Here is a 46,102-nt window from a genome sequence, read left to right on the forward strand (position 1 = left end):
CGGGGTGGCGCAGGCCGCGGTGGTGAGGATCAGGCAGATGGCCAGTGCACCGGCTTTTCCGCGGAAGTTGGCCCCGATCACCGCGGCAGGCTACCGCAACACCGTGGGCGGGCTGTTGCTCTGTTCGGCGCAACGGGCAGGAACGCGCCAGGGGCGGCACCCGGAATGGGTGCCGCCCCTGGCGGTGGTTCGCTCGCGACTACAGCTTGGCCGACGGGTCGTCCGTGGCCGTGTGCTGGCCGGTCTCGTTGCGGCCCGGTTCGATCTGGGCGTGGGCGTCGTGGCCGCCGTGCTGGGCCGCGCGGGCTCGGGCCAGGGCGATGGTCTCCTCCGGGGGGTCCGGGGTGAGCCAGGAGCCCTGGACGGGAGCACCGGCCGAGCCGAGCTTGTTCATCTTCTTCGGCACCGCCGCACCCTGGTACTCCAGCGGGATGGGGTGGCCGTGGTCGTCCACCGGGCCCAGGGGCTGGTGGACCTCGATGAACTCGCCGTGCGGGAGGCGCTTGATGATGCCGGTCTCGACGCCGTGTTCCAGCACCTCGCGGTCCGAGCGCTGCAGGCCCAGGCAGATCCGGTAGGTGATGTAGTAGGCGATCGGCGGGAGGATCAGCAGGCCGATGCGGCCCATCCAGGTGGTGGCGTTCAGCGAGATGTTGAACTTGTCCGCCAGGACGTCGTTGGCCGCCGACAGCAGGGACACCATGAAGTAGGTGATCGCCATCATGCCCAGGCTGGTGCGGACGGGGACGTCGCGCGGGCGCTGGAGCAGGTTGTGGTGGGCGTAGTCCTTGGTGAACTTGCGCTCGATCCACGGGTACATCATCGCGATGCCGCCCAGCAGCGGCAGGCCGAGGATGAACGGGAAGAAGGCCGCCGCGATCGTGTAGTTGCCCAGGTGGATCTCCCACGCGGGCCACAGGCGGATGAGGCCGTCGGTCCAGCCCATGTACCAGTCGGGGACCGTGCCCGCCGAGATGTGGGAGGCGTTGAACGGGCCGAAGTTCCAGATGGGGTTGATCTGGAACAGGCCGCCCAGCGCGGCGGTGACGCCGACGACGACCGCCATGAAGGCGCCGCCCTTGACCGCGAAGACCGGCATGATGCGGACGCCGACGACGTTGGTCTCCTTGCGGCGCACGCCGGGGAACTGGGTGTGCTTCTGGTACCAGACCAGGGCCAGGTGCAGGCCGATCAGCGCCAGCAGGATGGCCGGGATCAGCAGGATGTGCGCGGAGTAGAGCCGCGGCACGATGTCCTCGCCGGGGAACTCGCTGCCGAACAGCAGCCAGTGCACCCAGGTGCCCAGGACCGGGATCGACAGGATCAGGCCCGACATGATCCGCAGGCCCGCGCCGGAGAGCAGGTCGTCCGGCAGCGAGTAGCCCGCGAAGCCCTCGAGGGCGCCGATCAGGAACAGGTTGACGCCGATGACCCAGTTGACCTCGCGCGGGCGGCGGAAGGCGCCGGTGAAGAACACCCGGAACATGTGGGTGACCATCGCCGCCATGAACAGCAGGGCCGCCCAGTGGTGCATCTGCCGGGCGAAGAGGCCGCCGCGCACGTCGAAGGAGATGTTCAGCGCGGACTCGTAGGCCCGCGACATCTCCAGGCCGCGCAGGTTGGTGAAGGACCCCTGGTAGACGACCTCCTGCATGGAGGGGTCGAAGAACAGCGCCAGGTAGGTGCCCGTCAGCAGCAGCACGATGAAGCTGTAGAGGGCGATCTCACCGAGCAGGAAGGACCAGTGCGTCGGGAAGACCTTGTTCAGCTGCTTCCGCAGACCGGCCGCCGGGTGGTAGCGGTCGTCCGCCCACTTCGCCGCACCGCCCGCTGCGCGCAGCGCGGCGTTGTTGGGCTTGGTGGGAGATGTGATGGCGCTCATGACTTCCTCTCCCAAAAGGCAGGTCCCACGGGCTCGATGAAGTCCCTCAGTGCATAAAGGTAACCCGTCTTCTCATCGACTGCGATCGGGAGCTGGGCCAGCTTGCGCGTGGCCGGACCGAAGATGGGTTTCGCGTGGTTGAGCGCGTCGAACTGCGACTGGTGGCACGGGCACAGAATCCTGTTCGTGCGCTGCTCGTACAGGGAGGTCGGGCAGCCGAGGTGGCTGCAGATCTTCGTGTACGCGTAGTAGTCGCCGTAGTTGAAGTCCTCCTGGCCCTCGGCCTTGACCACGCGGGCCGCGTCCTGCGGGCGCAGGCGGATCAGCATGACCGGGTTGTCCGAGCGCTTGAGCGCCTTGGACAGGGCCTCGTGGTCGCCGCGCTCGGACTCGCGGAACGGGAACACCGTTTCCATGGCGCCCGCGTCCAGGTCGCCCGGCTTGACCAGGTCGACGACCTCGGGGTTGCCGGTGGCGCGGCGCAGGAAGACGCGCTCGCCGTCGTCGGACTTCCAGCCGGTGTGCCACAGCGAGTTCGGGGTGTCGGTCTGCGCCCACGGGTCGCGGACCAGGCCGCCGAGGGCGAACACGCCCACGCCCAGGCCCATGGCGCCCGCGCCGAGGCCCGCGGTGCGCTTGATCAGCGAGCGGCGGCCGATGGTGGAGCGGACACCGGCGTCGGCCAGGTGGGCGGCGAAGGTGGCCTTGTCGACCTCCGTCGAGCCGCCCTCGTGGCGCTGCTGGACCGCGACCTCGTGCGGGATGAACTTCTTGGTGTAGAGCAGGGCGGCCACGCCGATGGCGGCGACCGACAGGCCCAGGGTGGCGCCCAGCAGCGGGGTGTAGAGCGAGTACGCGAAGTACCCCTCCTGGTCGGGCGCCACGTAGGCCGAGGGCCAGGCGACGAAGACGACCACGAACGCCAGGCCCGCCAGGGCGGCGATCAGGAACCAGGCGGCGACCAGGCGCTCGGCGCGCTTCTCGGCGCGGGTGCCCTTGACCGGCCAGGGGTCCGGGTACTCGACGAGCTCGACGTCGTCGAGCTTCCCGCCGAGCCGGACGAGGTCTTCCCGCGACAGCTCCGCCAGCTCCGCTTCGCTCGGCAGCTTCTGCTCCGGGTCGGTCGAACTCATGACTTAGCCCCAATCCAGAGGGTCACGCCGACCAGCGCGGCGATCCCCACGATGAATGCGATCAGGCCCTCGGACTGCGGGCCGAGCCCGCCGAGCGCACTACCGCCGGGGTTGTTGTTCCCGTCGGTCACCGACTTGACGTAGGCGATGATGTCCTTCTTCTCCTCCGGCGTGAGCTGCCGGTCGGAGAACTTGGGCATGTTCTGCGGACCGGTCAGCATGGCCGCGTAGATCTCGGTCTCGGTGACCCCGTCCAGCGCGGGCGCGTACTTGCCCGAGGACAGCGCGCCGCCGCGGCCGGTGAAGTTGTGGCAGGAGGCGCAGTTGAGCCGGAACAGCTCGCCGCCGCGCGCCGGGTTCTCGCCGATGAGCTGCTCGCCGGGCACGTTGGGCAACTGGGTGCCGCCGCCGTGCGACTGGACGAACGCGCCGATCGCGTCGATCTCCTCGGGGGTCAGCTTCGCGGGCTTGCGCGGAACCTGGGCCTCCTGGCGGACCGCGGGCATCCGCCCGGTCGCCGTCTGGAAGTACACCGAGGCCTGCCCGATGCCGACCAGGCTGGGCCCGCGGTCCTGCACGCCCTCGAGGTTGGCGCCGTGGCAGGAGATGCAGGTGGTGTTGTAGATCTGCTCGCCCTTGCGCACCAGGGCGGCGTCGTCCTGGGCCTGGGCCACCGGCGGCGACGGGGCCAGCGCGGAGTAGGCGAGGCCGACCGACAGCAGGCCGAAGCCGAGGGCCAGGAGTCCGGCCAGGCGCCTGCGGAACTTGCCACGACTGCGTGGTTTCTTGGTCATTGAACGGCAACCCTTGCTGTCAGTGCGGGCTCGGCGGAGCTGTGGTGGTGAGCGGGGTCCGTCATGGCACGAGGTAGATGACGGCGAACAGGCCGATCCACACGACGTCGACGAAGTGCCAGTAGTACGAGACCACGATCGCCGAGGTGGCCTGGGCGGGGGTGAACTTGCTCAGCCTGGTCCGGACGAGCAGGTAGACGAAGGCGATGAGGCCGCCGATGACGTGCAGTCCGTGGAAGCCGGTGGTCAGGAAGAACACCGTGCCGAACGGTCCGGACGGGATCGTCAGGCCCTCGTGGACGAGGTTGTAGTACTCGTAGGCCTGGCCCGCGACGAAGATCGCCCCCATGACCAGGGTGGCCACGTACCACCGGCGCAGGCCGAACACGTCACCGCGCTCGGCGGCGAACACGCCGAGCTGGCAGGTGAACGACGAGAGCACCAGGATGATGGTGAACGGCAGCGCGTAGGGGACGTTCAGGTGGAACTCCTCCCCACCGGCCAGCGGCGGCGGCCACGCTTGGTCGCCGTTCTGCGCCTTGACGGTGAAGAACATGGCGAAGAGTCCGGCGAAGAACATCAGCTCGCTGGACAGCCACACGATGGTGCCGACGCTGACCATGTTCGGCCGGTTCAGCGAGTGCACACGCTGGCCAATGGAGGGCGCTGCTGCAGTCACGCGTCGCATTATGTCCTGCGACGACACGCCACGCCCGGGCGGGGCGCGAGTAGACCGCGTCACACCGCCGTCATCGCCGCGATATGAGCGCGGATGCGCAATTCGGGAGCCGAGATGTCTTTTCTGGACCGCGTCCGCGGCCTGTTCGGGCGCGCGGAGCCGCCGCCGCTGCCGGTCGACGACCCGGACCTGGTGGTCGTCGCCGGGAGCTTCGACCCGGCGGAGGCCGCCTCGTCGGTGCTGGCCGCCGCCGCGGGCTGGCGCGAGGGCGAGCAGGCGGTGCTGCGCCACCACCTGGAGCTGCCGCCGGAGCGGGCGGGCGAGGCGGCGGGGTTGATCGGTCAAGACGGCTACGAGCTGCGCGGTCCGGTCCCCGGGCCGGACGGGTCGACCCGGTTCCACGCCGTGCGGGCGCAGGTGGTGACGGCACTGGAGTGCGCGCGGGAGCGGTCGCGGATGGCGAGCCTGGCGCAGCGGCTGGGCGGGGACGCCCCGGGCTGGGACGTGTTGCAGCCCCGGCGGGGTGAGACCGATAACATCGCGGGGTCCGATCTGACCTGAGCCTGAGGACGTCGAGCATGAGCACTCAGCCCCTGAAGATCCTGGTGTTCAGCCACCGGCCCGAGGTGCGGGAGAGCATCGTCACAGCCGTGGGCAGGCGACCGGCCGCGGACGTGGGCCGGGTGGTCTTCGTCGAGGTGGGCACCGTGTCCGACGTGCTGATGGAGATGGACGGCGGCGACATCGACCTGGCGATCCTCGACGGCGAGGCGCAGCCGACCGGCGGCATCGGCCTGTGCAGGCAGCTCAAGGATGAGATCGCCGACTGTCCCCCGATCGTGATCGCGGTGCGCCGCAAGGACGACCGCTGGCTGGCGACCTGGTCGCGCGCCGAGGCGGTGCTGGTGCACCCGCTCGACCCGCTGACCGCCGCCGAGACCGTGGCCGACGTGCTGCGCTCGCAGCGCCTGCCCGTCGTCCGCGGCTGAGCGGGTCGGTCCCCGTGGTCATCCCGGTCCCCACCGGCCAGCCGCCCTCGTGGCCGGGCCTGCTCAACCGCCTGATCGAACGCGCCGACCTCACCGAGGCGGACACCACGTGGGCGATGGGCCAGATCATGTCCGGCAGCGCCACCCCGGCGCAGATCGCCGGGTTCGCCGTCGCGCTGCGGGCCAAGGGCGAGACGCCGCAGGAGATCGCGGGCATGGCCGCGGGCATGCTGGCGCACGCCCGGCTGGTGCACGTCGACGGGCACGCGGTGGACGTCGTCGGCACCGGCGGCGACCAGGCGCACACCGTGAACATCTCCACCATGGCCGCGATCACCGCCGCCGCGGCCGGGGTGCCGGTGGTCAAGCACGGCAACCGGGCCGCGTCCTCGCAGTGCGGCACGGCCGACGTGCTGGAGGAGCTGGGGGTGGCGATCGAGCTGTCGCCGGACGCGGTGGCCACCTGCGTGCGCGAGGTGGGCATCGGCTTCTGCTTCGCCGCGGTGTTCCACCCGGCGTTCCGGGTCACCGGCCCGCCGCGCCGCGAGCTGGGCATCCCCACGGTGTTCAACGTGCTGGGCCCGCTGACGAACCCGGCGAAGCCGACCGCGGGCCTGGTGGGCTGCGCGAACCTGCGGATGGCGCCGCTGGTGGCGGAGGTGTTCGCCGGGCGCGGCGCGAGCGTGCTGGTGGTGCGCGGCGAGGACAACCTGGACGAGATCACCACGACGACCACGACGCGGGCCTGGGTGGTCTCCGGCGGGGTCGTGCGCGAGGAGCGGATCGACCCGGCGCGGTTGGGCGTCTCCCCCGCCACCCCGGCCGACCTGCGCGGTGGTGACGCGGCGTTCAACGCCGCGGTGGTGCGGGACCTGGTGGCGGGCAAGCCGGGGCCGGTGCGCGACGCGGTGCTGCTGAACGCGGCCGGGGCGATCGCGGCGTTCCGCGGCTTCACCGGGGACCTGCACGCGGACTTGGAGGCGGGTCTGGGGCAGGCCGCGCACGCGCTGGACTCCGGTGCGGGGGCGACGCTGCTGGACCGCTGGACGGCGACGTCGCGCAGGCTGGCCGCCAAGGAAGCCTGAGACCACGAACGAGAAGAGGCTCCACCCGATCGGATCGGGTGGAGCCTCTTGTCGTGTCTGCTGTGGTTACTCGGCGTCGGGCCGGGTGTGGTACTCGAACACCAGGCCACCGACGGTGAAGAGCACCAGGACGACGGCGATCACCAGGAGCCACACCTGCCAGAACGCCATGGCGAAGCCCGCGAGCGCGGCGGAGGCGGCCACCGCCACCGGCCAGTAGCTGCCAGGGGAGAAGAAGCCCAGCTCACCGGCGCCGTCGCTGACCTCGGCGTCCGGGTTGTCCTCCGGGCGCTGCTCCAGCCGCCGGGCGATGAAGTGGAAGTAGGAACCCACGATCAGCGACAGCCCGCCGGTCAGGATGAGGGCCACCGTTCCCACCGCCTCGCCCGCCCACAGGCCGTAGACGATCGCGGAGAGAAAGAAGAAGCCGGTCGTGACGTCGAAGAGCCTGGCTTCGACCTTCATGGTGTCCTCGCATTCACCTGTCGTACCGCCGTCGTGTCCATCGGGGCCCGCGTCCTAGTTGGACGCGGTGCGCACGGTGCGGTCGGTGTTGAACGGCTTGGTGGTCACCGCGGTCGGGGTGCACAGCTCGCCGCAGTTCATCTGCGCCAGCGCCTCACCCGCGGTGTAGTTCTTGTTCGTCTTCGGGTTGGTCTGCCCGCGCAGCCGCATGTACTGGTCGAACAGGTCCGGGGTGATCGCCCGGACCTCGAAGTTCATGACCGCGTGGTAGGTGCCGCACAGCTCGGCGCAGCGGCCCACGAAGGACCCGGTCTGGTCGATCGAGTTCTGGAAGGTGTAGTCCTGCTCGTTCTTCTCCGGCATGGGGAAGACGTCCCGCTTGAACAGGAACTCCGGGACGAAGAACGAGTGGATGACGTCGCGGGAGCGCAGGTTGTACTGGATGGTGCGGTCGGTGGGCAGCACCAGCAGCGGGATCTCGGCGCTGCTGCCGACGGTGCGCACCTTGTCGTCCTCGCTCGGCTGCACCAACTGACCGGACTCGGTCTTGTAGGAGTTGTAGCCGAACTCCCAGTTCCACTGGAAGGCGAGCACGTCGACGGTGACGTCGGGCTCCTTCTCCGCCTGCACGTAGTTCTGCGTCGTGGCGGTGAAGTAGAAGAGCACGACCACGATGACGACCGGGATGCCGGTGTAGATCAGCTCCAGGAAGTGGTTGTACTGGAACTGCTTGGGCAGCTTGTCGCCGCGCTTGCGGTGCGCGACCACCGGCCACATGATCAGCGCCCAGGTGATGAGGCCGATGACCAGGGCGGCGACGACCGACCAGGTCCAGAACTCGCGCATCCGGTCGGCCTGCGGCGTGACGCCCTCGGGCCAGCCGAAGCGCAGGACCTGCTCGGTGGAGCACCCGGAGGCGCCGAGCACGACCAGCAGCATCAGGCCGGCGAGCTTGGCAGGCCGTCCGAGCGGCGTGCGGTTCCCGTGCCCTGCGGCACCGGAGGCAGGTGTGCCCACTGCGCGACTCCTCCTCGAGGCGATCTTCCCGTGACCTCCGCGACGGGCGGGTGCTCACCGCTGGGGCAGCGGCGATCCACGCTCGTCTGGAGCCATGCGGAGCCTAGCCCAGCGACCGGGGCCACACCCTGCGAGGGGTGAGCGGATGTCGGTCACACTTCGGGGCGGGCACGACCTTGTCACCCGCGCGCAACCCCGCCCGGCATACTGGCGTCTCCGCTGAGGAGCCGCCGCCGCGACGAAGCTGTCCCGGCGACGCGGCCTGACCGCCCGGCTCCCCACCGGGCGGCTTCCCCCGGCTCGACACGAGAGGTGCGCGAGAAGCGTGTGCGGTCTGCTTGGCCTGGTCTGCCCTTCGGAGATGGACGCCGCCGCGGCCCGCGGGGCCGTCGGTGCCGCGATGCGCTGCCAGCGGCACCGCGGCCCGGACGAGAGCGGGACCTGGACCGGCGGTGAGGCCGTCTTCGGCTTCAACCGCCTGGCGATGATCGACCTGGAGCACTCGCACCAGCCGCTGGTGTGGGGTCCGCCGGAGGCTCCGGGCCGCTACACCCTGCTGTTCAACGGCGAGATCTACAACTACCTGGAGCTGCGCGCGGAGCTGGCGGAGCGGCACGGTGCGCGGTTCAGCACGGACGGCGACTCGGAGACGATCGTCGCCGCCTACCACCACCTCGGCGACGCCGCGGTCACCCGGCTGCGCGGCATGTTCGCGTTCCTGATCTGGGACTCCCAGCGCCAGGTCCTCTTCGGCGCGCGCGACCCGTTCGGCATCAAGCCGCTGTTCTACGCGGTGGGCCCAGGCGGGGTGGCGTTCTCCAGCGAGAAGAAGTCGATCCTGGAGCTGGCGCCGGTCATCGGCGTGCGGCAGGAACTGGACCGCCGGGCGTTGCAGCACTACCTGACGCTCCAGTACGTGCCCGAGCCCGCCACGATGCACACCCAGGTCCACCGGGTGGAGTCCGGGCACTCGTTCACGCTGGTCCCCGGTGAGGAGCCGGTGATCCGGCGGTACTGGACGCCCCGGTTCGCCCCGACCCCGGTGCACGGCCAGGCCGAGGCGGACGCGCTGCACGACCGCATCGCCGACGTGCTCAGCGACTCGGTGCGGGTGCACATGCGCGCGGACGTGACAGTGGGGTCGTTCCTGTCCGGCGGCATCGACTCCACCGCGATCGCCGCGCTGGCCCGCAGGCACAACCCGGACCTGGTGACCTTCACCACCGGGTTCGAGCGGCAGGGGTACTCCGAGATCGACGTGGCCGCCGAGTCGGCCGCCGCGATCGGGGTCAAGCACGTGGTCCGCACGGTGTCGGCGGACGACATGATGTCCGCGCTGCCGCTGATCGTGTGGTACCTGGACGACCCGGTGGCCGACCCGGCGCTGGTGCCGCTGTGGTTCATCGCCCGCGAGGCCCGCAAGCACGTGAAGGTGGTGCTGTCCGGCGAGGGCGCGGACGAGCTGTTCGGCGGGTACACGATCTACCGGGAGCCGCTGTCGCTGGCGCCGTTCGAGCGGGTGCCGGGGGCGCTGCGCAAGATCATGGGCAAGGTGTCGACGAAGATCCCGGAGGGCACCCGCGGCAAGGACCTGCTGCGGCGCGGTGCGCTGTCGCTGGAGGACCGCTACTACGGCAACGCCCGGATCTTCCGGGAGGACCAGTTGCAGCAGGTGCTGCGGACCTACGACCCCCGGGTGGGTCACCGGGACGTCACCGCCGCCGCGTACCGGGAGTCGGCGGCGCTGGACCCGGTGACCCGGATGCAGCACGTGGACCTCTACACCTGGCTGCGCGGGGACATCCTGGTCAAGGCCGACAAGGTGACCATGGCGAACTCGCTGGAGCTGCGGGTGCCGTTCCTGGACCCCGAGGTGTTCAAGGTGGCGGCGACCGTGCCGCTGGAGCAGAAGATCACCAAGGAGACCACGAAGTACGCGCTGCGGCAGGCGATGCGCCGGATCGTCCCGGAGCACGTGCTCAACCGGCGCAAGCTGGGGTTCCCGGTGCCGATCCGGATCTGGCTGCGGTCGGAGATGTACGACTGGGCCCGCGACATCGTGCTCCAGTCGCAGACCGACGCGCTGATCGACAAGAACGCGGTGCTGCGGCTGCTGGAGGAGCACCGGGCCGGGACGCTGGACCACTCGCGGCGGATCTGGGCGCTGCTGGTGTTCATGCTGTGGCACGGGATCTTCATCGAGCGCCGGATCGCGCCGGTGGTGCCCGAGCCGCGCTACCCGGTCAAGCTCTGAGCGTCTTCTCGCGCTGACGGCCGCCCCTGTCCGGGGGCGGCCGTCGGCGTTGTGCGGTCTTCCCGGGACGGTCCACCCCGGACAGCCGCGAGCCCCGGCCGGGTGGTGCCGGGCCGGGGCTCGCGGTCGTGGTCAGGGCAGGATCGGGGCGATCTCCGCCGCGGCCTCGGGGCCGAAGGCGTCGCTGAGGCGGGCGAGGGCCGCCTCCTTGCCGAAGGTCCACTCCTGGGTGCCGACGGTCTCCAGCACCAGGGTGGCGATGAGCGAGCCGAGCTGCGCGGCGCGCTCGAGGCCCAGGCCCTGGGTGATGGCGGCGACGAAGCCCGCGCGGAAGCCGTCGCCGACGCCGGTGGGGTCGACCTTGGCGGTCTCCGGGACGGCGCTGACGGTGAGGCTGGTGCCGTCCTTGCGGACGATCTCCACGCCCTTGGCGCCGAGGGTGGTGACGCGCAGGCCGACCTTCTCCATGACCTCCTGGTCGGACCAGCCGGTCTTCTGCCGCAGCAGCTCCCACTCGTAGTCGTTGGTGAACAGGTAGTCCGCGCCGGTGACGAAGTCGCGGATCTGCGCGCCGTCCATGCGGGCCATCTGCTGGGAGGGGTCGACGGCGAAGGCGTAGCCGCGCTGGCGGCACTCCTGGGCGTGGCGGAGCATGCCCTCCGGGTCGTCCGGGCCGATCAGGACCAGGTCGAGCTTGCCCGCCTTGGCCTCGATCGGGTGCAGCTCGATCTGCCGGGACTCCGACATGGCGCCCGCGTAGAACGAGGCGATCTGGTTCATCTCGTCGTCGGTGGTGCAGACGAAGCGGGCGGTGTGGGCGACCTCGGAGACGTGCACGCCCGCGCAGTCGACCCCGTGCCGCTCCAGCCAGGAGCGGTAGTCGGCGAAGTCCGCCCCGACCGCGCCGACCAGGATCGGCGAGCAGCCGAGGACGCCCAGGCCGAAGGCGATGTTGGCGCCGATGCCGCCGCGGCGGACCACCAGGTCGTCGACGAGGAAGCTCAGCGACACCTTGTGGAGCTGCTCGGCGACGAGCTGCTCGGAGAACTTCCCCGGGAAGTGCATCAGGTTGTCGGTGGCGATACTTCCGGAGACTGCGACGGGCACGAGGCCTCTCCCTGTGTGGGTGGTCGACGCCCGAGGGGTCGACGGGGCGTGGGGTCTGATTCGATCAACCGGCGATCGAGATTCGATCAGCCCGCGCTCGTGCGGGCAACCACCGGTCGGGGTAGTCGTCGACCATTCGGCCCAACACTACTGGTCGGTACCCCTGGGAAGTGACGTTGATTACGTTTACCGTGCAGGGCATGAGCACTCCAGAAGCGGACACCATGGCCGAGCTGATCGCGGACTGCGCGGACCTGCCGACCGGCCTCACCGTCGACCCGGAGCTCGTCTCCGCGGGCATCCCGGCCGCCAGGGCGGCGGCGGCGTGGTGGGTCTCCGAGGCCAACGCGGCCCAGGTCATCGACCTCGACGAGTACGTGTAACCGCGCTGACCGCACGCCAAGAGGGCCACGATCCCAGGATCGTGGCCCTCTTGGCGCGTGGGTGCTCCCGGACTCAGTGGAACGAGTCACCGCAGGCGCAGCTACCGCCCGCGTTCGGGTTGTCGATGGTGAAGCCCTGCTTCTCGATGGTGTCGACGAAGTCGATCACGGCGCCGTCGACGTACGGGGCGCTCATCCGGTCCACGGCGACCTTGAGGCCGTCGTAGTCGCGGAACAGGTCGCCGTCGAGGGTGCGCTCGTCGAAGAAGAGCTGGTAGCGCAGGCCAGCGCAGCCGCCGGGCTGCACGGCGATGCGCAGGTGCATGTCGTCGCGGCCCTCCTGGTCGAGCAGCGCCTTGGCCTTGGTGGCGGCCTCGGCGGACAGCTTGACACCGTGGGTCGCCGCTTCGGTGCCGTTCTCCTGGGCGGTCGTCATGGTTCTCCCTTGGCTGGTCCTACGCCGGTGGCGGACCCGGACGGGGTCCTCGATCGGGACAACAGACGCAGGCGTGGATTTTGTTCCCGCCCCATGGTGACACAGCCGGGCGGGCAGCGGACGCGCACTGCGTCACGCCCCGTGCCACCTCTCGGCCGGTCCCCCACCACATCGTCGCGGCTCGCCCACCAACGGTCACCGCCACTGCCGGGCCACGTGCTCGGCCAGGTCGGCGAGGGTGCCCGCCGGATCGGCCAGGGCCGCGGCCACCGACCCGGCGTGCTCGGCGGCGGAGTGCGCCTCGGTCACCCCCGCCGACGCCGCCTGCCTGCGCCCGACCGACACCTGACCGGCCAGCACCAGGCACGGCACGCCGCGCTCGGCCGCGGCCCCGGCCACCGCGGTGACCAGCTTGCCGCGCAGCGACTGCCAGTCGAAGCTGCCCTCGCCGGTGACCGCGAGCCCGGCGCGGGCCACGGCGGCGGCCAGGCCGGTGGCCCCGGCGACCAGACCCGCCCCGGAGGTCACCTCGGCGCCCAGGGCCAGCAGCGCGAAGCCCAGGCCGCCCGCCGCCCCGGCGCCGGGGTGCCCGCGCGGGTCGCGGCCGGTGCGGGCGGCCAGCTCATCGGCCCACCCGGCCAGCCGGGCCTCCAGGCGGGCCACCGCGGCCGGGTCGGCGCCCTTCTGCGGGCCGAACACCGCCGCCGCGCCGTGCGGGCCGAGCAGGGGGTTCTCCACGTCCGCCGCGGCCACCAGGCGCACCCCGGACAGGTCGAGCGCGCCGAGTCCGTCGATGAGCCCCGCTCCCCCGTCCGTGGTCGCCGAACCGCCGAGGCCGACCACGACCCGTCGCGCACCCGCCGTGACGGCGGCGGCCACCAGCTCGCCGACCCCGCGGGTGGTGGTCGTCTCGCACACCCCGGCGCGGCGGTCGGCGGGCACCAGGTGCAGGCCTGCGGCCTCGGCGGACTCCAGGTAGGCGGTCTCCCCCACCAGCAGCCAGGAAGCGTCGACCAGGTCGCCCAGGGGGCCGCTGACCTGCACTTGGTGGACCTCGCCGCCCAGGGCGCCGTGCAGCACGGGGACGAAACCGGGGCCGCCGTCGGCCAGCGGGCGCAGCAGCAGTTCGTGCGCCGGAGCACCCCGGCGCCAGCCCGCGGCGATCGCCTCGGCGGCGGCCCGGGAGGTCAGGGTGCCCCCGAAACCGTCGGGCGCGATGACGACCAGCACGGGCGCAGCGTATCCACCGAGCGGGTTGTCATACCCTGTGCAGGTGAGGTTCCTCCGTCGCACCAGCGCAGACAGCCCCGAAGCCGAACAGGTGGAGGAGGCTGCCGTGACCGTGGGCGACACCACCAAGGCCCGCACCCCCGGCAAGGGCAGGCCGACCCCCAAGCGGCGCGAGGCCGAGGGCCGCAGGCGCGGCCCGGTGGCGCCGCCGCCGAAGACCACCCGCGAGGCCATGCGCCGCGCCCGCGGCAGCAAGGAGGAGCGCGCCGAGCTGGCCGCCCAGCGCAAGCTCCAGCGCATCGAGCAGCGCAAGCGGATGAACGAGGGCGACGACCGCTACCTGATGCCGCGCGACCGCGGCCCGGTCAAGGCCTACATCCGCGACCTGGTGGACTCCCGGCGCAACCTGCTGGGGCTGTTCATGCCGCTGGCGGTGGTGGTGTTCCTGTCGCTGCTGGTGCCCTCGCTGGCGATCCAGCAGTACGCGACGCTGGCCTGCCTGCTGATGCTGGTCGCCATGGTCGTCGAGGGCGTGCTCAACGGCCGCCGGATCGCCAAGCGGGTGCGGGCGAAGTTCCCGAAGGACACCAGCCGCGGCTTCTCCATCGGCTGGTACGGGTTCGTGCGCGCCACCCAGCTCCGCAAGCTGCGCGTGCCCAAGCCCCGGGTGCGCGCGGGCGACGCCGTCGCCTAGACCGCCCCGGCTGCTCTGTCCACTCTCAACAGTTAGCACAACGAAGCACCTCGGATTAGGCTCGTTCCCATGGAACACCGCCGCCTGGGCCGCAGTGGCCTCAACGTCTCCGAGATCTCCTACGGCAACTGGCTGACCCACGGCTCGCAGGTCGAGGAGGACGCCGCGCAGGCCTGCGTGCGCGCCGCCCTCGACGCGGGCATCACCACCTTCGACACCGCCGACGTCTACGCCAACACCAAGGCCGAGTCGGTCCTCGGCCGCGCCCTCAAGGGGCAGCGGCGCGAGGGCCTGGAGATCTTCACCAAGGTCTTCTGGCCGACCGGTCCCGGCGGCCCCAACGACAAGGGCCTGGGCCGCAAGCACGTCATGGAGTCCGCGCACGCCTCCCTGCAGCGGCTCGGCACCGACTACCTCGACCTCTACCAGGCGCACCGGTTCGACCGGAGCACGCCGCTGGAGGAGACCATGCTCGCCTTCGCCGACCTGGTGCGGCAGGGCAAGGTCCTCTACATCGGCGTCTCGGAGTGGACCGCGGACCAGATCACCCGGGGCGCGGCGCTGGCCCGGGAGCTGAACGTGCCGTTCATCTCCAACCAGCCGCAGTACTCGATGCTGTGGCGGGTCATCGAGAAGCAGGTCGTGCCCACCTCCGAGCGGGAGGGCCTGGGCCAGGTCGTGTGGTCGCCGATCGCGCAGGGCGTGCTGACCGGCAAGTACGCGCCGGGGGCCGAGCCGCCCGCCGGGTCCCGGGCGACCGACGAGACCGGCGGCAAGAACATGATCTCCCGCTGGCTGCGCGACGACGTGCTCACCGCCGTGCAGCAGCTCAAGCCGCTGGCCGAGCAGGCCGGGCTGAGCATGGCGCAGCTCGCGGTGGCGTGGGTCTTGCAGAACTCCAACGTCGCCTCGGCGATCATCGGCGCGTCCCGCCCGGAGCAGGTCGTCGACAACGCCGCCGCGGCGGGCAGGAAGCTCGACGCCGACCTGCTCAAGGCGATCGACGGCGTGCTCGCCGACGTGGTGGTCACGGACCCGTCGCTGACCGTCAGCCCCTGAGCCGCACCCGCGGTCAGGGGGTGCGCAGGCCCATCGGGCCGTAGACCTCGGTCTCCCCGTCGAGCAGGGTCACCTGCTCGACGCCGGATTCCAGCAGGTCCGGCCAGGTGGTGCTGAACCAGTCCTCGGCCTCGGCCTGGTCGTCGAAGGTGACGGCCGGGCCGGGGACGGGGCCGCCGGTGGTGTCCTCGTAGCGCCAACTGAAGCTCATGCCCGGGACGGTAGCGTGCCCGGACGTGAAGACGCTGGTGCTGGGCGGGGCCCGGTCGGGCAAGTCCGCGCACGCCGAGGGCCTGCTCCCGGCCGACGGCCCGGCCACCTACCTGGCCACCGCCCGCCGGGTGCCGGGCGACGCGGAGTGGGACGCGCGGATCGCCACCCACGTCGACCGCAGGCCCGCCACCTGGCGCACGGTGGAGGTCCCGGACACCGAGTCCCTGGTCGCCGCCCTGTCCACGGCCCGCGCCGACGACCCGCCGCTGCTGCTCGACGACGTGGCGACCTGGCTCACCGGTGCCCTCGACGACGCCGCGGCCTGGACCGAACCGGGGGTCACGGTGGCGGCCGAGCGGGCGCGGCTGGTGGAGGCGGTCGCCGCGTGCGCGGCGCCGCTGGTGGTGGTGTCGGCCGAGGTCGGGCTGGGTGTGGTTCCCGCGACCCGTTCTGGCAGGCTCTTCCGCGACGAACTCGGCGCGGTCAACGCGTCCCTGGCCGAGGTGAGCACCGAGGTGCTGCTGCTGGTCGCGGGCCTGCCGCTGCGGCTGCGCTGACGCTGAACCCCTCGGAGGCACCCCGGTGAGCACCGACTTCCCGCACGTGACCGCGCCGGACGCGACCGCCCGCCGCGAGGCCGTCGCCCGGCACGAGCGGCTGACCAAGCCGCAGGGCTCGCTGGGGCGGCTGGAGGAGCTCGGGGTGTGGGTGGCGGCCTGCCAGGGCCAGTGCCCGCCGAAGCCGTTCGCCCGGCCCAGGGTGGTCGTGTTCGCCGGTGACCACGGGGTCGCCGCGCACGGGGTCTCGGCGTTCCCGAGCGAGGTCACCGGCCAGATGGTGGCGAACTTCCTCACCGGGGGCGCGGCGGTCAACGTGCTGGCCTCGGTCGCCGGGGCGACCGTGCGGGTGGTGGACCTGTCGGTCGACACCGACGGCGCCGGGCTGCCCGAGCAGGTCACCGCGCACAAGGTCCGCCGCTCGTCCGGGTCGGTCGACCGCGAGGACGCCCTGTCCGACGCCGAGGTGCGCGCGGCGATCACCGCCGGTCGCGCGATCGCCGACGAGGAGGTCGACAGCGGGGCGGACCTGCTGGTCGCCGGTGACATGGGCATCGGCAACACCACCCCCGCCTCGGTGCTGATCGCCGCGCTGACCGGCGCGGAGCCGGTGGCCGTGGTCGGCCGCGGCACCGGCATCGACGACCGGGGGTGGATGCGCAAGGCGGTGGCCGTCCGCGACGGCCTGCGCCGGGCCCGCCGGGTCTCGGGCGACCCGGTGGCGCTGCTGCGCGCCGCCTCGGGCGCGGACATCGCGGCCATGGCCGCGTTCCTGGCGCAGGCCGCCGTGCGCCGGACACCGGTGGTCCTCGACGGGTTGATCAGCGCGGCGGCGGCGCTGGTCGCCGAGGAACTGGCGCCGGGCGCGTCGGCGTGGTGGGTCGCCGGGCACCGGTCGGTGGAACCCGCGCACACCCTCGCCCTGGAACAGCTCGACCTCACGCCGCTGCTGGAACTGGACCTGCGGCTGGGCGAGGGGTCCGGCGCGCTCGCCGCGCTGCCCCTGGTCTCCATGGCGACCCGCGTCCTGGCCGAGATGGCGACCTTCGAGGACGCGGGGGTCAGCGGGCGCGACACCCCGCTGCCGACCGACGCCGGATGATCGGTCTGCGGCTGGCCCTGTCCTGGCTGACCGTGCTGCCGCTGCACGTGGAGTCGGTGGACACCCGGGCGGCCCGCTCGGCGATCGCGGTGGCACCCGTGGTCGGCGCCCTGCTCGGGCTGTTGGCCGCCGGGGTGCTGTGGCTGCCGTTCCCGCCGCTGCTCGCGGGGGTGCTGGCGGTGGGCGTGCTGGCGCTGGCGACCCGGGGGATGCACCTGGACGGGCTGGCGGACACCGCGGACGGGCTCGGCTGCTACGGGCCGCCGGAGCGGGCGCTGGCGGTCATGAAGGGCGGTGACGTCGGGCCGTTCGGGGTGGTGGCGCTGATCGTCGTGCTGGGGGTCGAGGCGGTGGCGCTGCCGTCGGTGCCGTGGGCGGGGGTCGTGCTCGCGCTGGCGGCCGGGCGGACGGCGTTCGGGGCGTGCTGCGTGCGCGGGGTCCCGGCGGCGCGGCCGGACGGGTTGGGCGCGCTGGTCGCCGGGACGCAGCCGTGGTGGGTGCCCGCGGGGTGGGCGGTGCTGCTGGCCGCCGCGGGGCTGGTGGCGGTGGGGCCGAGGGCGGCGGTGGGGGTGGTGGTCGCGGCGGCGGTGGTGGCGCTGCTGGTGGCGCACACGCGGCGCCGCTTCGGCGGGGTCACCGGGGACGTGCTGGGCGCGGCCTGCGAACTGGCCACGGCGGTCGTGCTGGCCGCGTGCACGCTGAGCTGAGCGGGGCGGGCCGGAGCCCGCCCCGCTGATGCCGTCAGAGGGTGCTCATCCAGCCCTGGGGGTCCTCGATCCGGCCGTACTGCAGGTCGGTGAGGGTCTGGCGGAGCCTGGTGGTGACCGGGCCGGTGGCGCCGCCGGAGACGTCGAAGGACCCGGTGGCGTGCTTGACGTGGCCCACCGGGGTGATCACGGCGGCGGTGCCGCAGGCGAAGACCTCGGTCAGCTCACCGGAGGCGGCCTTCTTCTCCCACTCCTCGGTGGAGATCGGGCGCTCCTCGGTGGTGTAGCCCAGGTCCCGGGCCAGCGACAGCAGGGAGTCGCGGGTGATGCCGGGGAGCAGGGAACCCGACAGCGCCGGGGTGACGACCTTGTCGCCCAGCACGAAGAACAGGTTCATGCCGCCCATCTCCTCCACCCAGCGGCGCTCCACGGCGTCGAGCCAGACGACCTGGTCGCAGCCCTGCTCGGCGGCCTGGGCCTGGGCGACCAGCGACGCGGCGTAGTTGCCCGCGAACTTGGCCGCGCCGGTGCCGCCGGGGGCCGCGCGGACGTACTCGGTGGACAGCCAGACCGTCACCGGCTTGATGCCACCGGCGAAGTACGCGCCAGCGGGCGAGGCGATGACCAGGTACAGGTACTCCGAGGCCGGGCGGACGCCGAGGGCCGCCTCGGTGGAGATCATGAACGGCCGCAGGTACAGCGACTCCTCTGGCTTGGTGGACACCCAGCGGCGGTCGGCCTCGACCAGCAGGCGCAGGGACTCCAGGAACAGCTCGTCCGGCAGCTCCGGCATCGCCATGCGGCGGGCGGAGGCGCGGAAGCGGGCGGCGTTGGCCTCCGGGCGGAAGGTGGCGATCGAACCGTCCGGCTGCGCGTAGGCCTTGAGGCCCTCGAAGATCGCCTGGCCGTAGTGCAGGACCGAGGCCGAGGGGTCCAGGGTCAGCGGCTGGTACGGCCCGACCCTGGCGTCGTGCCAGCCCTGCTCGCGGGTGTGGCGGACAGTCACCATGTGGTCGGTGAAGTAGCGTCCGAAACCGGGGGACGCGAGTACCTCCGCGACCCGCTCCGGGGTGGCCGGGTGGGGGTTCGGAGTGCTCGTGAACGACAACGTCGACGTCATGGGGGCACCGTATCCGGTGATCGGCCCGGCAGAGAATCGGTATCCCGACATTCGGGCGTCCGACCACCTCAGGTGACCGCCCGCGTTCGGTGCGCCCACAGCGCGCCGCCACCGAGGAGCAGGACCCCGGCCGCGGTGGCGAGGGCGGGGATGGAGATGTTGACGCCGACGACGACGCTGAGCACGAGGCCGCAGCAGCCGGTGCGGACCCAGCTCGAGCGGTCGTGGCGCGGCAGCGAGCGGGCGGCGGAGTTGACGAACGCGGCGTGCCCGAGCAGCAGGCACGCGGCCACCTCGGCCAGCAGCGCGGGTGCCAGTGCGACCGAGGCGCCGACGGCGAGCACCGCGACCGCGAGCGCGTGGTGGCGGGCCGCGCCGGGCAGCTCGCCGTGCTCGGCCAGGTCGCGGGCGGCGCAGAGGGCACCGTCGAGCAGCGCGCGCACGACCAGCACCGCGCCCAGGGCGAGGCCGAGGGTCAGCAGCGGGTCGAGGACCGCCCCGTCGGCGGCGGCCAGGGCGTCGCGCAGCGGGGTCGGCGACAGCGCCGCGCGCGGACCACCGAGCTGGCGCAGCACGACGACCGCCACCCCCAGCGAGACCAGCAGCGCGGCGAGCACCACCGGCACGGCCGTGCGGGCCGTGCCCGCCCGTTCGAAGCCGAGGAAGCCCAGCGTGAGCAGACCCGCGGCGGACAGCACCCCCGTCGGGTCGTCGGTGCCCGGGGCGCCCGCGGCGACGGTGACCGCGGCGTCGGCCGGGGCGATGGCCAGCCCGACCACCGCGAACCCGACGACGGTGAGCAGCACCACGGCCCAGGCGATCCTGGTCACCGCGGGTGGCACCGCGGGCGGCGCGACCACCAATGCGGTGACCACCACCAGCAGCGCGACCGCCGCGTACGCCGGGCGGGCGGGCCACAGGTAGGTGCCCGCGGCACCGGCGACAGCCGCAGCGGCGACCACCCGGCCCACGACCGAGAGCAGCCCGGAGAGCCGCGCGGGGACGAGCCCGAGGCGTTCGCGGACGTGGGCGTCGCGGTCGCCGGTGGGCGACTGGGCCAGCAGGTCGGCGTGCGACACCGCGGTCAGCACGCTCACCAACCCGGCCAGGCCCAGCGCGGCGAGCGACCACCAGCCCGCGACCGCCGCGGCCGGTCCGACCGCGACCAGCGCCGCGGTGACCACCGCACCCGCCAGGAGCGGGAGCACCCCGATCCGGGTGCCCACCGGAACGTGTCCGATCGCTGTCACGGGCGCAACCGTGTCAGATTCGTGGCCGACGCACCATCCGGCCACCGGTTGAAAGCCATGCCCAACTGGTTAGCATACGTCACCACCCGGGCCGCAGGACCCGGTCCGACCAGGCTCGGGCGACCCACGAGGCCGTCCGCCGGGTCAATCCGAAGCCAACCCCCGAGGAGCACCTGACGTGACCGCCCCCAAGCTGGCACTGGCCACCGCACCGGTGACCGAGGCCCCCGTCGACGCGATCGTGATCGGCACCGTGCAGCACGGCTCCGGCCTCGCGCTGGCGCCCGGCGCGGAGCAGGTGGACGCGGCGTTCGACGGCGCGCTCACCGAGGTGCTCGGCGCGCTGGGCGCCACCGGCAAGGCCGACGAGGTCGTCAAGCTGCCCACGCTGGGCAGGCTGCCCGCCACCGTGGTGGTCGCCGCGGGCCTGGGCAAGGCCGCCGCGGACGGCTCGGTGACCGCCGAGCAGGTGCGCCGGGCCGCCGGTGCCGCCGCCCGCGCCACCGGGTCGAGCAAGCGGGCCGCCACCACGCTGTCCGCCGTCGACCTCCAGGCCGCGGTGGAGGGCTTCCTGCTGGGCTCCTACACCTTCTCCGCGTACAAGTCCGACGCCACCGAGCGCGAGCTGGCGCGGGTGGAGCTGGCCGCCCCGGCCGGGGGCACCGCCAAGGAGCACCGGGCCACCCTCAAGGCCGCCACCGCGATCGCCGAGGCCGTCACCACCGCCCGCGACTTCATCAACACCCCGCCCAACGACCTGTACCCGGCGTCGTTCGCCGAGCGCGCGGTCGCGCTGGCCAAGGACGCGGGCCTGGAGGTGGAGGTCCTCGACGAGAAGGCGCTGCGCAAGGGCGGCTTCGGCGGCATCCTCGGCGTCGGCGTGGGCTCCGCCCGCCAGCCTCGGCTGGTGCGGCTGACCTACCGGGGTCCGCGGGCGCGCAAGAAGGTCGCGCTGGTCGGCAAGGGCATCACCTTCGACACCGGCGGCATCTCGATCAAGCCCGCGGGCGGCATGGAGGCGATGACCTCGGACATGTCCGGCGCGGCGGCGGTCGTGGCGAGCGTGGTGCTGGCGGCGAAGCTCAAGTACCCGCTGGAGGTCGTGGCCACGGTGCCGATGGCGGAGAACATGCCCTCCGGGGCCGCCTACCGCCCCGGCGACGTGCTGACCATGTACGGCGGCAAGACCGTCGAGGTCCTCAACACCGACGCCGAGGGCCGCCTGATCCTGGCCGACGCCATGGTGCGCGCCGCCGAGGACGACCCGGACTACCTGATCGAGACCTCCACGCTGACCGGGGCGCAGGTCGTGGCCCTGGGCAACCGCACCGCGGGCATCATGGGCTCCGACGAGTTCCGCGACCGCGTCGCCGGGATCGCCCGCGGCACCGGCGAGGGCGGCTGGGCCATGCCGCTGCCCGAGGAGCTGCGCGCCGACCTGGACTCCCGGCTGGCCGACCTGACCAACGTCACCGGGCAGCGCTGGGGCGGGATGCTCGCCGCGGGCGTGTTCCTCCGCGAGTTCGTCCCCGAGGACCTGCCGTGGGCGCACCTCGACGTCGCGGGCCCGGCCTACAACGGCGGCGCCCCCTGGGGCTACACCACCAAGGGCGGCACCGGCCTCCCGGTCCGCACGATCGCGGCCGTCCTGGCCGACATCGCCGCGAACGGCTGACCGCACCCCCGACAGCGGCGGCGGATTCCCCGGGAACCGCCGCCGCTGTCGTCGGCCCGACCGCCGCGACCGGGTCGGGGCGTGATCAGCGCGGGCCAGGCGGGTGCTAGGCCTTGCCCTCGCGCTTCTGCCTGGCGATGTAGTCGCGCATCCGCTGTGGCAGCCCGACCCGGTTCACCTCGTACACCGGGATGGACCGCTTCTTGCCGAAGGCGAAGGCCGCGTCCAGGTCGGCGATGCGCCGCCGGGTCCACTCGCCGTCGTGCGCGACGAGTACCACGGTCGTGTCCGTCACGTTCGTCTTCGGCTCCACGTACGCCTCGACGCCGGTGCGCGCCGCCGCCCACTCGTCCAGGTGCGAGGTGTCCTGCTTGCTGGCCGCGCGCAGCACGCCGGGCTTGCCGCGCTTGCGCCGCAGCGAGTCGAAAACCCCCATCTGCCCCTCCTCTTCCCGGCCCCGCCCACGGGGCCGCGTTCCCAGTGTCCCCCGGTACCGGTCGGTAACCACGGAAGGGACGCAACGGACACCCCGACCACCTCGCAAGCCTGCCTCACGAAGTGACAAGATGGCGTGTGGTGGCTGCGCCGAACGTGTGATCGCGCGCCGCCCGCCGCACTGGACGCAACATTGACAGAACGCTGTCGCACGTCGAGGAGATCCCGTGACTGACACCTCCGCTGACCTCGTGATCCTGGGTGGCGGGTCCGGCGGCTACGCCTGCGCGTTCCGCGCGGCCGAGCTAGGACTCTCGGTGATCCTGGTGGAGAAGGACAAGGTCGGTGGCACCTGCCTGCACCGGGGCTGCATCCCGACCAAGGCGCTGCTGCACGCCGCCGAGGTCGCGGACAACGCCCGCGAGGGCGACCAGTTCGGGGTGAAGTCCTCCCTCGAGGGCATCGACATGAACGGTGTGAACTCCTACAAGGACTCCATCGTCACCAACCTGCACAAGGGCCTGCAGGGCCTGTTCAAGGCCAACAAGGTCACCGTGGTCGAGGGCGCGGGCACCTTCGTGGGCCCGAACAAGGTCACCGTCGACGGGCAGACCTACACCGGCAGGAACGTGGTGCTCGCCACCGGTTCCTACGCCAAGACCCTGCCCGGCCTGGAGATCGGCGGCCGGATCATCACCAGCGACCAGGCCCTGAACCTCGACCACGTGCCGGAGAAGGTCGTCGTCCTCGGCGGCGGCGTGATCGGCGTGGAGTTCGCCAGCGTGTGGCGCTCCTTCGGCGCCGAGGTCACCATCGTCGAGGCGCTGCCCCGGCTGGTGCCGCTGGAGGACGAGTGGGCCTCCAAGCAGCTCGAGCGGGCCTTCCGCAAGCGCGGCATCAAGTTCAAGACCGGGGTGAGGTTCACCGGCGCCACCCAGAGCGACACCGGCGTCTCGGTGTCGCTGGAGTCCGGCGAGTCGATCGACGCCGACCTGCTGCTGGTCGCGGTCGGCCGCGGCCCCAACAGCGCGGGCCACGGCTACGAGGAGGCCGGGGTCACCATGGACCGCGGTTTCGTGATCACCGACGAGCGGCTGCGCACGAACCTGCCCGGCGTCTACGCCGTCGGCGACCTGGTGCCCGGCCTGCAGCTCGCGCACCGCGGCTTCCAGCAGGGCATCTTCATCGCCGAGGACATCGCCGGGCAGAACCCGAAGGTCATCGACGAGGCGGGCATCCCGAAGGTGACCTACTGCAAGCCGGAGGTCGCCTCGGTCGGCCTGTCCGAGGCGCAGGCCAAGGAGAAGTACGGCTCGGCGGAGACCCTGGTCTACGCCCTGTCGGGCAACGGCAAGAGCCAGATCCTCAAGACCTCCGGCGGCGTGAAGCTGGTCAAGGCGCCCGACGGCCCGGTCGTCGGCATCACCCTTGTGGGTGAGCGCGTGGGCGAGCTGATCGGCGAGGCCCAGCTCATCTACAGCTGGGAGGCCTACCCCGAGGACGTGGCACCGCTGATCCACGCCCACCCCACCCAGACGGAGGCCCTCGGCGAGGCGTTCCTCGCCCTCGCGGGCAAGCCGCTACACGTGCACGGCTGACCGGAAAGCTCAGCCCACGTCCCGCCAGCCATGCCAGAAAGCACGAGGAGTCCAGGAAACCATGGCGTTCTCCGTTGAGATGCCGGCGCTCGGAGAGAGCGTCACCGAAGGAACAGTCACCCGCTGGCTCAAGCAGGAGGGCGACACGGTCGAGGTCGACGAGCCGTTGCTCGAGGTCTCGACCGACAAGGTCGACACCGAGATCCCGTCGCCCGCCGCGGGCGTGCTGACGAAGATCCTCGCCCAGGAGGACGAGACGGTCGAGGTCGGCGCCGCGCTGGCCGAGATCGGGGACGCCTCCGAGTCGGGGGGCTCCGACTCCGGCGGTTCCGCCGAGCAGGCGGCCGAGCCGGAACCCGAGCCCGAGCCCGCGCAGGAGGCGGAGCCCGAGCAGGAGGAGGCCCCCTCGTCTGGCCCGCAGCCGTCGTCGGACGCGTCGTCCGGGGGCAGCGGCAAGGGCACCCCGGTGACCATGCCCGCGCTGGGCGAGAGTGTCACCGAGGGCACCGTCACCCGCTGGCTCAAGCAGGTCGGCGACTCCGTCGAGGTCGACGAGCCGCTGCTGGAGGTGTCCACCGACAAGGTCGACACCGAGATCCCGTCGCCGGTGGCGGGCACGCTGCTGGAGATCAGCGCGGGCGAGGACGCCACCGTCGAGGTCGGCGGCAGGCTCGCCGTCATCGGCGACGCGGGTGCCGCGCCGCGGTCGGGCGGGGACATCGAGTCGAAGCCCGCGTCCGGCGGGGACGTGGAGGCCGCTCCCGAGCAGCCGGAGCAGGAGGCCCCGAAGGCCGAGCCGAAGCAGGAGGCTCCCCAGAAGGAAGCCCCCAAGCAGGAGGCGCCGAAGCAGGCGCCGAAGCAGGACGAGGCCCCCGAGCCCGCGCAGGCCGAGACCAACGGCAGCGCCCCGTACGTGACCCCGCTGGTGCGCAAGCTGGCCGGTGAGCACGGCGTGGACCTGTCCTCGCTCAAGGGCACCGGCGTCGGCGGTCGCATCCGCAAGCAGGACGTGCTGGCCGCCGCCGAGGCGAAGAAGGCAGAGAAGGCCAAGCCCGCCGAGCCCGCTCAGCCGCAGCGCCGCCCGGACCTGACCGCCGCCGCCTCGACGGCCTCGACGCCGTTGGCGCCGAGCAAGCCGGGGTCGGTCGACACCTCGCTGCGCGGCACGACGCAGAAGATGACCCGCCTGCGCCAGACGGTGTCGCGCCGGATGGTGGAGTCGCTGCAGACCGCGGCGCAGCTCACCCAGGTCGTCGAGGTCGACGTGACCCGGATCGCCAAGCTGCGCTCGCGGGCCAAGGCGGCGTTCGAGGCGCGCGAGGGCGTCAAGCTGACGTTCCTGCCGTTCTTCGCCAAGGCCACCGTCGAGGCGCTCAAGCAGCACCCGAAGCTCAACGCCTCCATCGACGAGGAGGCCAAGGAGGTGACCTACCACGGCGCCGAGCACCTGGGCATCGCGGTGGACACCGAGCGCGGCCTGCTCACCCCGGCGATCCACGACGCGGGCGAGCTGAACCTGGCCGGGCTGGCGCACAAGATCACCGACCTCGCGGACCGGACCAGGGCCAACAAGGTCACCCCGGACGAGCTGTTCGGCGCGACGTTCAACCTGACCAACCTGGGCAGCCAGGGCGCGCTGTTCGACACCCCGATCATCCAGTTGCCGCAGGTCGGCATCCTGGGGGTCGGCCTGGTCGTCAAGCGCCCGGTCGTGATCACCGACGAGAACGGCGACGACACCATCGCCGTTCGCTCGATGGTGTACCTGGCGCTGACCTACGACCACCGCCTGGTCGACGGCGCGGACGCGGGCCGGTTCCTCTCCACGGTGAAGAACCGCCTGGAAGAGGGCGCCTTCGAGGCCGACCTGGGTCTCTGACCGGTTCCTCCGGCCAGAGTGGACACGAGGAGGGCCGCCCCGCCGGGGCGGCCCTCCTCCGTCATCGCCCGCGGGTAACCGCCGTCACCCGGGCGTGCGCGCCGACCGGATGTTCGGGACGATCACCCCATGCGCGTAGTCGTCGCCGGGTCGTCCGGCCTCATCGGGACCGCTCTCGTGGCCAAGCTCCGACACGACGGCGACGAGGTGCTGCGACTGGTCCGCCGCGAGCCGCAGGCCCCGGACGAACGCCGCTGGGACCCGCCGTCGGGCACGCTGCAGGAGGGCACCCTCGACGGCGTCGACGCGGTGGTCAACCTGTGCGGTGCCGGGGTCGCCGACCGCCGCTGGACGCAGGCGCGCAAGCAGATGCTCCTCGACAGCCGCGTCGAACCGACCGAGGTGCTGGCCGCCGCGGTGGCCGAGGCGGGGGTTCCGGTGCTGCTCAACGGCTCCGCCGTCGGCTACTACGGCACCATCCCGGCGGGCCCGGCCGACGAGGACGAGCCCGCGGGCCGCGGTTTCCTGGCGGAGCTGTGCGTGCGCTGGGAGGCGGCGACCGCGGCAGCCTCGGCGGCGGGCGCCCGGGTCGTGCTGGCCCGCACCGCGCAGGTCCTGTCCCCCAGCGGCGGCCTGCTCGGCCCGCTGCGCCCGCTGTTCTCCCTCGGCCTGGGCGGCAAGCTGGGCAGCGGCAGGCAGTACCTGCCCTGGATTCACCTGGACGACGAGGTCGACGCGCTGGTGTTCCTGCTGCGCGAGGACATCTCCGGCCCGGTCAACCTGGTGGGCCCGAGCCCGGCGACGAACGCCGAGTTCACCCGCGCGTTCGGCCGCGCCCGCAACCGCCCGGCCCTGTTCCGGGTGCCGAAGGTGGCGCTGCAGGTCGCGCTGGGCGAGTTCGCCGAGGAGATCCTGCGCAGCCAGCACGTGGTCCCGAGGGTGTTGCAGGACCACGGTTTCGCGTTCCGCCACGACACCGTCGACGACGCCCTGGCCGCGCTCGAACAGCGGTGAGGCGGCTGCTCGGCGTCGGCCTGCTGCTGGTCGTCGCCTTCGTCGCGCTGGGCCTGACCGTGTCCGGTGTCACCCCGGGTGTCGACCGGTTCGTGGCCGAGGCCCTGGGCGGCGGCTTCGCCGGGGACATCGGCGCGGTCGCCTCGGTGGTCAGCGACGTGTTCGGCCCGGTCCTGCCGGTCGTCCTGGGCGTGGGGCTGCTGGTGCGGGCCGCGGTCGTGCGGACCGCCGACCGCGACCGGTCCCGCCTGCTGCTCAAGGCGGTGGTGGTATTGGTGCTGTGCAGGCTGGTGTCGTTCGTGAAACCGCTGTTCGCCAGGGCCAGGCCGCGCGAGTACCCGGACTTCAGCTTCCCGAGTGGACACGTGACGTCGGTGGCGGCGGTGGCGTTCACCGCCGCCGTGCTGTGCGCCTGGCTGGCCCGCCCCCGGCTGCGCGCCTGCGTCTTCTGGGGCGGGTTGGCGGTGCTGGTGGCCGCGCTCTGCCGCATCCTGCTGGACGTCCACTGGCTCACCGACACCGTCGGCGCGGTGGTGGGCGTGCTCGGCGTGGGCCTGCTCGCCTCCGCCGCCCTGGGCCTGCTCCCACCCCCGCCCCCGGCCGGGGAAGCGGGGTCCCGACCGGGACCGTGATCGGGTACGGGCCCGTTCTTCCCACCCCCGCGCGATTCTGGGATCGGAGCACGCCCGCTCGTCCGGGACGGACGGCCGGACGAGGCGTAGTGTCGTCGCGTGAGCGCTGTTGAGGTCTCCTGCCGGGCGAGCGCGGACCCGGTCGACGTTCGTCCGATCGGGACGGTGGACTACCTGCGCACCTGGCGGTGGCAGCGGGAACTGGCCACCGCCCGCGCCGACGACGCGGGCCCGGACACCCTGCTGCTGCTGGAGCACGACCCGGTCTACACCGCGGGCAAGCGGACCACCCCGGAGGAGCGGCCGGACGACGGCACCCCGGTGATCGACGTCGACCGCGGCGGCAAGATCACCTGGCACGGGCCGGGGCAACTGGTGGGCTACCCGATCGTCAAGCTGGCCGACCCGGTCGACGTGGTGCGGTACGTGCGCCGGGTCGAGGAGGCCATGATCGCCGTGTGCGCCCACTTCGGCCTGGCCACCGGCCGCGTCGAGGGCCGCAGCGGCGTGTGGCTGGCCGCCGACGGCGTGCGCCCGGAGCGCAAGATCTCCGCGGTGGGCATCCGGGTCCAGCGCGGGGTCACCATGCACGGCTTCCAGCTCAACTGCGACGCCGACCTGACCCCGTTCGACCACATCGTCCCCTGCGGCATCCGCGACGCCGGGGTGACCTCGCTGACCCTGGAACTGGGCCGCCCGGTCCCGGTCTCCGAAGTCCTCCCCCTGGCCCGCGATGCCGTCCTGGCCGCCCTGGACGGCACGCTGCCCGTCCGCGACCACTGGCTCGCCCAGGAGCAGCCCGCACTGCCCGGCGTCACCTTCGCCCTGCGCTGACCCGCCCTAGGCGACCCGGGCGACAGACACCGGCGGGTACCCGGGGTGTCCCACGGCCAGCGTCGTCCCGGGGTCGGGAGCGGCGCTGAGCCAGGCCGCGCCGGTGTCCCAGATGGTGCCCAGCAGCTCCACCGAAGCACCGGGGAGCAGCAGCGTGCGGGTGCTGCCGTCGGACAGCCGCACGGTCGCGCTGGCCTTCGCGGTGCCGTCGCGACGGGCCTTCCACGGCGCGAGGCTGAGTTCGACCCGGGTCCACTCGGCGGCCCCGACCAGCGCGGGCAGCCGCAGGTTGACCCGGGCGTGCCAGACGGTGAGCGCCAGGGCCAGCCCCACGCACAACAACCAGGACGCCACGCTCACCAGCATCGTGGACGGCCGCATGCCGATCACCAGCCACGCGCTCACCGTGATCGCGAGCCCGAAGAGGAACAGGGCGACCAGGGAGACCGTGTTCACCGACAGGGTGCGCGCGGTCAGCACGGCGGGGTCGGCCCGGGGTGCCTTGGCGGTTCCCGGGGGAACGGCGGCCAGCGCCCACGCGGGCAGGGCCTCGTGCGTGCCGTCGACGCGCAGCGCGGCCCACCCGGTCTCGTCCGGGCCGACGACCCAGGCCCGGCCGGTGCGGGCGATCACGGCGTGGTGCGCCTCGGTCAGGGCGGTGACCCGCACGGCGGTGCTCGCCGCGCCCTCCCCCAGCGCGACGACCGAAGCCCAACCCGACGACCGGCGCCGCACCACCCTGGCGGGCACGGGCCGCCACGGCGCCGCGTGCAGCAGCCGGGGTCCGCGCGCCGACCGCAGCCACCGGCCCCACAGGTACTGCCGCGAGGCGACCAGGCCGAGCACGCCCAGCATCACCGCGAGGTGCAGCGCGAACAGGACCGACGCCCCGCTCCAGGCGAGGACGAAGGCGCTGCTGAAGACGAAGGCGAGCAGCACGACCACCATGGCCAGGCCGAAGCTCTGGTCCTGGCGCACCCGCAGCAGGATGGCGGTGGTCGGGTCGGTGATCGCCGGGCGGTCGAGGGCGGGATCGCGGACGACCGGCGCGGTCGACTCCATCAGCAGCTCCCCCAGGGTCAGGCCCGGGAACCCGGGTCTCGCTGGGGGCATCGTCCCAGGCGCGGGAGCCGTTATCGCAGCCTGGTCACCCGCATTCCCTCCAGCACGCGGGTGATCGTCAGCGAGACCTCCGCGCCCGCCCGCTCGGGGTCCTCGGCGGTGGCGATGATGGTGGCCCCGGTGGACAGCGCGCCGAACAGCACCCTGGCGGTGACCTCGACCGGCAGCGCCTCGATCTCCCCCGCCGCGATCAGCGCCTCCAGCGCGGCCTTCACCAGGCCGTAGCTGAAGTGCTCCTCGGCCGCGCGCCAGCGCTCCCAGCCCATCACCACCGGGCCCTCGTGGATCACGATGCGCTGGTAGTCCGGCTCCAGGCAGACGCCGACGTAGCCGCGCAGGGCGCTCATCGCCCGGTCCCAGGCGTCGCCGGGGCCCGTCACGACCTGGCCGAGGCGGGCGATGACACCGGACTCGACCGCGTCGAAGGCGGCCTCGAACAGCGCCTGCTTGCCGCTGAAGTGGTGGTAGAGCGCGCCCTTGGTGACCCGGGTGCGGCGGGCGATGGCGTCCAGCGAGGTGGCGGCGTACCCGTGCTCGGTGAACAGCGCGACGGCCGAGTCGACCAGGGCGTTCCTGGTCGACTCGCTGTAGTCCACCCGCCTGGACTGCGCTGTCGTCATCACCACACCGTAACTTAATCGGACGGACATACCGGAGGTATGGCCAGTGCTAGATTGTTGACCATACTGACGGTATGCCGCAAACCCACGGTATGGCGAAGGTCACGGGGAGGAGTCCATCACCATGAGCTGGAACGACTACTACCGCAGACAGGCGGCGCTGGACGCGGTCTTGGCGCACGTCCGGCACAACCCGGAAGGACCGCTGTCGGTGGCCGACGTGCCACTGGCGGCGGAGGTGTTCACCGACACCGACGAACTGCTGCTCGCCCTGCACCACCGGTGGATGCTGCGGCTGACCGGCCGCCTCGAGGTGGCGGCCGCCGAGGCCGACCGCGATCCGGCACCGGACCGGGTGGGCGCCGCATCGGCCGCCTGGCGCGCGGCCGCCGAGGAGTCCCCGGTGCTGCACCGGCTGCTGGAGGCGCACGACACCGAGGCGCTGCGCCCGGTGCGCGAGGCCGAACAGCGCCTGCTCGCCCTGTCGTCCGGCCTGGCCGACGACGACGAGTCCCCCGAGGAGGCCACCCGCATCGGTGCCGCCCACCTGGCACTGCTGCGCAGCACACCGGCGGAGGTGGCCGCGCCGCCGCGCAGGCCGTCCGCGGTCGGGCTGCTGCGCAGGCTGGTCGCCAGCGCCTGACACCCCTGCTCGAGGAGCGCAGCGCCGCGCCCCCGAGAAGGCGTCCCCGCGGTCTGTGGCGACAAACCGGACACCGCCCGGACATTCCGGGGGCGAACAGTGGCGTTGACCGGCGTTTCGCCGGACCCCGCGCGTTTCCACCCCTCGCCGGGGAGGCGTAGCCTGAGCGGGTGACGGTAGCGCCTGAGGGTCGGAAGATGCTGCGCCTCGAAGTGCGCAACAGCGAGACCCCGATCGAGAGAAAACCCTCCTGGATCAAGACCCGCGCCAAGATGGGCCCCGAGTACCGCGAACTCAAGGGCCTGGTCAAGCGTGAGGGCCTGCACACGGTGTGCGAGGAAGCGGGCTGTCCCAACATCTTCGAGTGCTGGGAAGACCGCGAGGCCACCTTCCTCATCGGCGGCGAGCAGTGCACCCGCCGCTGCGACTTCTGCCAGATCGACACCGGCCGCCCCGCCGACCTCGACCGCGACGAGCCCCGCCGGGTCGCCGAGTCGGTCCAGGCGATGGGCCTGCGCTACTCCACCATCACCGGCGTCGCCCGCGACGACCTGGCCGACGGCGGCGCGTGGCTCTACGCCGAGACGGTCCGCCAGATCCACGCCCTGAACCCGGGCACCGGCGTCGAACTGCTGATCCCCGACTTCAACGCCGAACCCGACCAGCTCGCCGAGGTGTTCGGCTCCCGCCCGCAGGTGCTCGCGCACAACCTGGAGACGGTCCCGCGCATCTTCAAGCGCATCCGCCCCGCGTTCCGCTACGAGCGCTCGCTGAAGGTCATCACCGAGGCCCGCGAGTACGGCCTGGTGACCAAGTCCAACCTGATCCTCGGCATGGGCGAGACCCCCGACGAGGTCACCGCCGCCCTCCAGGACCTGCACGACGCGGGCTGCGACATCATCACCATCACCCAGTACCTGCGCCCCAGCCTCCGCCACCACCCGATCGACCGGTGGGTCAAGCCGGAGGAGTTCCTGGAGCACAAGGAGGCCGCCGAGGCGATGGGCTTCGCCGGGGTGATGGCCGGGCCGCTGGTGCGCTCGTCCTACCGCGCCGGGCGGCTCTACACCCAGGCGGTCGAACACCGGGGCGAGGTCGTCCCGGAGAACCTGCGCCACCTGGCCGAGGCGGGCGCCGCCAGCCAGGAGATCAGCGCGCTGCTGCAGCGGTAGCCACCCCGGGCGTTACGCCCTTCGAGTGGCGGCGATATACACATCCGGGGGGAACCGGGAGGAAACGGGCTCCCTCTGATGGGAAGTCGCCGCCACCCGAAGGAGTACCCCCGTGGGCCTGATGACCGATGTCCTGGACTGGCTCCAGGCACTGCCGCAGCCCGGCCTGGTCGCCGCGACCGGGGGCCTGGTCCTGGCGGAGTGCACCATCGGCCTGGGCTTCATCGCCCCCGGCGAAGCGGGCCTGCTGGTCGCCGCCACCACCGCGATCACCCCCACCCGCTTCCTGGTCCTGTGGGGCGTGGTGACCCTCTGCGCGGCCACCGGCGACTCGCTCGGCTACCTGATCGGCCGCCGCTACGGCCCCCGGCTGCGGGAAACCCGGCTGATCCAGAAGTACGGCGTCGGCGGCTGGGACAAGGCCACCGGCATCCTCCGCCGCCGCGGCGCCTGGGCGGTCTTCTTCGCCCGGTTCCTGCCCGTCGTGCGCACCCTGACCCCGGCCGCCGCCGGGACCTCGGGGCTGCCGTACCGCAAGTTCCTCCCGGCCGCCGCGGCCGGGGCCGCCTGCTGGTCGGCCCTGCACATCGGCATCGGCGCGGCCCTGGGCGAGGCCGCGAAGCGGCTGGAGAGCGCCATGAGCACCGGCGCGCTCGCCGTCGTCGCCGCGGTGGTCGCGGCCGTCGTGATCGCCCACGTCGTCAAGAAGCGCCGCGCGAAGGCCACCCCCGCGACAGCGGTCGAGGACGACCTCGAACCCGTCGCCTGACGGGGCGGTGGAACGACCACGTCCCGCCGACGGGGGCGGGACGTGGTGCGGGTGGGACCTGGTGGGCGCAGCAGGATTCGAACCTGCGACCGCTCGGGTGTAAACCGAGTGCTCTTCCGCTGAGCTATGCGCCCCGGGAGCGCGCCGGAACCCGGCACGCCCGCCGAAGAACGGCCTACAGGGCCGCGACGGCCTTCTTCCAGGCGGCCTGGTCGCGGGCCTCGCCGGGCTGGTTGACCTGGGCGTAGCGGACGACGCCCTCGGTGTCGATGAGGAACGTGCCGCGGTTGGCCAGGCCCGCGGCCTCGTTGAACACGCCGTAGGTCTTGGCGACCTCGCCGTGCGGCCAGAAGTCCGACAGCAGCGGGAAGGTGTAGCCCTGCTGCTCGGCCCACGCCTTGAGGCTGAACGGGGTGTCGACCGAGACGCCGACGACCTGGACGTCGTTGTCGGCGTACTCGGCGAGTTCGTCGCGGACCTGGCAGAGCTCGCCCTGGCAGATGCCGCTGAAGGCGAACGGGTAGAACACGAGGAGGACGTTCTTGCCGCCCCGGAAGTCCGACAGCTTCACCGGCTGCTTGTTGTAGTCGTTGAGCGTGAAGTCCGGAGCCTGGGAACCGACCTCGACAGCCATGCCCGACATCCTCCCGATCAGTGGTGACCCGTGCGCGGACAGCCTAGGGCACCCGGGCGGCCCGCCACCCGGGTGATCGGCCCGGCGGCGTCAGCGCCTGGTCTTGGCGGACTTCGGGGACACCAGCCTGGTGCCCGCCCAGTCCTTGCCCACGCTGACGCTGGAGGTCTGGGCCAGTCCGGCGGTGGGCACCGCCTCGGCGATGTCCGACGGCTCGACGTGCCCGTCGCGCCCCGGCTTCGGCGTCAGGACCCAGATCACGCCGTTGTCGGCGAGCGGGCCGATCGCGTCCACCAGCGCGTCGACGAGGTCGCCGTCGCCGTCGCGCCACCACAGCAGGACGACCTCGACCACCTCCTCGGCGTCCTCGTCGAGCAGGTCGGCGCCGATGCGGTCCTCGATCGCGGCACGCAGGTCGTCGTCGACGTCCTCGTCCCAGCCGATCTCCTGGACGACTGCGCCCCCAACGATCCCCAGCTTGTCGGCGATGCCGATGCTCCCGGCATCTCCCGCGGCCACCACGGTGTCACTCCTCCATCTGCGCTGTCACGGGGGCGCGGGTCGCTGACCGGCCCGTCCACCGCGTCCTGCCTGTTCGGTTAGGCGATAGCGAACACTGACAGTGGCCACCTGCGCAACCGTCCTGTCCCCGACACGCCGGGAACCGTGACCCCCTCGACGCCCGGCCGTGGCCACGCGCACCCCTACTGACCAGTAAGGATGACGCGGGCTTCGATTCAGACGAACATGGCAGAGTGAGTCTCGCGCGCGTGTCACCCGCGCGCGCGATGCAACCCGACCTCGACCCAGGCTGGAGCTCCACCGTGGCCACCCACAACGACAGGTCCGGCGCACCCGAACGGGTACGCGTCATCCGCGACGGCCTCGCCGCGCACCTCCCCGACATCGACCCGGAGGAGACCTCGGAGTGGCTGGAGTCGTTCGACGCCGCCCTCGCCGAGGGCGGCCAGCAGCGGGCCCGCTACCTGATGCTCCGGCTGCTCGAGCGGGCCAGGGAGAGCCACGTCGGCGTCCCGTCGCTGACCAGCACCGACTACGTCAACACCATCGCCACCGACCGGGAGCCGTGGTTCCCCGGCGACGAGGAGGTGGAGCGCCGGTACCGGGCGTGGATTCGGTGGAACGCGGCGATGACCGTGCACCGCGCCCAGCGCCCCGGCGTGGGCGTCGGCGGGCACATCTCCACCTACGCCTCCTCCGCGGCCCTCTACGAGGTGGGCTTCAACCACTTCTTCCGCGGCAAGAACCACCCCGGCGGCGGTGACCACATCTACGTGCAGGGCCACGCCTCCCCCGGCATCTACGCCCGCGCGTTCCTCGAGGGCCGCCTGTCCACCGACCAGCTCGACGGGTTCCGCCAGGAGCTGTCGCACGCGGGCCCCGGCGGCGGGCTGCCGTCGTACCCGCACCCGCGGCTGATGCCGGACTTCTGGGAGTTCCCGACCGTCTCCATGGGCCTGGGCCCGATGAACGCCATCTACCAGGCCCGGTTCAACCGGTACCTGCGCGACCGCGGCATCAAGGACACCTCCGACCAGCGGGTGTGGGCGTTCCTCGGCGACGGCGAGATGGACGAGCCGGAGTCGCGCGGGCTGATCCACGTCGCGGCCAACGAGCAGCTCGACAACCTCACCTTCGTGATCAACTGCAACCTGCAGCGCCTGGACGGCCCGGTGCGCGGCAACGGCAAGATCATCCAGGAGCTGGAGTCCTACTTCCGCGGCGCGGGCTGGAACGTCATCAAGGTCATCTGGGGCCGGGAGTGGGACGCGCTGCTGCACGCCGACCGCGACGGCGCCCTGGTCAACCTGATGAACACCACCCCCGACGGCGACTACCAGACCTACAAGGCCAACGACGGCGCGTTCGTCCGCGAGCACTTCTTCGGCCGCGACCCGCGCACCAAGGCCCTGGTCAACCCGATGAGCGACCAGGAGATCTGGAACCTCAAGCGCGGCGGCCACGACTACCGCAAGGTCTACGCGGCCTACCAGGCGGCCACCGAGCACCACGGCCAGCCGACGGTGATCCTGGCCAAGACGATCAAGGGCTACAACCTCGGCCCGCACTTCGAGGCGCGCAACGCCACCCACCAGATGAAGAAGATGACCCTGGACGACCTCAAGGCGTTCCGGGACACGCTGCGCATCCCGATCGAGGACGCGGAGCTGGAGAAGGACCCGTACCTGCCGCCGTACTTCCACCCGGGGCAGGACGACGAGGCGATCCAGTACCTGCAGGAGCGGCGCCGCCAGCTCGGCGGGTACCTGCCCGAGCGCCGCACCAAGGGCAAGGCGCTGGTGCTGCCCGGCGACAAGCTCTACGACGTGCTCAAGCGCGGGTCGGGCAAGCAGGAGGTCGCCACCACCATGGCGTTCGTCCGGCTGGTGCGCGACCTGGCCAAGGACCCGGAGATCGGGCCGAGGCTGGTGCCGATCATCCCGGACGAGGCGCGCACGTTCGGCATGGACTCGATGTTCCCCACGCAGAAGATCTACAACCCCAACGGGCAGCTCTACACCTCGGTCGACGCGTCGCTGATGCTCAGCTACAAGGAGTCCGAGCAGGGCCAGATCCTGCACGAGGGCATCAACGAGGCCGGGTCGACCGCGTCGTTCACCGCGGCGGGCAGCTCCTACGCCACGCACGGCGAGCCGATGATCCCGATCTACATCTTCTACTCGATGTTCGGCTTCCAGCGCACCGGCGACGGCCTGTGGGCCGCGGCCGACCAGATGGCGCGCGGGTTCGTCCTTGGCGCCACCGCGGGCCGCACCACGCTGACCGGTGAGGGGTTGCAGCACAACGACGGGCACTCGCTGCTGCTGGCGGCGACCAACCCGGCCGTGGTGTCCTACGACGCGGCGTGGTCGTTCGAGATCGCGCACATCGTCAAGGACGGGCTGCGCCGCATGTACGGGGAGCAGGCCGAGGACGTCTTCTACTACCTGACGGTCTACAACGACCCGTACCAGCAGCCCGCCGAGCCCGAGGACCTCGACGTCGAGGGCCTGCTGCGCGGCCTCTACCGCTACCGGCAGGCGGAGTCCTCCACCGGGCTCAAGGCGCAGATCCTGGTCTCCGGCGTGGCCATGCCGTGGGCGATCAAGGCGCAGGAGATGCTGGCGGCGGACTGGAACGTCAACGCGGACGTGTGGTCGGCGACGTCCTGGTCGGAGCTGCGCCGCGAGGCGGTCGAGATCGACCGGCACAACCTGCTGCACCCGCAGGCCGAACCGCGCGTGCCGTACGTGACCACCGCGCTCAGGGGCAAGCAGGGCCCGGTCGTGGCGGTGTCGGACTGGATGAGCGCGGTGCCGGACCTGATCCGCCCGTGGGTGCCCACCGACATGACCACGCTCGGCACCGACGGGTTCGGCTTCTCCGACACCCGCCCGGCCGCCCGCAGGCACTTCCTGGTCGACGCCGAGTCGATCACCGTGGGCGTGCTGGCGGCGCTGGCCCGGCGCGGCGAGGTCGACCGGTCGCTGGTCGTCGAGGCGGCGCGCCGCTACAAGATCGACGACGTGACGGCGGCGGGCCCCCAGGTGGGTGACCCCGGCGTCGCCTGAGGCCCGACCGTGGCCGTGTGGGCACCGCTCACACGGCCACGGTGGCCTGCTGCCGCGCCGACCGGAACCAACTGACCCAGCCGTAGACCACCAGCCCGGCGAACACGATGTACACCGAGGCGCTGAACACCAGCCCCGACGACAACTGCAACGGCACGCCGATCGCGTCCACCACCAACCAGACGACCCAGAACTCGACCAGCCCGTAGGCCTGCAACGCGAACGCCAGCACGGTCCCGATGAAGATCGCCGAATCCGGCCACGGCGCCCACGACGCGTCCAGCGCGTCGAGCACCAGCGCGAACACCACGGTCCCGACCACGAACGCCGCCGCCGTCGCCACCAGCTCCCACCGGCTCGCCCGCCGCACCGCGACCCCGAACACCGGGTCCCGCCTGCGCGCCCACGCCCACCAGCCGTAGACCGCGATCAGGCCCACGGCCACCTGCCGCACCGCCAACCCGCCCAGGTGCGCCGACAGGTACACGGTGAACAGCAGCACCACCGAGACCAACTGCACCGGCCAGGTCCACAGCGTGCGCCGCTGCGCCAGGAACACCACGGCCAGCGCGAACACCTGCCCGATCAACTCCGCCCAGGCGATGCGCTGCCCGAACACGGTCACCCCGTAGTCCACCAGGACGTGCATGGCGTCCCCCTTCCCATGGTCGATCCAACCCCCCACCACAAGTCGTTTGTTCCACACCCGGTGTGACCGGCCGAACGGGTGGTGCACGGCCACTGCGTCGCACGAACGAGGGAACTGGACCGTTTCACCTAGCCGCGATACGGCCGGGCAGTCCATAGTGGAACTACCGGTGGGGACCGGGGAGAAGGGCCGCCCAGCATCGAGCGCACCGAACATGCTGGGCGGCCCGCCCCATTCCGAGTCCTGTTCGCACTCGTGCTTCCCAGGCGGATGGGGCGTCATTGAACCTGGGGGGCGACCCCCCAGACCCCCACGGTGCGGTGGGTTCCTGAACCAGCGTGGGCCGCCTTCGGCGAGCAGGACCGTTTGGGCGCGGTGGGTGCGGTGGGCTCAGTGGGTGCGGTGGGTGCGGTGGGTGCGGTGGGTGCGGTGGGTGTTGGGCGCGGCTTGGACTGGGTCAGCGGGGGGCGTGGGATTCTTTGGGGTATGAGTGGTCGGGGTTCGGTGGGGTTGTCGGCGGGGACTTTGGATTCTGTGGGGCGGGCTTCGGGGAAACTTGCGGCGGCTGCGGTGGCTGCGATGGATGAGCAGTTTGCTTGGTTTGGGCGGATGCCTGCTGATCAGCGGGCCAGTGTGTTGTTGGTGGCGCAGAACGGGGTGGCGGGGTTCACCGCTTGGTTGCGGGACCCTCGGGAGGCGCTGCGGATGACGACCGACACGTTCCGGGGGGCGCCCCGGGACCTGTCGCGGTGGATCAGCCTGCGGCAGACGGTGGAGATGGTGCGGGTGTCGTTGCAGGTGTTCGAGGACATGGTGCCGGACCTGGCCGCCGACGAGGCCGAACGGGCGGTGCTGTCGGAGGCCGTGCTGCGGTACGGGCGGGAGGTGGCGTTCGCCTCGGCCATGTCCTACGCGTCCGCCGCCGAGGCGCGGGGGGCGTGGGACGCGCGGCTGGAAGCGCTGGTCGTGGACGGGATCGTGCGCGGCGACGCCGAGGAGTCGCTGCTGTCGCGGGCGGCGGCGCTGGGGTGGGACCCGGCGGCCGAGGCCACCGTGCTGGTCGGGAACCCCCCCTCGGACGACCAGCCCACCGTGGTCTACGAGGTGCGCAGCCGGGCCGCGCGGGCGAGCAGGCCGGTGCTGCTCGGCGTGCAGGGCTCCCGGCTGGTGGTGGTGCTGGCCGGGCCGACCACCGACCCCGTCGACCGGGAGGCCCTGGTGCGGATGGCCTCGGCGTTCGGGGCGGGACCGGTGGTGGCCGGGCCCACCATGACCAGCATCGCCGAGGCGCACCGCAGCTCCTCCGACGCGCTGTCCGGGCTGCGCGCGGTGGTCGCGTGGCCGGACGCGCCGCGGCCGGTGCGCTCGGCCGACCTGCTGCCGGAACGGGCGCTGGCGGGCGACCCTGAAGCCGAGTGGCAGCTCATCGACCGGGTGGCCCGACCGCTGGAGGAGGCAGGAGGAGCCTTACAAGAGACCGTGGAGGCGTACCTCGCCGCGGGCGGGGTGCTGGAGTCGTGCGCGCGGCAGCTTTTCGTGCACCCGAACACGGTGCGCTACCGGCTGCGGAAGGCGACCGACGTCACCGGGCACAACGCCAACGACCCCCGGGACGCGCTGGTCCTGCGGGTGGCGCTGGCGGTCGGGCGGTTGTCCCGGGCCCGGGGACTCTGGTAGACCGTCAATTCCAGGCAACGCTTCGGTGTCCCACACCACAACGCACAAGGAACTGCCGCGGTGGCGGTTCATAACGGCTTAACCTTTGTAGGGTTTCCACAACAGGTGTGCCGGAGCTTGGTGAGCTGGCGGCATGCTCACCGGGCGGGCGGACGGTGTCTAGTTAGCACTGTGATCGCATTGCTCGCACCCGGACAGGGTTCCCAGGCACCGGGGATGCTCCTCCCCTGGCTCGAACTGCCCGACACCGCCGAGCGGCTCGCGGGCTGGTCCGAGGTGGCCGGGCTCGACCTCGCCCGGCTCGGCACCACCGCCGACGCCGACGAGATCAAGGACACCGCGATCACGCAGCCGCTGATCGTGGCCTCAACCCTGCTGGCCCACGAGGAGCTGGCCCGCCGGGTGGAGATCCCCGCCGACGTGCTGGTGGCGGGCCACTCGATCGGCGAGTTCGCCGCCGCCGCGATCGCCGGGGTGCTGACGCCGGAGGACGCGGTGGCGCTCGCCGCGGTCCGCGGCCGGGAGATGGCCGCCGCCTGCGAGCTGGAGCCCACCGGCATGTCCGCCCTGGTCCGCGGCACCGAGGAGGGCATCCTGGCCCGCCTGGCCGAACTGGGCCTGGTGCCCGCCAACCGCAACGGGGCGGGCCAGATCGTCGCCGCCGGTTCGACCGCCGCGCTGGAGAAGCTCGCCGCCGAGCCGCCGGAGGGCGCCAAGGCGATCACCCTCAAGGTCGCGGGCGCCTTCCACACCCGCTACATGGCCCCGGCCCAGGACGCGCTGCGCGCGCACGCCGCCACCCTGGCCACCCCCGCGGACCCCACCCGCACCCTGCTGTCGAACCGCGACGGCGCGGTGGTCACCGACGGCGCGGACGTGCTGGAGCGGCTCATCGACCAGGTCACCAACCCGGTCCGGTGGGACCTGTGCATGGCCACCATGGCCGAGCGCGGCGTCACCGCGGTCGTCGAGTTCCCGCCCGCGGGCGCGCTCGTCGGCCTGGCGAAGCGCGAGCTGAAGGGCACACCCTTCTTCGCGCTCAAGACACCGGACACCCTCGACGCCGTCGTCGAGCTGATCGGGAGCACGTCATGACCACGCTGAACCAGACCACCGGCCCCACCGCCACCCGCATCCTGGGCGTGGGCAGCCACCAGCCCGAGCGGATCGTCACCAACGACGAGCTGTCGCTGCACATGGACACCACCGACCAGTGGATTCGCGAGCGCGTGGGCATCGCCGAGCGGCGGTTCTCCGCCCCGGACGAGAAGCTGGTCGACATGGCGGTCATCGCCGGGTCCAAGGCGCTCGCCGACTCCGGGCTGAGCCCGTCCGACGTCGACACCGTGATCCTAGCGAACTGCACCATGCCGCACCCCATCCCCAACGGCGCCGCGCAGGTGGCCGACCGGATCGGGGTGAAGGCGGCGGGCGCGTTCGACCTCAACGCCGCCTGCGCGGGCTTCTGCTACAGCCTGGGCACCGCCTCGGACCTGGTCCGCGCGGGCTCGGCGAAGCGGGTGCTGGTGATCGGCGCGGAGAAGCTGACCGACTGGGTGGACCCGACCGACCGGTCCAACGCGATCATCTTCGCCGACGGCGCGGGCGCCGCGGTGGTCGGCCCGTCGGACACCCCCGGCATCGGCCCGGTGGTCTGGGGCAGCGCCGGTGACCTGGTCGACACGATCGGGATGAACCCGAACCCGGCGGGCGGCAACAAGGTGCTCTACCAGGAGGGCCAGTCGGTCTTCCGGTGGGCGACGACGAAGATCGCGCCGATCGCGCTGCGCGCGCTGGAGGCCGCGGGCATCACCCCGGCCGAGGTGGACGTGCTCATCCCGCACCAGGCGAACCTGCGCATCGTCGAGTCGATCGCCAAGAAGCTGCGGGCCAACGGCGCCCGGGAGGACATGGTCGTCGCCGACGACATCGTGTACTCCGGCAACACCTCCTCGGCATCGATCCCGATGGCGATGGACCACATGCGCGCCGCGGGCCGGATCAAGCCCGGCGACGTGGCGCTGCTCGTGGGCTTCGGAGCGGGCCTGTCCTACGCGGGACAGGTCGTGATCTGCCCCTGACCCAGGGGCCGCAACAACGCCGGTCGGGCGCGGTGCCCGGCCGGTGGCAACGCACACCACGGAAGGACACCAAGCACATGGCGGACAAGCCCAGCGACGCGGAGATCCTCGAGGGCCTCTCGGAGATCGTGGAAGAGGTCGCGGGTGTCTCCCCCGACGACGTGACCGCGGACAAGTCCTTCGTGGACGACCTCGACATCGACTCGCTGTCCATGGTCGAGATCGCCGTGCAGGCCGAGGACCGGTTCGGCGTCAAGATCCCCGACGACGAGCTGGCGAACCTCAAGACCGTGGGTGACGCCGTCACCTACGTGTCCAGCCACGCCTGATCGCGGCACCGACCGCTCCACCCGCACGAAACCCCGGGTCCCCGTGCCGCCCGGCACCCGGTCAGGCACACCACCCGCTGTGAAGGAACCGCCATGAGCAACGTCGATGTCGTCGTCACCGGGCTGGGCGCCACCACGCCGCTCGGCGGGGACGTCACGTCCACCTGGGATGCCCTGCTCGCGGGCGAGAACGGCATCCGGCGCAACGACAACGAGTGGGTCGAGAAGTACGACCTGCCCGCGCGCTTGGCCGCTCCCCTCGCCGTCGAGCCGACGGACGTGCTGCCGCGCGTGCAGGCCCGCCGCCTGGACCGCTGCGAGCAGGTGGCCCTGATCGCCGCGCGGGAGGCCTGGGCGGACGCCGGGTTCGACCTGCCCTCCGACGGCAGCGAACCGGTGGACCCGGACCGGCTCGGGGTCAGCATCGGCACCGGGGTCGGCGGACCGCTGACCCTGCTGGGCCAGGACGACCTCCTGGAGCAGCAGGGCCTGCGCAAGGTCTCGCCGCTGACGGTGCCGATGCTGATGCCCAACGGCCCGGCCGCGCACGTCGGGATCGAGCTGCGCGCCCGGGCGGGCGTGCACTCCCCGGCCTCGGCCTGCGCCTCCGGTGCCGAGGGCATCGCCACCGCCTGGCAGATGATCCAGAACGGCCGCGCCGACGTGGTCGTGGCCGGTGGCGCCGAGGCGTGCATCCACCCGATCACCGTGGCGGGCTTCTGCCAGTCGCGGACGTTGAGCACCCGCAACGACGCCCCGGACCGGGCTTCGCGGCCGTTCGACACCGACCGGGACGGGTTCGTCCTCGGCGAGGGGGCGGGCGTGCTGGTGCTCGAGCGCGCCGACCACGCCATCGCCCGCGGCGCGCGGATCTACGGCCGGGTCGCCGGGTACGGCATGACCTCCGACGCCTACCACATCACCGGCAACCACCCCGAGGGCCTGGGGCAGGTCAAGGCCATCGAGAACGCGGTGCGCGTGGCCGGGCTGACCGCGGCCGACATCGGCCACGTCAACGCGCACGCCACCTCCACGGTGGTCGGCGACGTCGGCGAGGCCGCCGCGATCCGCAAGGCCATCGGCGACCACCCGGTGCTCACCGCGCCGAAGTCCGCCATCGGCCACCTGGTCGGCGGTGCGGGCGCGGTGGAGAGCATCTTCACCCTGCTGTCGCTGTACTACGGGGTCATCCCCGCCACCCGCAACCTGGAGAACCTGGACCCGCGGGTCGAGTTGGACGTGGTCACCGGGCAGCCGCGCAAGGTGGAGATCACCGCCGCGGTGAACGACTCGTTCGGCTTCGGCGGGCACAACGTCGCCCTGGTCTTCACGACCGCCTGACCGGCGCCCGCCGCGGCGAGGAGGACCCGTCCCGGGTGGGGCGGGTCCTCCTGTCGTTCCACTGAGGACTGATCAGCAGGGGTCGTGCTGGGGGCTGGCGCCGGTGGCGGTCATGTCGAGGCGCCACTGCCCCCCGGTGAGGATCAGCGGGTAGACCACGCTCCAGCGGATGCAGTCGACCGGCAGCTCCGGCGGGGCGTCGGCCGGGTCCTGCTTGCTGACGAAGGTGAGCAGGACCCTGGCGGTGTTCGGCGGACCCGTCTCGATGCGGTAGACGACGATGGTGCCGTCGGTCGTCGTGGCGTAGTTGCGCTGCCAGTCGGGTTCCGGCATGGCCTTGACGCGGTCGTCGGTGACCGTGGTCTTCCAGCGGTCGTAGTTCTTGCCGTTGATCGCGTCGAAGTGGGTCTGCAGGAGCTGGCGGGTGGTCTCGTAGAGGGGGTGGCCGACGGCGTCGGCGGTGCCCCGGACGTCGCGCGGACCGGGTTGGGCGGCGGCGGGGACGGCGGACTCGGTCGGCACGACCGCCGACGCGGGCGGGGAGGTCCTGGTGACCGGGTCGAGGTAGAACTCGCGGGCCAGCAGCCCCGCCACCGCGGTCAGCACGACCGCGACCAGCACCACCGGCAGCACCCACCGCTGCCCACCACCCGACTCGCGCACGGGTGCCAGCGTGCCACAGCGGCCCCACTGCCCGGGCGCGGCCGAGGAACCGCCGAGCGGGGCCGCGGCGGCCTAGCCGACGCGGTGCAGCCAGGTGATGGGGGCGCCGTCGCCCGCGCGGCGGTAGGGTTCCAGGGCTTCGTCCCAGGAGGCGCCGAGCAGTTCGTCGACCTTGAAGGCGAAGGACTCGCCGCCCCGGGCGGTGGCGGCGACGGCGCGCAGTTGGTCCTCGCCGACGACGATGTCGCCGTTGGCGCCGGTGCGGGCGTGCCACAGGCCCAGGGCCGGGGCGTAGCAGAACCGCTCGCCGTCGACGCCCGCGCTGGGTTCCTCGGTGACCTCGAAGCGGATCATCGGCCAGGCCCGCAGCCCGGCCGCCAGCTTGGCACCGGTGCCCGCGTCGCCGGTCCACGCGCACTCGGCGCGCAACTGGCCGGGGGCGGCGGGCTGCGCGGTCCAGCGCAACTCCGCGCGGACCCCGAGGGTGCCCGAAATCGACCACTCGACGTGCGGACACACCGCAGACGGCGACGAGTGGACGTACACCACACCTTGGGTGTTTCCACGGGTGCTCACTGCTGACCTCCGCTGCTCGACGAGGATCGTCTTCCCCTACGTCCATCGCGCTCAACGGTTGACCGGCGGTGATCGCCCGCGATCATTGTGCCCTGCCGCCGGACTCCTTGGCCACACGAACGGCGAAAGACACCGCCCGGTGCGCGGATTCCGTCGGCCGGTGACGAACAACGGGTGTCCACCGCGAACTCCCCGCACCCGATCACTCACGAAGCGGCGTCACCGGGGGGCGGACCACCGATGGCGAGGCACCACCGCGTTCGACCAAGATCCGCGAACCGAGGTCGCCGGTCCGCGGAATGGCCACCGGGGATACCGTGTCGCACACTGGCCGTGGGGGGTTCCACGTGATCAGGCCGCGACTGGTGGAGGTGCCGCGTTGCGCACACTGCGACTCGGTGACACGGCGTCGTCCGTCGGCAACGACCTGCGGGCCGCGCTGGCCTCCTGGGGGCGCGGCGACGGCGTCGCGGGTGGGGTGGCGCTGATCGGGTACCGGCCGCCGGACCACCCCGAACCGCTCGAAGCGGTCATCCTGCTGCCCCGCGCGGTCCTGGTGGTGGTCGGCGTCGACCTGCCCGACCCGGCGATGCGGCTGGAGGCACCGCTGTCGGGGGTGTGGAAGACCGACGGCTGGCCGCTGACCCGCCAGGACGGACCGGTGAACCCGGCGGTCGACGCGCTCGGGGCGACCTCGGCGGTGTCCGACGCCCTGGAGTCCGCCAGGGCCGAACCGCTGCCGACCGGCACCGTGGTCGCGGTCGGCCCGTACGTCGGGCAGGTCGCGCAGCCCAGCGCCGACCTGGTGCGCGGCGTGCGCATCCTGCACCCGGAACCCAAGTCGCTGCTGACCGCCGCGCGCGAGCTGTCCACGCACACCCGCGTCTGCCCGGCCACCGACGCCCGCCGGATGCTGACCGCGCTCGGCGTGGAACTCGACCACGCCGACCTGGTCGCCGAGGGCTTCGGCGACGTGGTGGCCCCCGCGGTCGCCGCGGCGAGCACCACGTTCATCCCCAAGATCGCCCTGGAGGCGAACCGGCCCGAGCCAGCCCAGGCGCGGCAGCGGTCGCTGCGGTGGCTGCCGATCGCCGCGGTGCTCCTGGTGGCGGTGCTGCTGATCACCGGCATCGCGGTGGCCATCAGCTCCGCCGACGAGGACCCCGGCGGCGGGCAGGCCCCCCACTCCTCCGGCTCGGCGGTCCCGGTCGAGGGCATCGGCTACACCGCCCGCGGCACCGCGGAAGCCACCGACTGCGCCGCACACGCGTTCGGCGACGTGCAGGCGTGGTTGCAGGCCAACCGGTGCGCCCGGCTGATCCGGGCCCGCTTCGAGGCCGCGGACCGCGACGGCAGGCAGGCCGCGGTGCTGGTGTCGGTGCTGCGCTTCGCGGGCAGCACCTCCGGGGCGGAGCTGCGCGCGGTCGCCGACCGGCCGGGTGCGGGCGGCGTGCGCGACCAGGCCGCCGAGGGCGTGCCATGGCCGGGCGATCGCCAGCCCGCGTTCACCTCCGCCGCCTACGCCAGCGGCCGCGAGGGCAACAGCGTCAAGCTGGTGCAGGCGGTGTGGCTCGACCAGGCCTCGACACCGGAGGACCCGGCACTGCGCGAGATCGCGACCAGAGCGCTGCGGTTGGGCACCGGCACCTGAGGGCCAGGTCCTGCCCGCACAGCAAGCCGCCCACCCCCACAACCACCGCCCCGGCCACCCGCCACCCGAAACCCGACGGGCGCAGCGACAACCAGCCAGCCACCCCACCAACCACCGGCCCGGCAAGCGAATGCCCGGGTGGGCGGATGCGCTTGGCCAGCCGCCCACCCCGAAAACCGGCGGCCCGGCTACGGACATGCCCGGGTGGGTGGAGGTCCTGAACGCAGGCCGACCATCTCGAAAACCGCCGGCCCGGCGACCGAATGCCCGGGTGGGTGGATGCGCTTGCCTAGCGGGCCACCCCGAAACCGCCGGCCTGGCGAGCGAACTGCCCGGGTGGGTGGATGTGTTTGGCCGGG

At 72.5% G+C, this 46,102-nt stretch carries 46 protein-coding genes and 1 tRNA gene; 26 read left to right on the forward strand and 21 right to left on the reverse strand.

The features are described from left to right. Positions 1-199: 199 nt before the first annotated feature. From qcrB to ctaE, 4 genes are all read right to left on the reverse strand, one after another. A complete protein-coding gene (qcrB, locus tag UO65_RS15900; RefSeq protein WP_035283281.1) occupies positions 200-1,882 on the reverse strand; it encodes a cytochrome bc1 complex cytochrome b subunit in 1,683 nt (560 codons plus the stop codon). Continuing rightward, a complete protein-coding gene (gene qcrA / locus UO65_RS15905; protein ID WP_035283283.1) occupies positions 1,879-3,015 on the reverse strand; it encodes a cytochrome bc1 complex Rieske iron-sulfur subunit in 1,137 nt (378 codons plus the stop codon). Before qcrA ends, qcrB begins: the two co-directional genes overlap by 4 nt. Continuing rightward, entirely contained in the window at positions 3,012-3,809 is a 798-nt protein-coding gene (gene qcrC / locus UO65_RS15910; protein WP_035283284.1) for a cytochrome bc1 complex diheme cytochrome c subunit, read from the reverse strand. Before qcrC ends, qcrA begins: the two co-directional genes overlap by 4 nt. Positions 3,810-3,870: 61 nt before the next feature. Next, positions 3,871-4,497, reverse strand: coding sequence for an aa3-type cytochrome oxidase subunit III (gene ctaE / locus UO65_RS15915; RefSeq protein WP_084175659.1), 627 nt, complete (start codon positions 4,495-4,497; stop codon positions 3,871-3,873). Between the two features lie 105 nt (positions 4,498-4,602). Between ctaE and UO65_RS15920 the strand changes: the two genes are divergently transcribed. The 3 genes from UO65_RS15920 to trpD are packed head-to-tail and all read left to right on the forward strand — an operon-like array spanning position 4,603 to position 6,562. After that, on the forward strand, positions 4,603-5,049 hold the full coding sequence (locus tag UO65_RS15920) for a hypothetical protein (RefSeq protein WP_052021235.1): 447 nt from the start codon (positions 4,603-4,605) through the stop codon (positions 5,047-5,049). A 17-nt stretch (positions 5,050-5,066) separates the two neighbouring features. Beyond that, positions 5,067-5,477, forward strand: coding sequence for a hypothetical protein (locus UO65_RS15925; protein ID WP_035283285.1), 411 nt, complete (start codon positions 5,067-5,069; stop codon positions 5,475-5,477). Between the two features lie 14 nt (positions 5,478-5,491). Beyond that, a complete protein-coding gene (gene trpD / locus UO65_RS15930; RefSeq protein ID WP_233427609.1) occupies positions 5,492-6,562 on the forward strand; it encodes an anthranilate phosphoribosyltransferase in 1,071 nt (356 codons plus the stop codon). 66 nt (positions 6,563-6,628) lie between these two features. Here the strand turns inward: trpD and UO65_RS15935 are convergent, their stop codons facing one another. Both UO65_RS15935 and ctaC read right to left on the reverse strand, forming a co-directional pair. Continuing rightward, on the reverse strand, positions 6,629-7,027 hold the full coding sequence (locus UO65_RS15935) for a cytochrome c oxidase subunit 4 (protein WP_035283287.1): 399 nt from the start codon (positions 7,025-7,027) through the stop codon (positions 6,629-6,631). Between the two features lie 54 nt (positions 7,028-7,081). Then, positions 7,082-8,044: an aa3-type cytochrome oxidase subunit II gene (gene ctaC, locus UO65_RS15940; RefSeq protein WP_459166299.1), complete on the reverse strand. Its 963-nt coding sequence runs from the start codon at positions 8,042-8,044 to the stop codon at positions 7,082-7,084. 325 nt (positions 8,045-8,369) lie between these two features. Between ctaC and asnB the strand changes: the two genes are divergently transcribed. Further along, positions 8,370-10,298 carry an asparagine synthase (glutamine-hydrolyzing) gene (asnB, locus tag UO65_RS15945; RefSeq protein ID WP_035283290.1) on the forward strand — a complete coding sequence of 643 codons (1,929 nt, stop codon included), beginning with the start codon at positions 8,370-8,372 and terminating at the stop codon, positions 10,296-10,298. 132 nt (positions 10,299-10,430) lie between these two features. Here the strand turns inward: asnB and UO65_RS15950 are convergent, their stop codons facing one another. Next, complete coding sequence (locus tag UO65_RS15950; protein WP_035283341.1) at positions 10,431-11,363, reverse strand: carbohydrate kinase family protein; 933 nt, start codon at positions 11,361-11,363, stop codon at positions 10,431-10,433. 242 nt (positions 11,364-11,605) lie between these two features. Between UO65_RS15950 and UO65_RS15955 the strand changes: the two genes are divergently transcribed. Beyond that, a complete protein-coding gene (locus UO65_RS15955; protein ID WP_035283292.1) occupies positions 11,606-11,788 on the forward strand; it encodes a hypothetical protein in 183 nt (60 codons plus the stop codon). Positions 11,789-11,861: 73 nt separating this feature from the next. Here the strand turns inward: UO65_RS15955 and UO65_RS15960 are convergent, their stop codons facing one another. Together UO65_RS15960 and UO65_RS15965 are read right to left on the reverse strand one after the other, a co-directional pair. Continuing rightward, a complete protein-coding gene (locus UO65_RS15960) occupies positions 11,862-12,224 on the reverse strand; it encodes a HesB/IscA family protein (RefSeq protein ID WP_035283294.1) in 363 nt (120 codons plus the stop codon). A 195-nt stretch (positions 12,225-12,419) separates the two neighbouring features. After that, a complete protein-coding gene (locus tag UO65_RS15965) occupies positions 12,420-13,454 on the reverse strand; it encodes a glycerate kinase family protein (protein WP_035283296.1) in 1,035 nt (344 codons plus the stop codon). Positions 13,455-13,497: 43 nt separating this feature from the next. On the opposite strand from UO65_RS15965, the gene UO65_RS15970 reads away from it, so the two are divergent. After that, on the forward strand, positions 13,498-14,148 hold the full coding sequence (locus UO65_RS15970) for a DUF3043 domain-containing protein (protein ID WP_035283343.1): 651 nt from the start codon (positions 13,498-13,500) through the stop codon (positions 14,146-14,148). A 69-nt stretch (positions 14,149-14,217) separates the two neighbouring features. Further along, positions 14,218-15,207, forward strand: coding sequence for an aldo/keto reductase family protein (locus UO65_RS15975; protein WP_035283297.1), 990 nt, complete (start codon positions 14,218-14,220; stop codon positions 15,205-15,207). 13 nt (positions 15,208-15,220) lie between these two features. Here the strand turns inward: UO65_RS15975 and UO65_RS15980 are convergent, their stop codons facing one another. Then, positions 15,221-15,418, reverse strand: a complete 198-nt coding sequence (locus UO65_RS15980; RefSeq protein ID WP_035283298.1) for a hypothetical protein — start codon at positions 15,416-15,418, stop codon at positions 15,221-15,223. On the opposite strand from UO65_RS15980, the gene UO65_RS15985 reads away from it, so the two are divergent. The 3 genes from UO65_RS15985 to cobS are packed head-to-tail and all read left to right on the forward strand — an operon-like array spanning position 15,417 to position 17,786. Next, positions 15,417-15,977 carry a bifunctional adenosylcobinamide kinase/adenosylcobinamide-phosphate guanylyltransferase gene (locus tag UO65_RS15985; protein ID WP_035283299.1) on the forward strand — a complete coding sequence of 187 codons (561 nt, stop codon included), beginning with the start codon at positions 15,417-15,419 and terminating at the stop codon, positions 15,975-15,977. The genes UO65_RS15980 and UO65_RS15985 overlap by 2 nt on opposite strands. Positions 15,978-16,002: 25 nt before the next feature. Then, positions 16,003-17,079 (forward strand): nicotinate-nucleotide--dimethylbenzimidazole phosphoribosyltransferase, encoded by a 1,077-nt coding sequence (cobT, locus tag UO65_RS15990; RefSeq protein ID WP_035283300.1) that lies wholly within the window; start codon positions 16,003-16,005, stop codon positions 17,077-17,079. Next, positions 17,076-17,786, forward strand: coding sequence for an adenosylcobinamide-GDP ribazoletransferase (cobS, locus tag UO65_RS15995; RefSeq protein ID WP_035283302.1), 711 nt, complete (start codon positions 17,076-17,078; stop codon positions 17,784-17,786). Before cobT ends, cobS begins: the two co-directional genes overlap by 4 nt. 34 nt (positions 17,787-17,820) lie before the next feature. On the opposite strand, the gene UO65_RS16000 is transcribed toward cobS, so the two are convergent. Together UO65_RS16000 and UO65_RS16005 are read right to left on the reverse strand one after the other, a co-directional pair. Next, positions 17,821-18,906, reverse strand: a complete 1,086-nt coding sequence (locus tag UO65_RS16000; protein WP_035283303.1) for a branched-chain amino acid aminotransferase — start codon at positions 18,904-18,906, stop codon at positions 17,821-17,823. A 68-nt stretch (positions 18,907-18,974) separates the two neighbouring features. After that, the gene (locus tag UO65_RS16005; protein WP_152552114.1) at positions 18,975-20,156 is read right to left on the reverse strand and encodes a hypothetical protein; all 1,182 of its coding nucleotides are present in this window, start codon (positions 20,154-20,156) and stop codon (positions 18,975-18,977) included. Between the two features lie 178 nt (positions 20,157-20,334). On the opposite strand from UO65_RS16005, the gene UO65_RS16010 reads away from it, so the two are divergent. Next, the gene (locus tag UO65_RS16010) at positions 20,335-21,831 is read left to right on the forward strand and encodes a leucyl aminopeptidase (protein ID WP_035283307.1); all 1,497 of its coding nucleotides are present in this window, start codon (positions 20,335-20,337) and stop codon (positions 21,829-21,831) included. Between the two features lie 106 nt (positions 21,832-21,937). On the opposite strand, the gene UO65_RS16015 is transcribed toward UO65_RS16010, so the two are convergent. Then, positions 21,938-22,267 carry a hypothetical protein gene (locus tag UO65_RS16015; RefSeq protein ID WP_035283309.1) on the reverse strand — a complete coding sequence of 110 codons (330 nt, stop codon included), beginning with the start codon at positions 22,265-22,267 and terminating at the stop codon, positions 21,938-21,940. A 226-nt stretch (positions 22,268-22,493) separates the two neighbouring features. Here UO65_RS16015 and lpdA point away from each other — a divergent pair, with 226 nt between their 5' ends. The 5 genes from lpdA (at position 22,494) to lipB (ending at position 28,223) form a co-directional block, all read left to right on the forward strand. Continuing rightward, entirely contained in the window at positions 22,494-23,864 is a 1,371-nt protein-coding gene (gene lpdA, locus UO65_RS16020; RefSeq protein WP_035283311.1) for a dihydrolipoyl dehydrogenase, read from the forward strand. Between the two features lie 61 nt (positions 23,865-23,925). Continuing rightward, entirely contained in the window at positions 23,926-25,743 is a 1,818-nt protein-coding gene (gene sucB / locus UO65_RS16025) for a 2-oxoglutarate dehydrogenase, E2 component, dihydrolipoamide succinyltransferase (RefSeq protein WP_035283313.1), read from the forward strand. 129 nt (positions 25,744-25,872) lie between these two features. Further along, positions 25,873-26,757 carry a TIGR01777 family oxidoreductase gene (locus UO65_RS16030; RefSeq protein ID WP_035283315.1) on the forward strand — a complete coding sequence of 295 codons (885 nt, stop codon included), beginning with the start codon at positions 25,873-25,875 and terminating at the stop codon, positions 26,755-26,757. After that, a complete protein-coding gene (locus UO65_RS16035) occupies positions 26,754-27,389 on the forward strand; it encodes a phosphatase PAP2 family protein (RefSeq protein WP_035283316.1) in 636 nt (211 codons plus the stop codon). The genes UO65_RS16030 and UO65_RS16035 overlap by 4 nt, the downstream gene beginning before the upstream one ends. A 99-nt stretch (positions 27,390-27,488) precedes the next feature. Beyond that, positions 27,489-28,223, forward strand: a complete 735-nt coding sequence (gene lipB / locus UO65_RS16040; RefSeq protein WP_035283317.1) for a lipoyl(octanoyl) transferase LipB — start codon at positions 27,489-27,491, stop codon at positions 28,221-28,223. Positions 28,224-28,229: 6 nt separating this feature from the next. On the opposite strand, the gene UO65_RS16045 is transcribed toward lipB, so the two are convergent. Continuing rightward, the gene (locus UO65_RS16045; RefSeq protein ID WP_152552115.1) at positions 28,230-29,336 is read right to left on the reverse strand and encodes a hypothetical protein; all 1,107 of its coding nucleotides are present in this window, start codon (positions 29,334-29,336) and stop codon (positions 28,230-28,232) included. Between the two features lie 20 nt (positions 29,337-29,356). Next, complete coding sequence (locus tag UO65_RS16050; protein ID WP_035283319.1) at positions 29,357-29,965, reverse strand: TetR/AcrR family transcriptional regulator; 609 nt, start codon at positions 29,963-29,965, stop codon at positions 29,357-29,359. Positions 29,966-30,089: 124 nt separating this feature from the next. Between UO65_RS16050 and UO65_RS16055 the strand changes: the two genes are divergently transcribed. From UO65_RS16055 to UO65_RS16065, 3 genes are all read left to right on the forward strand, one after another. Beyond that, entirely contained in the window at positions 30,090-30,608 is a 519-nt protein-coding gene (locus UO65_RS16055) for a hypothetical protein (RefSeq protein WP_035283320.1), read from the forward strand. A 170-nt stretch (positions 30,609-30,778) separates the two neighbouring features. After that, positions 30,779-31,780, forward strand: a complete 1,002-nt coding sequence (gene lipA / locus UO65_RS16060) for a lipoyl synthase (RefSeq protein WP_035283321.1) — start codon at positions 30,779-30,781, stop codon at positions 31,778-31,780. A gap of 112 nt (positions 31,781-31,892) precedes the next feature. Then, positions 31,893-32,549: a DedA family protein gene (locus UO65_RS16065; RefSeq protein ID WP_035283322.1), complete on the forward strand. Its 657-nt coding sequence runs from the start codon at positions 31,893-31,895 to the stop codon at positions 32,547-32,549. Positions 32,550-32,608: 59 nt separating this feature from the next. Here the strand turns inward: UO65_RS16065 and UO65_RS16070 are convergent. The 3 genes from UO65_RS16070 to UO65_RS16080 all read right to left on the reverse strand — a co-directional run bounded on the left by UO65_RS16070 (position 32,609) and on the right by UO65_RS16080 (position 33,705). Further along, a tRNA-Val gene (locus UO65_RS16070) sits at positions 32,609-32,683 on the reverse strand. A 41-nt stretch (positions 32,684-32,724) separates the two neighbouring features. Beyond that, entirely contained in the window at positions 32,725-33,183 is a 459-nt protein-coding gene (locus tag UO65_RS16075) for a peroxiredoxin (protein WP_035283324.1), read from the reverse strand. Positions 33,184-33,273: 90 nt separating this feature from the next. Beyond that, positions 33,274-33,705: a DUF3052 domain-containing protein gene (locus UO65_RS16080; protein ID WP_035283325.1), complete on the reverse strand. Its 432-nt coding sequence runs from the start codon at positions 33,703-33,705 to the stop codon at positions 33,274-33,276. Between the two features lie 302 nt (positions 33,706-34,007). Between UO65_RS16080 and aceE the strand changes: the two genes are divergently transcribed. Continuing rightward, positions 34,008-36,776, forward strand: coding sequence for a pyruvate dehydrogenase (acetyl-transferring), homodimeric type (aceE, locus tag UO65_RS16085; RefSeq protein ID WP_035283345.1), 2,769 nt, complete (start codon positions 34,008-34,010; stop codon positions 36,774-36,776). Positions 36,777-36,804: 28 nt separating this feature from the next. Here the strand turns inward: aceE and pnuC are convergent, their stop codons facing one another. Further along, a complete protein-coding gene (pnuC, locus tag UO65_RS16090; RefSeq protein ID WP_035283327.1) occupies positions 36,805-37,425 on the reverse strand; it encodes a nicotinamide riboside transporter PnuC in 621 nt (206 codons plus the stop codon). A 486-nt stretch (positions 37,426-37,911) separates the two neighbouring features. On the opposite strand from pnuC, the gene UO65_RS16095 reads away from it, so the two are divergent. The 5 genes from UO65_RS16095 to UO65_RS16115 all read left to right on the forward strand — a co-directional run bounded on the left by UO65_RS16095 (position 37,912) and on the right by UO65_RS16115 (position 42,853). Further along, entirely contained in the window at positions 37,912-39,102 is a 1,191-nt protein-coding gene (locus tag UO65_RS16095; RefSeq protein WP_035283328.1) for a PucR family transcriptional regulator, read from the forward strand. Between the two features lie 171 nt (positions 39,103-39,273). Next, complete coding sequence (locus UO65_RS16100; RefSeq protein WP_035283329.1) at positions 39,274-40,197, forward strand: ACP S-malonyltransferase; 924 nt, start codon at positions 39,274-39,276, stop codon at positions 40,195-40,197. After that, entirely contained in the window at positions 40,194-41,183 is a 990-nt protein-coding gene (locus UO65_RS16105; RefSeq protein WP_035283330.1) for a beta-ketoacyl-ACP synthase III, read from the forward strand. Before UO65_RS16100 ends, UO65_RS16105 begins: the two co-directional genes overlap by 4 nt. 77 nt (positions 41,184-41,260) lie before the next feature. Then, positions 41,261-41,512: an acyl carrier protein gene (locus tag UO65_RS16110; RefSeq protein ID WP_035283331.1), complete on the forward strand. Its 252-nt coding sequence runs from the start codon at positions 41,261-41,263 to the stop codon at positions 41,510-41,512. A gap of 93 nt (positions 41,513-41,605) precedes the next feature. Beyond that, positions 41,606-42,853 carry a beta-ketoacyl-[acyl-carrier-protein] synthase family protein gene (locus tag UO65_RS16115; protein WP_035283332.1) on the forward strand — a complete coding sequence of 416 codons (1,248 nt, stop codon included), beginning with the start codon at positions 41,606-41,608 and terminating at the stop codon, positions 42,851-42,853. Between the two features lie 72 nt (positions 42,854-42,925). On the opposite strand, the gene UO65_RS16120 is transcribed toward UO65_RS16115, so the two are convergent. Then, positions 42,926-43,516, reverse strand: a complete 591-nt coding sequence (locus UO65_RS16120; protein WP_035283334.1) for a hypothetical protein — start codon at positions 43,514-43,516, stop codon at positions 42,926-42,928. Between the two features lie 72 nt (positions 43,517-43,588). Beyond that, entirely contained in the window at positions 43,589-44,092 is a 504-nt protein-coding gene (locus UO65_RS16125) for a DUF3145 domain-containing protein (RefSeq protein ID WP_110081262.1), read from the reverse strand. A 379-nt stretch (positions 44,093-44,471) separates the two neighbouring features. Between UO65_RS16125 and UO65_RS16130 the strand changes: the two genes are divergently transcribed. Next, complete coding sequence (locus tag UO65_RS16130) at positions 44,472-45,743, forward strand: hypothetical protein (protein ID WP_035283336.1); 1,272 nt, start codon at positions 44,472-44,474, stop codon at positions 45,741-45,743. The last annotated feature ends 359 nt before the right edge of the window (positions 45,744-46,102 follow it).

Origin of the sequence: Actinokineospora spheciospongiae, assembly GCF_000564855.1 — a bacterium.
Classification (GTDB): domain Bacteria; phylum Actinomycetota; class Actinomycetes; order Mycobacteriales; family Pseudonocardiaceae; genus Actinokineospora; species Actinokineospora spheciospongiae.

Coding starts and splice junctions, on each gene's coding strand:
- qcrB (WP_035283281.1), bottom strand. CDS start 1,882: ATGAGCGCCATCACATCTCCCACCAAGCCCAACAACGCCGCGCTGCGC.
- qcrA (WP_035283283.1), bottom strand. CDS start 3,015: ATGAGTTCGACCGACCCGGAGCAGAAGCTGCCGAGCGAAGCGGAGCTG.
- qcrC (WP_035283284.1), bottom strand. CDS start 3,809: ATGACCAAGAAACCACGCAGTCGTGGCAAGTTCCGCAGGCGCCTGGCC.
- ctaE (WP_084175659.1), bottom strand. CDS start 4,497: ATGCGACGCGTGACTGCAGCAGCGCCCTCCATTGGCCAGCGTGTGCAC.
- UO65_RS15920 (WP_052021235.1), top strand. CDS start 4,603: ATGTCTTTTCTGGACCGCGTCCGCGGCCTGTTCGGGCGCGCGGAGCCG.
- UO65_RS15925 (WP_035283285.1), top strand. CDS start 5,067: ATGAGCACTCAGCCCCTGAAGATCCTGGTGTTCAGCCACCGGCCCGAG.
- UO65_RS15935 (WP_035283287.1), bottom strand. CDS start 7,027: ATGAAGGTCGAAGCCAGGCTCTTCGACGTCACGACCGGCTTCTTCTTT.
- UO65_RS15950 (WP_035283341.1), bottom strand. CDS start 11,363: ATGCACTTCCCGGGGAAGTTCTCCGAGCAGCTCGTCGCCGAGCAGCTC.
- UO65_RS15955 (WP_035283292.1), top strand. CDS start 11,606: ATGAGCACTCCAGAAGCGGACACCATGGCCGAGCTGATCGCGGACTGC.
- UO65_RS15960 (WP_035283294.1), bottom strand. CDS start 12,224: ATGACGACCGCCCAGGAGAACGGCACCGAAGCGGCGACCCACGGTGTC.
- UO65_RS15975 (WP_035283297.1), top strand. CDS start 14,218: ATGGAACACCGCCGCCTGGGCCGCAGTGGCCTCAACGTCTCCGAGATC.
- UO65_RS15985 (WP_035283299.1), top strand. CDS start 15,417: ATGCCCGGGACGGTAGCGTGCCCGGACGTGAAGACGCTGGTGCTGGGC.
- UO65_RS15980 (WP_035283298.1), bottom strand. CDS start 15,418: ATGAGCTTCAGTTGGCGCTACGAGGACACCACCGGCGGCCCCGTCCCC.
- cobS (WP_035283302.1), top strand. CDS start 17,076: ATGATCGGTCTGCGGCTGGCCCTGTCCTGGCTGACCGTGCTGCCGCTG.
- UO65_RS16000 (WP_035283303.1), bottom strand. CDS start 18,906: ATGACGTCGACGTTGTCGTTCACGAGCACTCCGAACCCCCACCCGGCC.
- UO65_RS16015 (WP_035283309.1), bottom strand. CDS start 22,267: ATGGGGGTTTTCGACTCGCTGCGGCGCAAGCGCGGCAAGCCCGGCGTG.
- sucB (WP_035283313.1), top strand. CDS start 23,926: ATGGCGTTCTCCGTTGAGATGCCGGCGCTCGGAGAGAGCGTCACCGAA.
- UO65_RS16030 (WP_035283315.1), top strand. CDS start 25,873: ATGCGCGTAGTCGTCGCCGGGTCGTCCGGCCTCATCGGGACCGCTCTC.
- UO65_RS16045 (WP_152552115.1), bottom strand. CDS start 29,336: ATGCCCCCAGCGAGACCCGGGTTCCCGGGCCTGACCCTGGGGGAGCTG.
- UO65_RS16050 (WP_035283319.1), bottom strand. CDS start 29,965: ATGACGACAGCGCAGTCCAGGCGGGTGGACTACAGCGAGTCGACCAGG.
- UO65_RS16055 (WP_035283320.1), top strand. CDS start 30,090: ATGAGCTGGAACGACTACTACCGCAGACAGGCGGCGCTGGACGCGGTC.
- UO65_RS16075 (WP_035283324.1), bottom strand. CDS start 33,183: ATGGCTGTCGAGGTCGGTTCCCAGGCTCCGGACTTCACGCTCAACGAC.
- pnuC (WP_035283327.1), bottom strand. CDS start 37,425: ATGCACGTCCTGGTGGACTACGGGGTGACCGTGTTCGGGCAGCGCATC.
- UO65_RS16095 (WP_035283328.1), top strand. CDS start 37,912: ATGAGTGGTCGGGGTTCGGTGGGGTTGTCGGCGGGGACTTTGGATTCT.
- UO65_RS16105 (WP_035283330.1), top strand. CDS start 40,194: ATGACCACGCTGAACCAGACCACCGGCCCCACCGCCACCCGCATCCTG.
- UO65_RS16110 (WP_035283331.1), top strand. CDS start 41,261: ATGGCGGACAAGCCCAGCGACGCGGAGATCCTCGAGGGCCTCTCGGAG.
- UO65_RS16115 (WP_035283332.1), top strand. CDS start 41,606: ATGAGCAACGTCGATGTCGTCGTCACCGGGCTGGGCGCCACCACGCCG.